The sequence below is a fragment of the Myxococcus guangdongensis genome (assembly GCF_024198255.1).
Classification (GTDB): Bacteria; Myxococcota; Myxococcia; order Myxococcales; family Myxococcaceae; genus Myxococcus; species Myxococcus guangdongensis.
This window is the reverse complement of the sequence record NZ_JAJVKW010000006.1, coordinates 115,343-173,013: the sequence shown is the minus strand read 5'-3', so window position 1 is coordinate 173,013 and position 57,671 is coordinate 115,343. Positions and strand designations below refer to the sequence as shown.

The following is a 57,671-nucleotide window of genomic DNA, read 5'->3' as shown; positions in this document are numbered from 1 at the left end:
GATGACGGACGCGACGGATTGGAACAAGAACGAGCCCAGCAATCCCATCGCCGAGACGAAAAACTTCGCGCCCATCTGCCCGATGGCTGAAGAGAGCAGCTCCGCCTGCGACGCCCCTGCCGCGCGGCCCCCCATCAAGGCCTCCCTGACAGGCCCCACCAGCACCATTCCCAACAGGCCGAAAGTCATGACCAGGGAGATGCCCGTCAGGCTCTTTCCCAGCGCGTGCCCCCAGGAGTGTCGGAACAGCGCCCGACACGTCTCACGCAACCCCTGGGACGGCTCAGCCCGGATGAGGGCAGGCAGCGGAACGGGCTGCCGCCCAGGAGGAAAGACGAGCAGCTCACGAATGGCTCGCCACAGCGCTTTCGCCTCCTCTTGCGGCCCTGGCTCCGGTCGCCGTCCCTCGAGGACCTCCTCCAGATGCGCATCCAACAGCCCGATGGCGCGCCGCAGCTTGTGCCTCCGGAACAACACCAGGGCCAGGGCCAACAGTGCGAACCCCGTGATGCTCCCCACGGCATACCGCAGCGCCTCGTCGCGCCAGAGCGAAGTGATTGTCTCCATGTGTCAGCCCTCCCCCTCTTCGCGAGCCCCTTGGAAGACCCCCGTGTACTGCTGGGCGTCTTCGTCCGTGGGCGACAGGAAATCGCGCGCGATGGCGCGCTTGCGTTCAACCAACTCATGGAGCCGCAAATCGAAGCCCGCATCGGGTCTGCCCCGTCGATGGAGCAACGGGTAGTAGACGTGGACGGGGCGCACCTGGCCGATGCGATGGGCACGGTCCGTCGCCTGGTCCTCCTTCGCCGGATTCCACCAGCGCCCGTAGTGGATGACGTGGTTCGCCGCGGTGATGTTGAGCCCGGCGCCCGCCGCCAAGGGGCTCAGAATCAAGACCTGGAACCCCTTCGCCCGGGAGAAGACCTCGATGTTGTCGAGCGCCGCCTTCCGGCTCGCCGGTTCACCGTTGAGGATGTCGACACGTCCCAGACGGAACCGCTCCGAGATGAGCTGCGCCAACAGGTCCTGCATCGCGCGGGAGAGGACGAACACCAGGGCCTTCTGCGCTCCCTCGCCGCTGCCCTGGCTTTCAATCTCCGACAGCAACTCCAGACACAGCCGCGTCTTCGGGCTCTCCCGCAGCGCGGTTGCGGAGGACAGTCCGCGAGCATCCGTCAGCAGCGCGGGATGCTGGTAGAGCTTCTGGAGCGCGGCGAGCGCCCAGAGCGAGCCTTCCGAGACCATCTTCCTCGCGATGAGCCGCTCGTGGGACTCCTGCGCCTCCGTCATCTCGACCAACCTGCGATGGGGGCTCTTCGGCGGGAGTTCCTTCAGCGCCTCTGCCTTCTCCCTCCGCAGGAGGGTGCAACCCTCGGAGGGGTAGCCCAACCTTTGGCGCAATGTCTGGACCGCTTGCTCCCCCTGATGCGCCTCCCGGAACGCCGCGCGCGTGCCGAAGACCCGGGGTTGTCGACACTGAAGCGCGTCGTAGAGGGCCCACACATCCAGCAACTCGTTCTCCACCGGAGTGCCCGTCAGGCCGACCGCGAACGAGCGCTTCAACGCCCGGGCGGCACGCGAGCGCAGCGTGTCCGGATTCTTGAGATTGTGCGCCTCGTCGAACACGACGACGTCGAAGTCCACCTTCAGCAACGAACGCTGATGAGCCCCCAGCGTCTCGTAGTTGGTGAGCACCAGGTCCTGTCGCGCCAGGAAGGCGCCGTTGAGCTCCCCCTCGCGTTTGACGGCCTCGAGCCCGGGCCCGTGGAGGATGAACGGCGCCCACGTGGACTCGATGAAGAAGCGCGCCAGCTCCTGCCGCCAGTTCTCCAGCAGGATGGTCGGGCATACGACGAGCTGGGGCTTCAGCCATGCTCCAGGACGGAGCTGCGCCTGGAGCGCCATGCGCCGCAGCGTGAGGAAGCAGGCGACCTGGAGCGTCTTGCCCAGCCCCATGTCATCCGCCAGCAAGACACCGGGCGTCGCCTCTCGCGCGCGGCGCCACAGCCACTCGATGCCCTGTCGCTGATGGAGCTTGAGTTCGACGCCCGTCACCATCACGGAGCGCAGCGACTCCCAGGGCACGGGGTCGGCGTCGCCAGCCAACGCCCCCCGCGTGGCGGAGGCGCCCAGCTCCTTCACCTTCACGGCCTCGATAGGCTTTCTGCCCCGAGAGGCATGCGCCGGAGCATCACTGGCATCAGGCGTCGTCGCGGGCTCCGGTGCCGACAGTTGGAGCGCCATCACCAACTGACGTCGCAGACTCTCACTCGGGAGGAGGCGGGTCCCCGCCACCACGAGTGGCGCGGAGTCGCCTCGAGCCAACGCGGCCTCATTGGCCACGTGGAGCTCCATCGCGAGCGTTCGTGAATCCAAACGCAACGGCGCGGCCTCGCGCCCCTCCGGCGAATCGACCTGGAGCGTGAGCGAGAAGTCGCCCTCCTTGTCGTCGGGGTCGAACCACTCCAGTCCCGATCCCTCGATGCCCACCGTGGGGTCGCGACCTCGAAGGACCTCGAAGCCCAGCACGCGCTCCGAGTACTTCGAGAGGTCGACGATGCCGTCCGCGTTCAGACCCTCGGGGATGATGACCGTGGGGTCCTCCAGCTCTCGTTGGACATCCACTGCGAGCCGGCGCTGGAGAGGCCGGACGTTCTCCAGGATGCGCTCAGCGCCTTCAGGAAGGACCAGGGGCCTCCGGGCGTCATCACCCGCGATGCCTCCGGGCTGGAGGCTCGCGAGCGGCAACGCGGATTGAGTCCCATCCGGATGGACCGCATAGGGGTGCAACGAGACGATCTCCGTCGCCTCCGGGTCCTGCTCCCAGCGCAATCCAACGCGGGCGACGGGCTGCGGTTGGAAACGACCCAAGTAGCCCCGAGCGGTGTACCGAACCCGGTCCGGCAAGCGCCGCGCCACCTCTTCCAGGACACCGCGAACGCGCATCACCCGCGCGAGCTGTTCCTTGCGGGGCGCATGGGTCGCAAGTCGGGCCTCCACGCACGCCCACGCTGCGGAGGGGCCCAACAGGACGACCTCGCCTGTGTCGGACGAAACGAACCAGGGGATGGGTTGGGGCGGGTCAGGGAGGAGCAGACCCGAAACCCGAACCCGATACCGGGCTCCGGCGCCGCCCGGGACTCCCACCACCTCACAATCGAGGTCCTGCTGCTCGAGCCCGACCAGGTCCAGCAGGAGGTGCTGGAGCACGGCCCATTCCTCGTGCAGCGACTCGCGCTCCTCGTCGTCACCTGCCCCTTCCACGGGTCGCCCCAGGGCGGCCCATTCGCCCTGGGAGAAGACGAGCTGGTCTCCATCGAGCCAGCCGCGCGCCTGCCACTCGGCCTTGCGCAGACTGACTCGGAACGCGAGTTCCGGAGCCAACTCCAGCAGGGAGATGCACAACTGCCCCGTGTCGATGGACCAACGCGCGGGTAGGTCGTGGCGAACGGACGTTCGTGCCTCGGGAGGTGACATCGGAAGGCCCCCGCAAGCGGATGTGCTTGCACACGTGAATCAGAAACAGGCCTTCGCCAGGCTCGCACTACCACCTGAGGGTGATAGGCACTCGGTGGGAAACCTGGCATCCTCTTGGCGCGCATCTCACGGTGTCGTGACTCACCCAGTGAGTTCATGAATCGATGACGCGCCGACCCGAAGCAACGCATCCCTGACGAAACAGACGGCTTTCACGTTGAGCCGGACATCGTGACATGTCGCATCAAATATTTGACGACACGTCGTCCAAGGCAGTGCATCGGCTCGGCCTCTTGACGACTGATTACATGTGCAATTGAATGCCGCGCTCCAGTCTCGCTCGGCCCTCGGTCACCGTGAGACTGGAGTTCACGCAGCACTCATCAGGAGCAGACCATGCAGATCAAGACCAAGGTTCGCGGTGGTCCCCGTACCTGTGGTGGTGGCGTCATCATCATCGCCGGCCCCGGCCCCTACAACCCCAACAATCCCTACGAGCTGGAGCCGTAGCCTGACTCGCCCCTGATTCGGGCGAGGACTCGGGTCGCCAGTGGGAGGTTCTTCCCGCTGGCGATTCGTCGTTTCCGCCACCCGTGCCGGGATTGAGTTTCGAAGGGCTCCTGTCCCAGACTCGTCGCGCGCAATGTCTTGCGCTCCCGATGACAGGAAAGGGCCTCCACGGATGCGAAACGCTCTCACGCGGTTGCAGCGAGTCGTCTTGTCCAGCGCGGTGGTGACGTTCTGCGGGACGGGTTGTGGCGCCAGTGACATCTCCTCCGCCCCCGAGACGCTGGGAACGAGCGTCCAGGCCCTCGCTGGCCCCAAACAGGTGGCGGCGGGAGAGCGGCACTCACTTCGCCTGGGGATTTCCGGCACCGTCTGGGGCTCGGGCCACAATGGGGCCGGACAGCTCGGGGACGGCACCCAGCTCGATCGCCACACGCCCGTCGCCGTCTCCGGACTCTCCAACATCACGAGCATCTCCGCGGGCTCGTACCACTCCCTCGCGTTGCGCTCCGACAGCGTGGTCCTGGCGTGGGGCATGAACATCCACCGGCAGGTTCGCGACGATGGCAGCGACATCCACACCGCGCCCGTCGCCGTCTTCGCCCCGGCGAAGGACATCGCCGGGGGTGCCCTCCATTCCGCGGCCGTGCGCACCGACGGCACCGTCTGGACGTGGGGCGACACTCGCCCCGTGACCCAGGTGGGCGGGCTCACCCAGGTCGTGAACGTGACGGCGGGAGAGGGCTTCACGCATGCCCTGCGCGCCGACGGAACCGTCTGGCACATCTCCACCAGCGCTCCCACGGTGGCGACCCAGCGCCCCGGGCTCACCCAGGTGTCCGCCATCGCCTCCGGGCGCTGGCTGTCAGCGGCCCTGCGCGCCGACGGAACCGTCTGGAAATGGCAGGGAGACCATCCCACCAGCCCCCTCACCCAGGTTCCTGGCGTGACTCAAGCGACGTCCATCGCGGTGGGCGAGAGTGGCCATGTCATCGCTGTCCTCGCCGACGGCTCTGTCTGGGGTTGGGGTGGTAATGACTGCGGCCAGCTCGGCGATGGCTCCACCCTCAACCGCATCACCCCCGTCCAGGCCGTGGGCCCCAGCTTCATCGTCTCCGTCGCGGCGGGCTGGCGCCACACCCTCGCCCGGGCCGCGGATGGACGGCATTGGGCCTGGGGCTGCAATGACTGGGGGCAGTTGGGCGATGGGACCCATGACAACGCGCGCTATGTCCCCATCCTGCTCCCCGCGCACTGAACCGCGCCGACGCGTCACCCGGCCCAACCCGCCCACGTCCGAGACATCCCCAGGTATCCGCGCACCCACCCAGATTTCACACAATGTGAACACAGGCATTCACTAGGATTGCACCGCCACATCAAGACATTTCCCATGGTGCCATCATGACGACTGCCTGGATTCCCCGCGCCGCCCTGCTCTGCTCGTGTCTCCTGCTCCTCGGAGGCTGTTCACCCGAAAGGGACACTCCCTCCGAGGCGCCACTGGGTGAGACGACCCAAGCGCTGACGAACAGCATCAGCACCTACACGAACCCGTCATTGACGCCCGTGCTCTCCTCCGCGGGAGGACGACAGACCGTGTGGGACCCGGCCGGGCTGCACACCGTCTGGACGCACGCGGGAATCGTGTACTACGCCACCTCGCGGGATGGCGCCATCTGGACCCCGCCGATGGCCGTGGACTCGAACGCGGCGCTCGCGCCGTCCATCACCCTGTATGGCAATGGCAACGTGGGCATCGTGTACCTCCGCGCCGGCGCCGGTGGCCCCGGGAATCACCACGTCTACTACCGCTCCCGGAGCCGGACCGGCGTCTGGAGCGCGCCGTTCAAGGTGACGTCCGACTACACGAGTGAATACGTGCAGAGCACCTCCATCGACGGCCTGGGCGACCTCGTCTACCTGGCCTGGTCCAGCAAGAACTACATCAACTATCTGAGCTTCCCGGGAGCTCAGGCCAGTCCCCTGGCGACGAGCTACACCATCAACCTCTCGATGATGTGCTCCAGCTACACGCTCTCCCATCCCGCCATCGCGGTCGCGCTCAACGACGTCGGCGCCCTGCCCAACCCCATCATCCGCATCGCCTGGTATCAGTACGGCAAGCCCTACTTCCCGACAGGCTGCACCAGCGGGTACTCGTTCGGCTGGAAGCTGGCGCAGAAGCCGGAGGACCAGAACGACTACTGGCCCGTCATCGCGTCCACCGCCGGAGAAATCCTCAGCACCACGACCACCACGCCCGTCTCCCTGTCCCTCACCGCCAACAAGACCACCGGGGACTACTACCTCGCCACGAGCGAAGTCGTCGATGGCGTCGGCTCGACGTGGCTCGGGTTCGAGAATGCAAGGAACCCCTCGGACACCTGGCGATGGGTCTCGCTGCTGCCCCGCGCGTCCCTGGTCGACGTCGCCGCGGAGTTCACGTCCTGCGGCCCGCAGTTCCGCGTCGCCCACTCGGACGTCACGGTGAGCGCCGACGGATACAGTCCCTCGTTCTCCCGGACGGGCACGTGGGAGGGCGCCGCGACGACGCCCACCTGGATTGACTCCCACGCCCTGATGTCCGCGCAGGGACGCGTCGGCGACGCGGTCATCTGGCAGACGCCCGTCGACGCCGCCAACGTGCGCGATGTCTCCGCGGTGTTCGAGGGCCGGGCGGCTTCGCCCTTCTTCAGCCTCATGAGCTTCCACGACACCAAGCCCAATCCGAACTGCGGCCCCCCCTCCTGCACGGCCTGCCACGCGATGGGCGTCGCGCCATCCAAGGCCCTGCCGTCTCGCGCGTGCCCGCGAAGCCAACCCTGAGCGCACCTCGACGCGGGAGGCCCCTTGCCCCGGGCCTCCCGCCCCTGCTCAGGACTGCGTCCGCTCAAGGCATGGAGGTCGCGGCCACGCAGATGTTGACCGAGGCAGCGCGGACGCCGCCGAACGGATCACTCGCCGTCAGGGTGAGGAGGCAGTTGTTGCAGGGCGCAACGGGCAGCGCCGTGGGCTTGAAATCCGAAACCAGGGCGGTGGGCGCGGAGAAGGTTCCCTGGCAGCTCGCCGTCCACCGATAGGTGACCGGGCCTCCGTCCGCGTCGACCACACTGGCGCGCAGGAAAGCGGACTGTCCCAACAACACCCGGGCCTCGTTGACCTGCACGCTGACGACCGGCGCCGCGTTGAAGGACACCTGGATGGAGGCCTGTCCCCGGGCTTGCCCCGGGGGCGCGATGGTGATGGTGAAGCGCACGGCGACCTCCGCGCCGCGTTGGTCCCTCACGAGCAACGTGATGTACCCGGTCCCCAAGGAGGATTTCGCCCTCCACGTGGGATTGGGAATGCTGGTGCTGCTCAGCTCGCCCCCCATGGTGGTCCAGTAGTACGTGAGGGTGTCGCCGGGGTCGTGCGCCGTCACGCCCAACTGAATCACCCCGCCCGGCTCCACCACGGTGGACGACACCGTCACCGAGTCGATGACCGGCACCTCGTTGGTGGGCGTCTGCGGCGTGACCATGTCCTGGAGGGTGATGGCGATCATCACCGTCTGACCCGCGAGGATGGTGACGCCCAGGGCCCGGCCCTCGTAGAGGAGCGCGTCGTCAGCACCGAAGGCGCTGACCTTGAAGGTCCGCTGGGTGCCGGAGGGGATGTCCTGGAGGGTTCCTCCCCAGACGCCGTCGGTCTTCACCAGCGCCTGGGTGATGTCCGCGAAGTCCGCGCCGGAGACGACCACCTGGATGCGCGTCACCTCACTCTCCGACACGGCCGCCTGCTGACTCCCGATGACCAGCTCGGCCGCCCCGAAGGACGTGGCCTCCGGACCACAGCCGACGCCCCACGCCAACAACGAGACGAGGACAGACAGCGACTTCAGTGCACGCATGAGATGTTCCTTCTCGCGCGGGGCGGAGATTCGCCGGACATGCCACGAGGGGGGACACAGCGTGTCCCAACACAAAGACAGACAAAATGGGACAACATTGACCCCACCCTCGCCGGGTCGGCCCGACACCGACACCACCGCGTGTCACGGTTCAGTTTCTTTGCAGACTCGCTGTGGATATGCACCCACGCCGCATCGATTCGAGGGTCGGCAATGGCTCACGCGGACCTACAGTGTAGATTCGAGTCGAACCCACATCGCCCTTCTTCGCCATTCCCCCCGAGCCCCCATGACGACTGAGATTCGACGCAAGGCCCGCCAGAAGCTGGTGCTGGACCACTTCCGCGACGAGGTGCGGCAGCAGTGGGACGACGTCCTATCGACGTTCCCTCACCCCCACTACGAGCTCGTGTCCACGATGACGGTGCACGACGGAGGCTCCGCGGTGCGCGAGTACTACCGGAACACCCGCGTCGCGTTCCCGGACCAGCACCACGAGCTCATCTCGCTGCGGCACAGCGACGACGCGGTCATCGTCGAGTTCTGGCTGATGGGGACCCACCTGGGCCCCCTGGGGAACATCCCGCCCACGGGCAGCCGCTTCCGCGTGCGCATGACGGGGTTCTTCATCTTCGACGCGTCGGAGACCCTGGTCTGTGAGCGCGTCTATTTCGACACGCTCAGCATGCTCAAGCAGCTCTTGGGAGGACTGGACATGCGCGCGCCCAAGAACTGGCTGCTCGCCGTGCGCTGCTTCAAGGGTCTGTTGTCCATGACCAGCGGCGAGCCCCCGGCGGTGCTCACCCAGACAACACCTCCGGTGCTGGACGACTGAGGGCGCACGCCGTCCTGGACGATATGCTCGCCTCCATGCGCGGACATCTCCGACTCGCTGGCGCCCTCCTCCTCACCCTGGTGGCGCCGGCGTGTCGAACCGGCCATCCCCTCACCGCCGGGTCCTCGTGCACCCCCCTCGAACAGCCCGCCGAGCGAATCACCGTGGCGGAGGCACTGGTTCCAGGCGAGCTGCACGAGGTCTTCGACCTCTCGGACGCCCCCGCGTGGTGGAAGCCCGCTCCCGAGGACGAGGAGCGACAACGCTATCGCGAGGCCTTGCGCGCTCGCCTCGGTGAAGCCGGACTCACGCAGAAGGCCCTCTTGGAGCGCTCCCGCGTGCTCTTCTCGGCCCAGGAGGACTCGAGCCGGCGCGAGGCGGAGAACAGCGCGCGCGTGCTCGAGGGGAGCGTCGGGACCGTCGGCCCCAGCTCCTGCCTGGAGTGGCGGCTCTTCCAGCGGCAAGCCCAGCGCTTCCCCATGTTGGAGCACCCCACCGAGTTCCATGCGTACGTCCTGCGCGCAGACGGACGGCTGCGCGTGTACCTCTCCGGCGCGGACCGCGTGGGCGCGAAGCTCCGCTCGGAGGTGACGGACCGGGTGAGGAGCGACGTCGCGCGGGGCTTCACGCTCGTGGCCCACGTCCACAATCACAACTTCATGTTCGACCGGAAACCGGGAGACCGCCTGTGGACGACGCCCGCGACGGTGGACGACGTGGGAGGCGGCGTTGCGCCCAGCCTCACGGATGTCCAGGCCTATCGGCGTCTGCGCGAGTCGCTGGGCTTGAAGGGCGCGTGGGTGACCAATGGCCTGGAGTCAGGTCGATTCACCGCGGAGGACTTCGACCGGCTGTCCGCATGGGAATAGGTGCGCCATCGACCCTCCCACGGTCCACTACACGCGAGGCCCCAGGTCGGCTACGAAGCAGGGCTCCTCGCGGACTCGAAGGGACACGACATGGACCTCATCGGACAGCTCTCACAGCAGCTCGGAGTCGATGGCACGCAGGCGCAGGGCCTCGCGGGCGGCCTGCTGAAGCTGGTGCAAGGCACGGTGAAGGAGAAGCTCGGCGCGGACACCGCGAACCAGCTGGGCCAGGCCATCCCGGAGATGGACACGTGGCAGAAGGCCGCGCCTCCCGCCGAGCCGGAGGGTGGCGGGCTCATGGGCGCGCTCGGCGGGCTCATGGGTGGCCAGGGTGGTGGCGCGGGAGGGCTGCTGGGCGCGCTGGGTGGCGCGGCGACGCAGGGCGCGGAGGTGGCCGCCGTCGTCTCGTTGCTCGGCCGCTTCAACCTGGACGCGAGCAAGGCCACGCTCGTGGCGCCGCTGCTGCTCGACTTCCTCAAGTCGCGATTGGACCCAGCGCTCGTCAACAAGGTCCTCTCGGTGCTCCCCCTGCTCACCGGCGGTGGTTCCTCTGGCGGCGGTCTGGGAGGTCTGGGCGGGCTGTTCGGCGGGCGCTGAGGTCGTCCGCCAGCGCCGCCACGGAGGCAAGCTGGGCACGCACCGTGGATTCCAGCGGCGCTGAGACCCGGGGTCCGGGTGGGCTCGCGCGTGCAATCGCCCGCGCGAAGCACCGTAGGACAGCACTCGCCCCCCGAGGTCCCCCGTGTCCGCGCTGCTCGAAGATGTCCGCTTCGCCCTCCGGCTCTTGCTCAAGAGCCGGGGATTCACGCTCGTCTCGGTCCTGACGCTGGCCCTGGCCATCGGGGCGAACACCGCCCTCTTCAGCGTGGTCAACGGCGTCCTGTTGCGGCCCTTGCCGTTCCCCGAGCCCGACCGGCTGATGCAGGTGGTGCGCGTCAACAAGGACCATGGGCGCTCGGCCTCACAGTCCATCCCGGCCTACACGTGGATGACCGCGGAGGGTTCACCCTTCTCGCGTGTCTCCGCCCACGAGCAGTTGCTCTCGGGCTTCAGCGTCGTGGGTGACGGCCTGCCGGAGCGGCTATCGGGCGCCCGGGTGACCGGGAGCTTCTTCGAGACCTTCGGCGCGAGGCCCACGCTGGGGCGCGACTTCCTTCCGGAGGAGGACGTGGTGGGCGGCCCCCGCGTGGTCATCCTCAGTGAGGGACTGTGGCAGCGGCGCTTCGGTGGCGCACCGGACGTGGTGGGCCGCTCCATCGTCCTCAACGACGAACCCTACACGGTGGTGGGCGTGGCCCCCGCCACGTTCGCCCATCCCCGGGGCGCGCTCCTGTGGACGCCGCTCCAGCTCGACCTCACCGACCGGGCCGACGTCAACTACCTCTTCGTCACGGGAAGGCTGCGCCCGGGCATCACCCTCGACGGCGCGACGGCCATGCTGCGGACGCTGGGGGGACGCGTGCGCACGGAGAGCCCGGGCCTGCTCGACGAGGGCCAGGAGTACGTCCCGGTGGAGCTCAGGACGTACCTCGCGGGTGACCTGCGACTGGCGCTCTGGGTGTTGCTGGGCGCCGTGGGGCTGGTGTTGCTCATCGCGTGCGTGAACCTGGCCAACCTCCAGCTCGCGCGAGCGGCCTCGCGCAACCGCGAGTGGGTCGTGCGCGCGGCGCTGGGCGCGGCCCCCGGGCGGCTCGCGCGACAGATGCTCACCGAGAGCCTGCTGCTCTCCGTGTTGGGCGGAGGACTGGGGGTGCTGCTGGCCGCGGCGGCCCTGCCCGGGCTGCTCGCATTGGCACCGGACACCTCGCCCCTGCTGTCCCAAGACAGCTCCCAGGTGGGCATCGACGGCGCGGTGATGGGCTTCACGCTGGCCGCGTCACTGCTCACGGGCCTGCTGTTCGGCCTGCTGCCCGCGTGGCAGGCATCTCGCACGGACCTGGAGACCGCGCTGCGCCAAGGCGCCCAGCGAACGACGCTGGGCCCCACGGGCGGGCGCACGCGCGCGCTCCTCGTGGTGGGCCAGGTGGCGCTGGCGGTGATGTTGCTCGTGGGCGCGGCGCTGCTCATCCGGGGGTTCTTCGCGCTGCAGAACGTCCAGCCGGGCTTCGACCCGCACGGCGTCCACGTGCTCCGGATGTCGCTGCCCGAGGCGCGCTACGGCACGCCGCAGACCCTGGAGCGCTTCGAGGCGCAGGTGGAGGAGCGCGTGCGGGCGTTGCCCGGCGTGGAGGGGGTCGGCTTCACCGCCGCGCTGCCCATGGGCGCGGGCCCCAGCATGTCGTTCTCCATCGAGGGCAAGTACACGGGCGATGACAACGGCCCGGGCGCGGGCTGGGGGCAGTACCGTCCGGTGAACCCGGGCTACTTCGAGGCGCTGCGCATCGGCCTGGTGCGAGGACGGCTCCTGACGGCGTCGGACGTGGCGGGCTCGGAGCCGGTGGTGGTCATCAACGAGACGGCGGCGCGCCGGTTCTGGCAGGGCGAGGACCCCATGGGCCAGCGCATCCGGGTGGCGCATTCGGTGCCGGGCCTCCGGGACGAGGTCCCTCGCGTCGTGGTGGGCGTGGTGCGAGACGTGCGCGAGGATGGCCTGAACGACGAGCCCCCGCCCGTGATGTACCTGGCGCCGGGACAGATGTCGCAGGGCATCGCCGCCCTGCTCGTGCGGATGATTCCGCGCAACCTGCTGGTGCGCGCCCCGGGAGGCCACGCGGAGATCATCGCGGCCGTCCAGCGCGAGGTGTGGGCGGTGGACCCGCAGCAGCCGGTGATGGAGACGCTGAAGCTTGCGGACCACGTCGCGCGCTCCCTCGGCTCCGAGCGCTTCAACATGGTGCTGCTGGCGATGATGGCGGCGCTGGCGCTCCTGCTCGCCGCGGTGGGCATCTACGGGGTGTTGTCCTATCTGGTGAGTCAGCGCACGCGGGAGATGGGGGTGCGCCTGGCGCTGGGCGCCACGCGGGGCGAGGTGGTGCGACTGGTGCTCCGGCAGGGCATGGGTTCGGTGGCCGGCGGCGTGGTGCTGGGGTGCGCGGGCGCGCTGGCGCTGACGCGGCTGGTGTCTGGCTTCGTCCACGGCGTCAGCGCCCTGGACCCGCTGTCGTTCATCGCCGCGCCGCTGGTGCTGCTGACGGTGGGACTGGTGGCGACGTGGCTCCCGGCGCTGCGGGCCTCGCGGGTGGACCCCATCATCGCGCTCAAGTACGACTGACACCTGCAGCCAATTCGAATTCACCCTGTTTGTCCAGACGTCAAATCCGACCTGGACAGGGTCGTTCCATCCTGGAGTCGGGTTTCATCGACAGACGGGTTGCTCTGGTATCAGCGTCACATGACGACACGGGGTCGTCATGAGTCCTGATGACAAGGAGCACCCATGAGGCTTTCGACATTCAAGACCGTGGTCGCCGTGGCGGTCCTCGCGGTGACGACGTTGGCGTGCCAGGGTGGAGACGATGCGGGTGGACCCGACACCGCCGCGCAGGGTCGGGAGGAGAGCGGGCTGCGCATCACGGCCCTGACGGTGAATCACCTGGCGCCGGGCAACCACCTGCGGCTGGACGCGCTGGAGCAGCAGGACGTCATCCGGTTCGACGCCTCCGAGGGAGCCATCGACTACTCACGCATCGCGCTCGCGGCGGGTGGACAGCAGGTCTCCATGGACCGCTGGCTCCAGGACGTCGCGCGGCAGCGTGGTGTCGAGGCCCAGTCCCTGGGGCAGGGCGTGATGGACGTCAAGCTGACCTCCGAGGGGGCCTTCCTCGAGCACATCCAGGGCGTCTCGGCGCAGGGCGTGTGCCAGACCTGCTGCACGATGGGCAGTTGCTGCAAGGTCCTGTCGGAGTGCACCTACAATCCCGTCACGGAGCAGTACACGTGCATCTGCAGCTTCTGGGGTTGCTGCGAAGACGACCCGATGGAGCCGATCTGAGCTGAGCCGCACCGCCGCCGGCCTGTTGCTGGCGGCGGTGCACCCGGCGCTCACAGGGGCGTGCTGGGAATCGTGCCGGCGCGATGCTGCTTGAGCATGGTCGTGATGGGCCCGTGCAGGGCCAACGGCGTGGAGGGATTGAACATCAGCGAGGGCAGGTAGAGCCGGTAGGTGCCTCCGTCCTTCCAGTTCGCGGAGGCCCACACCTTGTCGCAGCGGATGGAAGCGAGGATGAGGCTCGAATCGAGCTCCTCGACGGCCACTTCATAGGCATCCAGGGGCCAGGCCACCTTCCGTAGCGCGGCCGCGGACAGGAAGGGGTAGTACTTCTGGATGAGCGCCACCTCCCGCTGCTGCTGACGACGGGTGTCGAAGCCCTCCCGCAGGAAGCAGACGAAGAGATAGGTCCGGGTGACGGTGGCGTCGTTGGGGAAGATGGTGGCGCCGGGGATGCGGGTCGCGAAGCAATGCGCGGACTCGGGGAAGATGTCTCCCGACATGGGAAACTCCTCCTCGTCCAGGGTGACGCCCTTGGCGGCGCTGGTGCGGTACTGGATGTTCCAGGGCGAGTCATCCGCGTAGCCGAGCTTCCGGACCGGGAAGCCTTTCTTGAAGACATTCAAGCAGTCCAGCGGACCTGGGAGGTTGAGCCCCCGGAACGCGAGCACGTTGAGCGGCGTCATGCGGTAGGTGACGTCCTGGCTGGCGAAGCCCCTCTCGAAGGGGAGGAGGGGGTTCCAGACGAAGTTCACCGTGCAGGTGTTGCAGACATAGAGATTGGCGCCGGAAACGAAGATGGGGTCCGCGCCGAGACAGGTGAGGTCATTGGACCTGCAGACGAGCCGGGGGCACTCCGGCTTGAAGGCCACCTGCTTCTGGGCCACCTCGAAGCGGACCACCTGCTGCTGGGGCGTCATCGCCCCCAACTGGGGCGCGGAGTTGCTCCGCGTCAGCCTGGGAGGCGCCGACTGACGGTTGACGTCCTCGTTGAGGAGCTTGTCGCAGAACTTGCACTGCGTGGCTCGCGTCTCCGACATGAACGACTTCATGCAGCCAAAGCACTTGTAGAACGGCATGTCGCCTCCGCGCGCCGGCAACGCAATTCCCGGACCAGCGGCTCGTGAGTCTCGGAGGATGCGTCCCCCGCCGAGGCGTGCGTCCTCGGGAGAATCGGGTGCGTCGTGTCTGGACGCAGGGGCCGGGGCCCCGACGCGCTCCCTCATTGCCGATGGCAACGCCATCGCCTTCTTCGAGTCTGCGTGACGCGTCACAACCCGGCGACCTCGTGGACCCATCTGCCGCCCCCTCCCTCGCGGCAGAGGCCTCGGAATGTGCCGCAGGGAGCAAGTGCCCACCTCTTGCGCCACGAACAGTGATGGCGGGCCACGAGGTCCCGGTGCACCCTCCCCTTCATGAGGCCCCGTGCCCATCGATTCGGGCTCGCGTTGGATTAGGCTGACGTCGTTCCACCTACCCGACGAGGCTCCTCATGAAGCAGTCTCTTGTTGTGACGGCGGTGTTGTTCGGCTTCTCCCTGCTGGGCTGTGGCGGTCCGGTCTCCGAGCCCGAGGCAGTGTCCGAGAGCAGCCAGGACTCGACGCTCTCCCAGTTGGCGTGCTCGGGCTATCCCGCGTGTGGCTCGCTCGTGAACAAGCGTTGCTTCAACGAGGGTGAGGTGCAGACCTGCTGCGATGGCGACACCACCGGCGAGCTGTACTGCGTGTATTCCAACGGCCGGCTCATCTTCGCGTACTGACGCCCCCCGGTCCTCGCCACGGCGCTCGTCTCCCGCCGTGGCGCCTGGACCACCGCGTCACGCGTGAAGCCTTGCAATACCGCCAGTGCCCCCCGAAATGGGCGGATGCCCAAAGACAATGCAGTCTCCTCGGTGTCCTGGCGTTCCGTCGTCGCAAGCGCGCTCCTGTCCGTCACCGCCGTGCTGGGGGGTGTCCCCTGGACGGCCCACGCGGAAGAGGCCTCCCCGGTGGAGGCGAGCACCCCGGAGGCGCGCTACCCGGTGGTGTACCTGCTGCACAGTGGCGGTGGGCTGAACTCCTCGCAGTGGGTCGAATCCGGCGGGGCGCGGGCCACCACGGAGAACCAGCCGGTCATCACCATCATGCCGGAGGGAGGCAAGGCGGGCTGGTACACCCACTGGCTCCTCCCGCGCGGCGTGAATCAAGCGTGGGAGGAGTTCCATCTGAACCAGCTGATTCCGTGGGTGGACCAGAACCTGCGGACGCTCGCGTACAAGCAGGGCCGGGCGATTGCCGGCCCGTCGATGGCGGGCTTCGGCGCCATCAGCTGCGCGGCCCGGCGACCGGACCTGTTCGCGTACGTGGCCAGCTTCTCCGGTGCGTTGGACCTGGGGAACGCGGCCATCCGCACCGTCGTCACCGAGGAGTCGGCGCGCTGGCTCAACAACGCGAACGGGGCCTTCGGCTCGCCCTTCTGGCCCTTCGACCCGGCATGGCACATCAACAACCCGCTGGAGCGCGCCGCGGGGCTGAGGACGGTGGCGGTGGCGCTCTACGCGGGCTCGGGCACGTGGGATGGAGACCTGCTCGAGCGCGTCCCCGCCGCGGCCACGGCGCGCTTGCACCAGACGCTCGACAGCGCGGGGATTGCGCACCACTACGAGATGTATGGCCGCCCGAAGCCCGCGGAGAATCCGTTCGGCTGCGACGGCGGCCACAACCTCCCATGCTGGAGCTACACGTTCTCCGACGTGCTGCCGCGGATGTTGTCGGTGCTCGACGGGCCCTGAGCCTCGGTCGGCGCCGAGCGCGGGTGTTGCTCGACGAGGTCCAGGGCGACGTCCAGCGTCCCACCGACGGCGCGGTTGACCCAGCGGACCATTCCATACGTGCCGGCGAGGGCGGTGTCCTGGAGCGACTGCAGGACGCCCACGGGGGCCTCGAGTGAGGGGATGAGCCGCAGCACCTGGAACGGCCTCGCGGCGGTCGAGCGGTGGATGCGCTCCACCGCCGTGGCGCCGTGCTCCACCGCGTCCCGGACCAGGTCCTTCACTCCCCGCAGGCGATTCATGAGGCCTCCAACATGAGTGACTCGCGCAGCCGCGCGTAGACCGACGCGTGGTGCGCGAGCGTGACGTGGTCGATGCCCGGGACCACCTGGACGTTCTCCGGAGGGAACAACGGGCTCGAATCACCCGGGCCGGTGCGCCCGGAGGCGCTCGCCATGGAGACGACGCCATCGCCGAACAGGGCGGAGACCCACGCGCCCTCCTGCCCGAGCGCCCCGACGATGAGGTGATGGGCGATGCCCTGGGGAGGACGCAGGGGCGCGCACGGCGCGGAGGTGTCCTCCCAATCCTGTCGACGCAGCCGAGCGACGCCCAGGTCCTTCACCCCGCTGCTGCGCAGGTCGACGACGTCGGCGACGAGGCGGGTGTAGGAATTGGGCACGGCGCGGAGCACCTGGGCGACGACGGTGCCCATGCGCTCCAGGGGGCTGCCGAAGTGGGGCACGCCGATGGAGTAGGAGCGCCGCACGAGGGAGAGCCAGGGCAGGCACGCCTCGGAGGCCAGGTGGCAGGCGCTGCGCAGGACGAGGCCGCCCATGCTGTAGCCGACGAGGACGAGCTCGGTGATGGGGACGGGGAACTCGGCGACCAGGCGTTGCAGCAGGTGCGCGAGGGCCTCTCCGTTGTCGGAGATGTGCAGCCCGGTGTTGTAGCGGAGGTAGAGCGGCGTGAAGCCCGCGTCGCGCTCCAGGAGGGTGCCGTAGTCGGTGGTGGGCTCGGAGGGAAAGGCCCAGACGGCCTCGGTGACGGCGAGCCCATGGACCCACAGGACCACGCGCCCCGTGGAGCTCGGATGCGCGGCGCGCAAGGCCTCCCGCTCGACCGGGAGCGGGCGGCCCTCGTGGAAGAGCCCCATGGGGGTGGCCAGCGCGTTGCTCCGACGGTGGAGATAGTCCCCCAGCACGCCATTGAGCACGCCGAGCGCGACATCGACCTTGCCCACACGAGGCTTGGGCGGGGCTTCCGGAATCGTCATTCAGGACCTCCAGCCGACACGGTGACACGTCGCGTCATGAAAGTCGAATCACGGCCCGAACCTGGGCACTGGGCTCGCCGTGCATCGCTCGGCACACCTGGGCGCGGGGGAACACAGTCGTGCAGCTTTCTGCACCCTCCGAGGAACGTCTCCGCGTGGGAGCAGGTGGGGCACGCGGGATGCACCGGGGCCGCGGCCAATCCAGGCGTTCCTGGATTCGACCTCCGGCGGATTGTGATTGGCGCCGGGTCGTCCGGGCGCAACCGCGGTCCTCAAATCCTCGCACCTTCGCTCAGGTTGAAATGTCCCCACATCGACACCGTCATGTCGCCATTCCCCTCTTTCTGGCCTCGGCGTGGCTGGCCTTCAGCGGCTGCACCTCCGATACGGAGCAGGCGGATGACTGCGAAAGACGCCCCATGAGCTGCATCCCGGATGCGGGCCAGCCCGACGCGGGCCTCCCCGACGCGGGCCTCCCGGACACGGGTCCACCCGACGCGGGCCCTCCTCCCCCCGAGCCGCCCACGCTCATCGAAGCCACCCAATCCACCGTCAACACCGTGCCGGACGAGGCGGTCTCCTTCCGGGTCGTCGCCCGCGATGACAAGACACCCCGACTGCGCTTCACGTGGGCCGCCACCACGGGCACGCTCGGGACGCCCACACACTCGGACACCACCAGCGAGCTGACGTGGACCAGCCCCTCCTGCCTGCCGACGGGAACTCGCATCCAGGTCACCGCCACCGTGACGGATGGTGAGGACCTCTCCACCACCAAGACGTTCCTTCTGTCAGCCCGTCCGTGCACGGGCCCCAGGGTCTCCGCGGGCCACGCCCACTCGCTGGCCGTGCGCGAGGACGGCACCCTCTGGACCTGGGGCGACAACGGGCCCGGCGCGTTCGGCCATGGGACCGACGCCGAGCGCCACACCCCTGTCCAGGAAGCGGCGTTGACACAAATCATCGCGGTATCCGGGGGCCTCCGACACTCGCTGGCCTTGAGTGCAGACGGCACGGTCTGGAGCTGGGGCGCCAACTACTTCGGCGAGCTGGGCGATGGCACGAACACCGGCCGCATCACCCCCGCGCGGATGAACGGGCTGCCACCGGTCATCGCCATCGCCGCGGGGAGCACCTACTCCGTCGCGCTCGGCGAGGACGGCACTGTCTGGACCTGGGGCAACAACAGCTTCGGCCAGCTCGGCGATGGGACGCACTCCCCCAGGAACTGGCCGTGGAAGGTCCAGGGGTTGCCTCGCATCACCAGCATCGCCGCCGGCGAGGGCTGGCAGACGCTGGCGGCAGGCGCGGACGGGAGCGTCTGGGCGTGGGGCAGCAATACCTCTGGCCAGCTCGGCGACGACTCGCTCGTCGACCGCTCCACGCCGGTCCGGCTCGCGGGGGTGGGCTCCGCCGTCGCGCTCTCCGGGGGCATGGGCTGGTCCATGGCCCTCCTCGTCGATGGCAGCGTCTGGTCCTGGGGAAGCAATCACAAGGGCGCCCTGGGCGACGGCGGAACGGACATCTTGCGAAGCAAGCCCGCGGCCATCCCCGGCTTGGGCGGCGTGACGGCCATCGACGCGGGCGCCTCGCACGGCCTGGCCATCCGGGACGACGGGACGGTCTGGGCGTGGGGTGACAATCACTCCGGTCAACTGGGCGATGGCACGGTGACGGCGCGCCCTTCGCCGATGCAGATCCCGGAGCTGACGGGCGCCCTCTCCATCTCCGCGAACAGCGACCATTCCCTCGCGTTCCTCCAGGGCGGCGGCGTCCGAGCATGGGGGCACAATGGAGAAGGCCGGCTCGGCGTGGGCCCGCCGCCGCGACGTCACACGCCGACCCAGGTCCCAGGGCTGACAGGCGTCAGCGCCGTGGCCACCCAGTCCCTCCATTCCGTGGCACTGCGTGAGGACGGCACGGTCTGGACCTGGGGAGAGAATCTGAACGGAGAGCTCGGTGATGGCAGCGACCAGCGGCGCCACACACCGGTGCAGGTCCTGGGGCTCTCCGACGTCGTCGCCATCGCGGCGGGGAGCCAGCACACGCTGGCCCTGCGTGGGGATGGCACCGTCTGGGCCTGGGGTTCCGACGTCTTCGGACAGCTCGGCAACGGACCGGCGTACGCCCGCCTCATTCCCATCCAGGTACAGGGGCTCGCCCGCGTCACCCGAATCGCCGCGGGAGAGAACCACTCGCTCGCCCTGGGCGACGACGGCACGGTCTGGACCTGGGGCGACAACTCCTCCGGTGAGCTCGGAGATGGAACGACCACCCATCGGCAGGCCCCTGTCGAGGTGCCGGGGTTGACGGAGGTGACCGCCCTCGCCGCGGGAGCAGACCACTCGCTCGCCCTGCGCAGCGATGGAACGGTCTGGGCCTGGGGTGGCAACCTGGTCGGCCAGCTCGGAGACGGAACGACCACCGGGCGCACCACCCCCATCCAGGTGCCAGGAATGACCAACGTCGCCTCGGTGACGGCGGGCAAGGAACACTCGCTCGCCACCCGGAGGGACGGCACCGCCTGGTCCTGGGGAAGGCCCGACCAGGGACGGCTGGGCATCGGGGGCTCCGGCAATGGAAGGACACCGGCGAGGATGGGCACGCTGACCAACCTCCGCGCGCTGGCGGGCGGAGGCATGCACTCGCTGATGCTCCACGACAACGGGGACCTCCAGGCCACGGGGGGAAACAGCCACGGCCAGCGCGGAGACACGGACCCCGGTGACGAATCTCGGGGGCGGCGAGTGTCCGGCATCTCCAACGTCACCCACGTCGCCGCAGCCAGTCGCCACTCATTGGCCCTCCGCGCGGATGGCACGGTCTGGACCTGGGGAGACAACGCCGTGGGGCAACTGGGTGATGGTGTCTCCGCCGACGCGCTCCATCCCCTGCAGGTGACGTTCACGCCAGGGAGTTTGTAGCCACCCAACCCCTGGGTCCGTCACCCGGTCGGTCCAACAGGTGTGAGGCAGCCCTCTCGTGGGTGGGCTGCCTCCACCTCCGGTCGACTCACGCCTCCTCGTCCGTGTCGGGAACGGCGATGTCATGGCGCGCGAGCAGCCTCCGCAGGTGCGTGCGGTGCATGCCCAGTGCTTCCGCCGTGGCGGTCACGTTGCCTCCGTGCTGGCGCAGGGCGAGTTCGATTCGGGTGCGCTCATCGTCGGGCAGGGGCTTCGCCTTCGAGGGAGCCTTCCGGGGCGGCGCGCGTGGAGCCTCGGACGGCTGAGACAATGCGGGCCCGAAGGCCGCGCCAGCGTCTGGCTTGAGGTGACCTCCCTCGACCCGAGAGGCACCTTTCAGGTGCGCCGAATGTTCGGCGACGCCCAGCTCGGACATCAGCTCTCGGACGTTGCCGGGCCAGGGCCTGCGCAGGCACTCCTCGACCAACGAGACGTGCAGGCTCCTTCCGGGTGACAGCCCCCGCTCGAGCAACAGCGGAATCTCCTCGGGGCGCTGGCGCAGCGGCGGCAGGGAGACATCCGGTCGACCGATGCGGAAGTACAAATCCTCGCGCAGTCGTCCGCTCGCCACCTGCGCGCGCAGGCCCTTGTTGCTGGCGCAGCAGACGTGCAGGTCAATCCGCTGCGCCTTGGACGCGCCCAGGGCAATCACCTCCCGGTTCTCCAGCACTCGCAGGAGCTTGGCCTGAACCGCCAGGTCCAGCTCCACGACCTCGTCGAGGAACAGGGTGCCGCCATCCGCGGACTGGAGGTAGCCCTGCGCATCCACGTCAGCGCCCGAGTACGCCCCCTTCCGAGCACCGAACAACAACCGCTCCGCGAGGCTCTCGGGAATGGCCGCGCAATTGACGGCGATGAAGGGGCCACCGTGCCGGGGAGAGAGGGCGTGGAAGGCACGCGCCACGCCTTCCTTGCCGGTGCCGCTCTCTCCATGGATGTACAGGGAATGGCCGAGACGGGCCTGGGAGACCTCCCTGAGCAGGCCTTGCATCGCGGGCCCTCGCACGAAGCCCTCCACGACTTCGACCCCGTGGGCCTCGAGCGGCCGGACGTCCATGCTGGGAACGAAGAGCGAGTCGCCCATGCGCACCACGCGCTGGACTTCATGGGCAGTCCCCGTGGGAATGGCCGCGCCATCCACGAACGTGCCGTTCTGGCTTCCCAGGTCCGTCACCCAGAAGCGCTGCCCATCGAAGCGGACCTGGGCATGGCGCCGCGACATCTTCGCGTCCTGGACCTCTCCCAGCACGGCGGCGCCTCGTCCCAGCTCCAGCGCACCCTCCTTCAAGCGCAGCGCCACGGCCAGGGCCTTTCCCCCACCAAAGAGTCGCATCAGCCCCGGGACACGGGCCTCAGCGTTCGTGTCCGCGCCAGCAGCTCCCCTGCTCGCGCGCAGCGTCGACCGATCCTGTTCCGTTTCCATGATGACCATCTTATGCCTGTGCCGCGGGCACACGTCAGGCGGTGCCACCGATTGTGCCACCCAGTCCCCTCCTCCGCGGGCCACTGGCTCCTCGCAAGTCTTTGAACTTCCAGGCCAAACAGGAAGTTGTCAAGAATTCGAGGCCCACGCCGTCTCCTGGCATCGCATTCACCAAACACAAACATATGCCCGGATGAAATGAACATGTCTTTGAAGCAAGAATCCCGTCCCTCTGCGTTCGACTCGAGGTCGAGGGTGCTGTATCCGTTGATGCTGTTGCTGGCCCTTGGGCTCAGCGGTTGCTGTGCATTGTTCCCTGGAAGCAAGTCGTGCGTGAAACCCACTCCGCCTGGAGACCCCGACATCAACGAAGGGTTGCCCGTCCGGGACTGCCGCGTGGAGCCCTGTGTGCTCGGAACGGGGGCACAGCCGCTGGATCCCTGGCAATGTCCGACGGGACAACCCAGCTGCCACCCCCCCGAGACGAACGGACTGGGCATCTACATCATCGAGGGCGGCACCTACTGCTTCATGGTGGATGGCATTCCACGCTTCTGTCCCGAAGCCTTCGAGAACGTTCCGGCCTCGGCCGCGTCACCCCACCCCTCTGTCCGATTGATGGGCCGAGACCCCACCAAGCGCGGGGGACAGCTCGGCGAAGCCACCGTGACTGGCGTGCTTCAGAATCCTCAGATTCCCGGCGCCGACGAGGGCGTCCGGATTCACAGCATCCAGGCCACGGGCACCCAGCTCACGGTGAACTACTGTTCCCTGTCCAGCCCCTGCCTGGACAGAGCCACCCAGGTCCACTCCCTGCAGGGCGAGAAGCTCCGCCGGTTGAAGCTCGTGGTGCGGCTTCCACCCGACGACGGCGCTCCCACAGGCCCCTTCGTCCTCGAACTGGCCGTGACGCCCCTCTCGGATGCGTCGGCCCGGGTCCACGGGTACGACGTCCGCTATCGGGAATACGCGACCGGACGCCCTTGGCTGAAGCACTGCACTCCGAGGGGCGCCACCGCCCCCGACAGGGACCCCACGTCGTTCCTGCCGGGGCTGCGCATCAACAGCGTGAACGCAGCCGTCGAGCCCGTCCCCGAGTGGACCACCGTCGGCTGTGCGTCGGGAGCCATCGTCACCTGCCTCGACTGGGGCTACGCCCCCTGGAGCCCCGAAACGGGCGACTACGATGTGCTGCGCGGCCATGTCTTCGGCGCGTGCCTGCAGGCCAAGCGCGCCGCGTACTTCGTCGGCCGTGGAGACCTCTCGAGCTACACCCGGAACGGCACGCGCATCGCCAAGCGCGACGAACTCGGCCTGGGGAGGAACGCGAACAACCACGTCGAGGAGCTTCGTACGCTGGAGGCCCTCTGGAGTCCCCTGGGCGCAGTCTGCCTCAACGCGGAGAATCGCCGGGTCCCCGACATCGACCTGCCCGCGGGACTGTACGATGTACCGCCTTGTCCCAGGTCGCCCACGTGGACATCGACGGGAAAGCTCGCCACGGGGACGGTCAATCCCGCGACGCACTGAAGCCCGCTTCGCGCAGCGCGTCCGCATCCTCCCGCCGGAGCAGGGGCCGGAGTTCCATCGCCCGCGACAGTGACTCGCGGGCCTGACTCAGATGGGCGGCGCGCTCCTCATCCCCACGCGCCAGTCGTGACTGGAGCAATCGCAGCCCTCCACGGACGGCATGGGCCGAAGCCAGCTTCGAATCCAGCCCGAGCGCCAGGTCCACCTGCGCAAGCCCCTCGGAGATGAAGCCCGGTGCCTCGCTCGGTGACACCACTTGCGCCAGACGCCAGCAGGCTCTCGCCAGCACTTCGTGGGATTCGTTGTAGGGATGTATCTCCACCGCCCTCCGGGCCTCGGCATGCGCGTGCTGGAGGTGTCGAAGTCCGGAGAGCCCACTGCGTCGTGCCCAGGCGGCCTCCACGAGCGCCAGACGCGCGCTCAGGACCTGGCAGTCGGCGCAGCTCTTGTCCCCGCGCAGCGCGGCCGCCAGGGCACGCTGGCCCGCCTGGAGCGAGGCGCCGGGGTCCCTGTCTTCGCGCACGGCATGGGTCGCCGAGAGCCAATGTCCCATCGCGAGGAAGAAGTGGCTCCGACCGAAGGTCGGGTTGATACCGAGCGAACGCTCGAACCAATGGGAAGCACGCTCCAGTGGAGCCCGTGCATCCGCCCCCGAGACGACGAGGTGCTCCGCGCGAAGCAGCTCCGAGAGCCCCAGCTTGTTCAGCGCCGAGTGGAAGTTGCCGTTGATGGCGAGCGCGGCCTCTCCCGCCGCGATGGCCTTCTGCACCTCGGGCTCCGGATCGAGCCCCCTCGCGAGGCCGTGCGCCGCCATCGCGTTGTACAGCTCCGCCAGGTTCGAGAACCCGAACACGTATTTCGGGTCGTGCCTCACGGCCAGACGCAGGAGGCGCTCCGCCTCGGCGTAGGAGGCAGACGGGTCCTCTCCGCGCTCGCGCTGGTGAGTCCCTCGCGAATGATGCACCAGCGCCAGGTCATTGAGTCCCCACGGGTATTGAGGCTGGAGTTCGAGGGCCCGTTCCAGTCGGGAGATGGCCTCGCCCCAGGCAGGCTCGGGGTCCTTTTCCTCCCACGCCGCCCGGAGCCCCTGGAAGAAATGGCCGACGCCCAGGATGTCGTGCGCCTGGACGTCCTGGGGGGACAACTCCACCGCGCGAGAGGCGGTGGCGAGGCAGTCGGCGAGGATGGGTTTCGGGTCCAGCCCCTGGCCTGCTGCGTTCGCGGCGCGGTAGCGATTGATGAGGATGAACGCCTTGCGGGTATAGCCCGCCCCGCGAGACGGCGCGGCCTGGAGGCCCTGTTCCGCCGCGGCCAACGCCTTCTCCAGCGATGCGTGGGGAAGCTGCCCCTGGCGCCGGTCCAGCTCCGCCTCCTGCAGCCCCACCTCCGCCAGCGCCTCGTAGCTCCGGGCGTCGCTGCGTCCCAATTCCACGGCGCGCTCATGAAGGCGGCGAGCCTCGCGCAGGCCCGAGCGTGCCGCGTCGTATTCGCCCCGCTCCAGTTGCTCCATGGCTCGCGCGTGCGCCACGTCTCCCGCGAGCTTCCGGGCCTCGTACGACCACGGCGCCTGGGCCTCGGCGAGGGTCGCGGCCCGCGCCGCCGCGTCGTAATCCCGGCGATAGAAGGCAATCAGTCCCTCCAGGTACCGGGGAGACTCCAGCTCCAGCACGCGGCTGCGCTCGAGAGACTGGAGCGCGGGTTGGAGGTACTGCGCCTCGATGATGCGCTGCCGCTCCGCGACCCACGTCGCGTCTCCCCCGCGCCGCGCCTCTTCCATTGCCTGGTGGTAACGCTCGCCGAGGACCCGGCCCAGCGCATGATGGAGCTCTGGCGAATCCAGCCCCAGCCGCCTCGCGCGCGTCAGCGCTTCGTGGGCCTGCTCCAACTCGTGCATCGCCAGATGTCCCCGCCCCAGCGCGTACTGGACGAGCGCGTCCCCTGGCTCCCCCAACGTGTGCCGCCAGGCCGCGATGCGCGCCATGCGCTCGCGCACGAGCTGCTGCTCTCGACCGGTGTCGTGCAAGGGAGTCGTGTAGGCCAGGCGCAGGAACCACTCGATGTCCTTCACCTGCTGGCCCAATTGCTCGGCCATCCGCGCCCGCACCTCCGATTGCAGTCGGGCATGACGCGCATCCAGGCGGGAGGTGACGCCCAGGACCGAGAGGACAAGGATGCTCGCCAGCGACATGACGGAGACGGCCACCAGGGTCCGGTGCTTGCGCGCGCGGCGCCAGAGCCGGGAGAGAAGAGCCGGGCGCTGCCCGAGGATGGGCTCACCGTCGAGGTAGCGTCCCAGGTCCTCGGCCAGGGCTCGCGCAGACGCATAGCGCTGCTCGGGGTCCTTGCTCAGACACTTGAGGACGATGACCTCCAGGTCGCCGGGCAGGTGCGGCACGAGCGAGCGCAGGGACGGCGCATCTTCATGGAGCACCTTGTTGAGGGTGCCGAGGAGCGTCTTGTCCGAGAACGGTGGCACTCCGGCCAGCAGTTCATGGAGGGTGGCACCAAGGCCATAGACATCCGAGCGCCGGTCGATGGCCCGCGTATCTCCACGGGCCTGCTCCGGTGACATGTACGCGGGGGTCCCCATCACCGCGCCGGACCGGGTGAGCCCCTGCGCGAGACCGACCTCGTGCGCCAGGCCGAAGTCCATCACCACCGGGAAGCAGCGCCCATTCTCCAGCCGTCGCACCATGATGTTGCCCGGCTTGAGGTCGCGGTGGATGACGCCGAGATTGTGCGCCTCGTACATCGCGGAGGCGACCTCTCGCATCACCTGGACTTTCTCGGGGAGCGACAGTCCTCCGGCGACCTGGTCGAGCCGCTGCCCCTCGATGAGCTGCATGGCGATGTAGTGACGGCCCTCCGCGTGACCGACCTCGTACACCGCGCACACATTCGGGTGCTCGATTCGCGCCTGCGTTTGGGCCTCTTGGAGGAAGCGCATCACCCGGTCCGGGTCACCGCCCCGCACGAACTTCAGCGCGACGGTGCGACTCAGCCGCCGGTCCCAGGCCTTGTGGACCTCTCCCATGCCGCCGCGGCCAAGCAGCGCCAGCAGCGTGTAATGGCCCACGGAGGAGTCTCCGTGGAGACCGGTCTCCCCCGCACCGGGCGCGAGACTGAGCTCCACGGTGGACCGCGCCGCCTCCGGAACGTCATCCCGGTCATCGTCCATGAATCCCCCATGGCGTCATGATAGCCCATGGCGGTCGCCCAAGACGCAAGGGCCCTGCCATCCGACACGGCGCTGAGGTGTGCCCGGCACCGCTCGGCGCTGTGCCTGCATCATGCCCGCTCGGCCGACTGTTGGGTGAGTTCAGAGGGAGACGCCTCTGGAGACCGCGTCATTCGGCTCGGCACGCCGGGTGCAATCACTCGCATTCGGCGCGGATGCGAGGAACTGTCATCACGACGGACGCATCAAATCCACACATCCACGCCCAAGCCGCCGAGCCGCGAGGCCTGCTCCGGCAAACACATCCACGCGCCTCGAAGTACCCCCACAGCCAGAAACCGACCCCATGACCCATCACATGAAGACCCTCGTTGCTTCAGCGCTGGTGCTCACCAGCGTCGCAGGTACCGCCAACGCCCGCACCGTGGCCGGGTGGCATGGCAAGCCGCAGATCCACGCGGACGGCGCTTGCACGGGCGAGTCGTGGACCACGCTGACCAACAACTGCTCCTGGACGATCACGGTGTTCTATCCGCTCATGGTCGACGGCTCCGGTAACTACCGGGTCACCGTGAACGCCTACGGCGCGACCCCCGCCAACAACGTCGGCTGCCGGTTCTTCGGCCTCACCAAGGATGCGACGGGCATTTACCAGGTGCCCCTCGGCTATCTCCCGGGCTTCGGCGCCAACCGGGACATCGTGCTCGGCCCCGTGTTCGTCCCCGCTGGCGGAACGCTGAACCTCGCCTGCGACCTCAGCCCGGGCGCGCGCGTGAACAGCGTGAACTGGTACCAGTAGTCCCATCGAGCCGCCGCTCCCGGATACCCACGGAGCGGCGGCTCCACCCACCGAGGTCCTGACCATGAAGCCCCGACTGCTCCTGACAGGAGGCGCCCTCGCCTGCACGTGCATCACCGTGCCGTACGCCCTTCAGGTACAAATCAGGGATGAGCTCGTTCAGCTCGCCTCCCGAGTCGAGCATCTCCAATCCGAGCAGCAGGAGCGCGCCTCCGCTCCCGATGCCACGTCGCCCAGCCTCCCCCGAGTTGCCCGCGTCGAGGCCGCCGCCCCGGCGCCGAGCCCCCCCGTGCTTGCGGCCCCACCCGAGCCCTCGCCCCCGAAACCCGAGGCTGTGGTGACGCAGGCTCCGCCCGCTGTTTCCACGGAGCAGGTGAGCCAGCGCATGGAAATATACTTCGGAAGCGAGCCTTTCGACCCTGGCTGGGCACGGAGCGCCGAGCAACAAGCGAAGGATGGCGTGAGCGCCGCACTGCCAGACGCCTCACACCTCAGGTCCATCGAGTGCCGGACCCGCCTGTGCCGCATCGAGACGGAACACGCAGACAGCGAGCAGTCGCTCAGCTTCATGCAGAAGGCCTTCATGTCCGTGGAGCGACAGGTCTGGAACGGGGCCTTCGTGTCGGTGCGCGGTGAGCCCTCGGTCAACGGCAAGATCAGCACCGTCACCTACCTGGCGCGAGAAGGCGTGGACCTTCCCATGGAGGAACTGTTCGCTCCGGGCGACGAGGACGCCCAGGCCCTCCAGTAACCACTGCGGCGGGGGCCTCCTGTTCCTGGAGTGCTGACGTTCGACGCCGGGCTCACCCAAGGCGGTCAAGCTGCGCTTGCTGGCTTTGACCCGGGGGGCCTCACGAGGACACCTGAACCCAACACGTTCGCCACTGGGCGCAACGCGTCAGGAGCGCAGGGCTTGACCCAAACCCTGGGCCCACAGTTGGATTGGAGGGCGACGACTGCAACAGGTTCCGCATCCCCAAAGACAACCCACGGAGAACGACCCGTTCCCCTGGGATTGAAAACTCACGACGGATGACTTCGCCCATGCGGGAATCCCAGCCACCGCGCCTTCCGACCATCAGTCCCATCGTTGCCCGCTCACTCCTCCTGGCGATGCTCGTGATGACCGCCAGCATGTCATCGTCCTGCTCCACGCAGGACGGGGGCGCCGGGAGCATGGCGCCGTGGCGCGAAGGGATGACGACGGAAGACGAAGAGTCCGAGTCCTGCGGCGAGTGTGATGGAGGCACCGACGCGGGTGACGCGGGTGACGCGGGTGACGCCGGAGACGCGGGCTGTCCTCCGCCCGAGCAGGACTTCACCGAGACGCCCACGTGCGAAGACGACGCGGGGGTGGACGCAGGCGCGGATGCGGGCTCGGACGGAGGTGGCGGCGGCGGTGGTGGTGGTTCAGACGCGGGTTCGGACGGCGGGCGCGACGCGGGGAGCAGCCCCGGCGCGGACGCAGGCGCCGATGCGGGGACCGACGCGGGCGCGAGCCTGGCAGAAGCGTCGGTGGTGCAAGCCTCCTTCGAGCCCCAGGCCACTCCTGCTCCGACTCCCGTCCTGAACCCCACGCCGACCACGGCCGCAGACCGGACGAATGGCGCGGAGCGGTCCCGGATGCGCGCGCGCTGTGGCATCTGCGAGCTCCGGCCCCGAGGGCCCATCGACCCGAACAAGGTGCCCTACATCTCCGTGCATGGCATCGGCGCCGGCCCCGAGGTGATGGACCCGGCCATCAACCACTTCCCGTCCAATGCGCAGGTCTACGACTTCTTCTACCCAGACAACCGGCACCCCATGGAGACGGCGGACTGCCTGCGCAACGCCATCATCCAGGCGCGAGGAGCGCACTCGGGGACGACCGTCCAGGTGGTGGCGCATTCACTGGGCGCCATCATCGCGACGGGCGCGGACCACTCGCTCGTGGACCCGGAGTGGATGCCGACGGAGGTCCCCACCAACTGCGGGTTCATGAAGAAGGTGCGCGGCAGGCATCGCAACGGCTTCGTGCTCGAGCCCCCGCCCAACCCCAATCAGCTCGACCTCCGGATGACCCTCATCGACCCCGTCTTCCAGGGCTTCACCGATGCTCCGCTGTTCATCTCCGACTGCGTGCCCGGCCCCGGAGACCTCACGGCGGGCAGCGCGCTCATGCAGACGCTGAACACCCGGCCCACCTTCTCCAGACAGCGCAGGGTGTTCTATGCCAACCGCGCGAACGACGACACGGCCCGGGACCTCACCGAGTTCGATGACGCGGACCTGGAGTTGATCTGCAAGGCGCTCCGGGGAGAGACCGTCCGCACCCGGAAGTTCGGCCTCGTCAACGCGTGGAACGCGGTCAAGAACCTGCGAGTCGGCCCCGGAGGGAAGAAGCTCAAGGACGCCCTGGGCTGTGGCCCCTGCTCCGCGGCGCGCATCAAGCAGCTCGCGGGACAGGCAGCCCCCCGGCTGCCGGGCGACCACACCGAAGTCATCGACGTCATCCCCTTCTGACCTCCCCATCGCCAACGCATTTTCTGCGAGGCATGGCGTCGCAGGGCGCAAACCATTCGCCCATCGAAGCCGCCGCCCCCTGCCTCTCCGCCTCGGCAAGAACCTTCGCGCCGCAACGCAAGCATTGCCGCGTTGCACCCACCTATCGCAAATCATTGCCTCAAACACTATCGCCCTGGTAACAAGCAGCCAACTCGACATCCCCCAGAGGGCTGCCCCATGAAAGCCATTCAGTCGCTCCTCACAGGAACACTCCTTTTCCTGGCACTGGGTATCTCCGGCTGCAGCACCAAAGCCGAGGCGGAGCAGGAGCCGGCTCAGGCGAGCAGCAAGGCAAGTCTCGACCACTGCCAGTGCGGCGGTGGCTATCGGGCCGGTGCCCCCTGCACCGACCACTCGGACTGCGCCTCCAACTACTGCGCCAACAACGGCACCACCCGAGTCTGTGGCATCGAAATCGAACCCGAGGAAACCTACTGTGGGTTCAGCGCCACGGGCACCGATGGCAATGCCTATGTCTGTTGTGAGGGTGGATGGGTCCAGGGAACCACCTGTCCGGTCATCGACTGCACCTGCTACAACGGATGGAAGCCGGGCCTCCCGTGCTCACACCACTCGCAATGCCCGTCAGACTATTGCGCCACCAACGGCGCCTACAGTGTCTGTGGCATCGCGATCGACCCGGAGGAGACCTTCTGCGGCTACAGCGCACAGGGCACGGACATGGAAACCTACGTTTGCTGCCCCAACGGCTGGGTGCTGGGAACCATCTGCGGGTGATTCATCCGGAGTGAATCCAGGGCCTGTCCGAATCAGGGCTGGGTTCGCCCTATATCCCGTCCACCGTACGCGTTCAGGGGGCCCGAACCGGGCCCTCGACCTCCTGAACGGAGCCGATGGCATGCGGGAACAGGGACAGAACGACGGGGCGCGGGACTTCGACTTCCTCATGGGACGCTGGCGGGTCCACAACCGCCGCCTCAAGGAGCGACTGAAGGGGTGCACGGAGTGGCTGCCGTTCGAGGCCACCGCCGAAGAGCATCCGCTGCCCGGCGGACTCGGCAATCAGGAGACGTATCGAAGCGAGTTCTGGCCCGGCTTCGTGGGCCTGGCGACCCGGGTCTACAACCCGGCGACGAAGCAATGGTCCATCTCCTGGGTGGACAACCGCAACCACACCATCGACCCGCCCGTGCTGGGCGGCTTCGTGGGCGAGGTGGGCCTGTTCGAAACGAACGACACCTTCGAGGGCCGCCCCATCCGCGTCCGCTTCACCTGGACCCGGATGGGCCAGGACACCGCGCGCTGGGAACAGGCGTTCTCGCCCGACGCGGGGCTGAGCTGGGAGACCAACTGGGTGATGGAGTTCACCCGCTCGAAGGAAGGCCCATAATCTAGGATTACAAGAAAAACAGCATCATCTTGGACGAGCCGATTTCCCTGGCCTCTGGGTGGAGGACCGGGGGAATGCTCCGCGGGCCGTCGCGATGTCTCGCCTGGAGTCTCCAGCGGGCAGCGCCCTCCCCCCGCAGTCAGAGTACGAGCCCCCATGTTCAAGCAGGTCGCAGTCCTCGCCGTGACGTGTAGCGCATTGATGGTCGGCTGTGGTTCCGACGCGCAGACCGAGCAGGAGGAGACCACCTCCAATCTCATCGAGGCTGGCTTTCCGGCCAATGACATCCAGGTGGTGGACGGCGCCGTGCTCGTCGGCCGCGATGGTCTGGTGTCGCTCGCGGCCTCCCGCGAGATGCTCCAGGCGCCCGAGGGGAGCCACGAGCAGTACCGCTCGGTCAACATCGCGGGTCCTGGCGTGACGAAGATCTGCGTCACCCCCACCGTCTGGTTCGAAGGCTACCCCCTGATGAGCCAGGGGCTCGACCTGGCCCTCGCCAACTACAATGCGCTGGGGCTCCGAATCACCTTCGCGCGCGGGCCGACGACCGGCTGCACCGCGAACATCATCGCGAAGCACAACATGCTCTCCGACGGCCGGAGCATCGCGGCGTTCCCCGCCAATGGGCTTCCGGGGTGGATCGTCGACATCAACATCGGGGTGAACGCCTACCCGCTCAACGTCAGCGAGCAGATCATCACCCATGAGCTGGGCCATGCCCTCGGCCTGCGCCACTCGGATTACTACAACACCAGCATCAGCTGCGGCCGCCCCTACCCCGACCCCGAGTCGGACCCGGAGAACGTGGGCGCCGTCCACATCCCGGGGACGCCGACCGCCGCCACCCCGGGCGGCTCGGTCATGAACTCCTGCCCCTCCCTCTCGGATTCGGGCAACTTCACCAGCGGCGACATCGCCGCGCTGACGTACCTCTACGGCTGGTAGGCGGAAGCCTCACCCGCCGCCCGTGAACACCTCACGGGATGGCCAGGACACGGGACGGGCAGTGACACCCCACTGTCCGTTCCCGTGCCCGCCCTCTGTCTGAACGCCCCCCGTCAGGCGCCATCATCCGCACCAGGAGCGCGGGGCGCGGTGGACCTCGGTGGGTCTTCCGCCCGCGCGAGCGTGCCCGGTTGAACCAGGGCTCGCGTGTCGAGCCGTATGGGTATGAGAAGATGGCCTCGCCCTCCGCGCGGACATGCTTCACCTCGGCTCAACCTCATGAAAACACTGGGACGTGCTGGCGCGTCGTGGCTCTGCATCCTGCTCGTCATCGTCGGCGGATGTGGGGAGTCTCCCTCCGACGGCGAGCCACCGCTCGGCACCGCGCGCGCATCGCTGAAGGTGCAGGCTCCCGAGCTCGTCCGGGACCTGCGCACGGTGCTCGTGGCCAATGAGGGCAGCGCCCCGGCGGAGCTGGCCGCGCTCGGCGACGTGCTCCTCTTCGCCGCGAAGGAGGCCAGCAGCGGGCGGGAGCTGTGGCGCAGCGACGGCACCCCCGAGGGGACCTGGCTCGTCCGGGACATCAACCCCGGGCCCCAGGACTCCAGCCCCATGCACCTCACCGTCGTCGGCGGGGTGGCGTACTTCTTCGCCAATGACGGCAGCCGGGGCTCGGAGCTGTGGAAGAGCGATGGGACGGCCGAGGGCACGGTGCTCGTCAAGGACATCAGCCCGGGCTCCGGCTCGGCCTCCGTGCAGCGCGTGACGCGGTTCCAGGGCCAGCTCTACCTCAGCCTCCTCGGCACTCCGGAGGGGACCAGCAGGCTGTGGAAGAGCGACGGCACCCCCGAGGGGACTGTTTCCATCGAGTCCCATCCCTCGGGCCCCACGTTCCAGGCGCCCACGGAGTTCGCCGTCGCGGGCTCCCTGCTCTACTTCATCTCCCCCGCCACGCCCCTGTCCGACGAGGTGTGGCGCACCGATGGGACACGCGAGGGCACGGTGCGCCTGCGCTCCGGCATGTCCGGCAACCAGCGCGTCTACGCGAGCACCCTGACCCCCGTGGGCGACCGCATCTACTTCATCGGCTCCGACCCGACCTCGGCACCGAAGACCCTCTGGACGAGTGATGGGACGCTGGAGGGCACGCGCCCCATCCCTTTCGACTCCACCACCGGCCCCCTGCATGGGCGGATGGTGGGGATGGCGGGGATGCTCTACTTCGTGGCGGAGACCCGGATGTGGAATGGCCTCTCCGGCTACGAGCTGCACCGGTTCAATGGAACGTGGGTCTCGCTGGTCGAGGACATCCACCCGTCCGGCAGCAGCTGGCCGGAGGGTCTGGTGGTCATCGGCGACACGCTCTATTTCAGCGCGAGCCAGGGTGGGGACCAGGAGCTCTGGAAGACCGAGAGCACCTCCCTGGGGGCGCAGCGGGTCAAGGACATCCGGCTCGGCGGGCAGTCCTCCCTGCCCCAGAACCTCACCGCCGTGGGCCCGTTGCTCTACTTCACGGCCCAGGGGGACTGGGGTGGCCGCGAGGTCTGGAAGAGCGATGGGACCGCCGCGGGCACCGTCATGGTCAAGAGCATCCGTCCACAGGCCGTCCCCGCGGGCTCAGAGCCCGCGAACCTGACAGCCGTGGGCCATCGGCTCTTCTTCTCCGCCAATGACGGCGTCACCGGCCTCGAGCCCTGGACGAGCGACGGGACGAGCGCGGGCACCCGCCGGGTCCGCGACATCCTCTCGGGCTCCACGGACTCCACCCCCGAGGTGCTCACGCCCTACCAGGGCAAGCTCTGGTTCGTCGCCGACACGGACACCCTGGGCCGTGAGCCCTGGATGAGTGACGGCACCTCCGCCGGCACCGTCGCCCTGGACCTGTATCCCGGAGGCTGGGGTTCGTCGCCCTCGTGGCTGCTCGAGATGAACGGCGCCCTCTTCTTCGACGCGGAGTCCACCACCCTCGGTCGGGAGCCGTGGAGGACGGAGGGGACCTTGGAGAGCACCCGGCTGCTCAAGGACCTCCGCACCGCGCCCTACTACTCCAGCGGCCCCCACGACGCGCAGGTCGTCGCGGGCCGGCTCCACTTCACCGCCGACGACGGCTCCACGGGCTATGACCCCTGGGTCTCGGACGGCACGGCCGAGGGGACGCGCCTGCTCAAGGACCTGTGGCAGGGGTCGCCCTACAACTCGATGAGCAAGGGGTACGTGGAGTTCAAGGGCCTGGGCTACTTCGCGGCGACGACGGGCGCGGGCACGGTGCTGTGGCGCACCGATGGGACGACGGCGGGCACCGTCACGGTCAGCAACACCCGCGCCGACTTCGCCACGGGCTCCGCCGTCCTGCCGGACTTCTTCCTCTTCCCGGGAGGGGCCACTTCCAGCAACAACATCGAGCTGTGGCGCAGCAACGGCACGGCGGCGGGCACCGTCCTGGTTCGGGACATCCACCCGACCGATAGCAGTTGGCCCTCGGACTTCGCGATGCGTCGGGGCGTGCTCTACTTCAGCGCCGCGGAGGCCTACAATCAGCGCGGCCTGTGGCGCAGCGATGGAACCACCGCGGGCACGTTGCGAGTGAAGGGCTTCGAGGACTCGCGCTTCAACTTCAACCCCCGGCACCTGGCGCCGCTCAACGACGTGGTGCTGTTCCAGGCCACGGATTTGGAGGGCGGCGCCGAGCTGTGGCGCAGCGATGGAACCACCGCGGGCACCTGGCGCGTGAAGGACATCAACCCCGGGCCCGTGGGCAGCATGGCGGCGACGCCCATGCTCGCGCTGCCCGATGAAGGGCTGGTCATCTTCACCGCCTCGGATGGGGTGACGGGCATGGAGCCCTGGGTGTCGGACGGCACCGAGGCGGGCACCCAGCGCATCGCGGACCTGGCGCCGGGGCCCTACTCCTCGAACCCGAAGCTGTTCACCCGCGCGGGGGACCGCATCTACTTCTCGGCGAGCGACGGAGTGACGGGCCGGGAGCTGTGGCGGATGAGGTTCGACGCCGTGCCGGATGTGACGCCGCCCGTGGTGACGTGCCCCGCGAGCCTCACCGTGGAGGCGACGAGCGCCTCGGGCGCCCCGGTAACGTACGCCGCGGCCCGCGCCACGGATGAGATTCCTGGAGGCGTCATGCTGTCCTACAGCCAGGCCTCCGGGACGCTGTTCTCGCTGGGGGCGACGGCCATCACCGTGACGGCGAGAGATTTGGCGGGCAACGTGGCCACCTGCGGCTTCTCGGTCACGGTGCGGGACAGCACGCCGCCGAAGCTGACCTGTCCGGGTCCCTCCATCGTGGCCGAGGCCACCAGCGCGGCGGGTGCCCAGGTGAGCTTCCCCGCGGCCACGGCCACCGACGCGGTGACCTCCGGGCTCGTCGTGACGGCGAGCCATGCCACCGGCTCGGTGTTCCCGCTCGGCTCGACGAGCGTCACCTTCACCGCGAAGGACGAGGCGGGGAACACCGGCGCGTGCTCCTTCTCCGTGGTGGTGCGAGACACCACCCGTCCGACCATCACCTGCCCGGGGCCGGTCATCTACGCCGAAGCCACCTCGGCCTCCGGCGCGGTGGTCCACTACCCGCCCGCCACGGCGACCGACGCGGTGACGGGCAGCCCGCTGGTGCTCTACACCCACGCATCGGACGCGGCGTTCCCGCTGGCCCGGACGACCGTCACGGCGATGGCGCGAGACGCCACGGGGAACTCCTCCTCCTGCACCTTCGACGTGCTCGTCCGCGATACCACGCCGCCCTCGGTGGTCTGTCCCGCCGACCTCCTCGTCGAGGCCACGAGCCCCGAGGGGGCGCACGTCAGCTACGCGCCCGCCACCGCGATGGACGCGGTGACGAAGGTCCTGACGCTGTCGTACAGCCAGGCATCGCAGACCGTGTTCCCCGTGGGCCCCACCACCGTCAACGTCTCCACGCGCGACGGGGCGGGGAACGTGGGCTCGTGTTCCTTCTCCGTGCAGGTGCGAGACACCACCGCGCCGGTGCTCACCTGCCCGGCGGACATCACCGTGGAGGCCACGGAAGCAGCGGGCGCCGTCGTCACCTTCCCGCCAGCCACCGCGGCGGATGGCGTGAGCACGGCGCTCGAGGTCTCCAGCAGCCACGCCTCGGGTGAGCTGTTCGCGCTGGGCGTGACGACCGTCACGGTGACGGCGGCGGATGAGGCTGGCAACACGGCCTCCTGCTCGTTCTCCGTGACGGTCCGCGACACCACCGCGCCGGCGCTCACGTGCCCGGCGGACATCGTCACGGAAGCCACGCAGGCGACGGGGGCTGTCGTCACCTTCCCGCCGGTCTCCGCCTCCGACGCGGTGAGCACGACGTTCGAGGTCTCCAGCAGCCACGCCTCGGGTGAGCTGTTCGCGCTGGGCGTGACGGCGGTGACGGTGAGCGCGACGGATGAAGCTGGCAACACGGCCTCCTGCGCGTTCTTGGTGACGGTCCGCGACACCACCGCGCCGGTGCTCACCTGCCCGGCGAACCTCCTCACGGAGGCCACGGAAGCAGCGGGCGCCGTCGTCACCTTCCCGCCGGTCTCCACTTCCGATGCGGTGAGCACGACGTTCGAGGTCTCCAGCAGCCACACCTCGAGTGAGCTGTTCGCGCTGGGGACGACGACCGTGACGGTGACCGCGACGGACGCGGCCGGCAACACGGGCTCCTGCTCGTTCTTGGTGACGGTCCGCGACACCACCGCGCCAGTGCTCTCGTGCCCGGGAGACATCACGGTCGAAGCCACGCAGGCTTCGGGTGCCGTCGTCACCTTCCCCCCCGTCTCCGCCGCCGACGCGGTGAGCACGGCGCTCGAGGTCTCCAGCAGCCACGCCTCAGGAGGACTGTTCGCGCTGGGAACGACGACCGTCACCACGAGCGCGACCGACGCGGCCGGAAACAAGGCCGTGTGTGCCTTCTCCGTGAACGTGGTGGACACGACGCCGCCGACCCTCGTGTGCCCTGGCGCGATGAGCGTCGAGGCCACGAGCGCCTCGGGCACGCAGGTCGAGGCACTGCCAACCGCCACCGCGATGGACGCCGTGAGCGCATCGCCGCGGCTGGTCTACAGCCATGAGGCAGGGACCCGCTTCCCGCTGGGCGACACCACCCTCACCGTCGTGGCCCGGGACGGCGCGAACAACACAGCCTCGTGCCAGTTCATCCTCACCGTGAAGGATACGCAGGCCCCGTCCGTGCGCTGCCCGGAGGACCTCTCGGCGGAGGCCCAGGATGCACGGGGCGCGGCCGTCACCTTCCACTGGGACGCCCCGGTGGACACCGTCACCCAGGAGCCCAGCCTCACGCCGAGCGTGGCCTCGGGGTCGACGTTCCCCCTCGGGACGACCTCCGTCACGCTGACCACGCGGGACGAGGCGGGAAACACCGCCGCCTGCGCGTTCTCCATCACCGTGCGAGACACCGCTCCACCGACGCTCGTCTGCCCCGCGGCGGTCGAGGTCTCCACTCCCGACGCCTCGGGCCAGTCCGTCACCTATCCGGCGGCCCAGGTCCATGACGCGGTGACGGGCGCGCCCCAGGTCACCTACAGCCACGCTTCAGGGAGCCGCTTCCCGCTCGGCACCACCGCGGTCCGGGTCACCGCGAAGGACGAGGCCGGGCTGTCGTCCGAGTGCACCTTCCCCGTCACGGTGAACCCGGTCTCCGAGCCCGCCCCCGTCCCGTCGAGGCCCGAGAGTCATGGGTGTGCGGCGGGACCGGGGAGCTCCGGCGGACTGACGTGGATGATGCTCATGATGAGCACCGCTGGGTGGTGGCGGCGGCGCTCCCGCCGATAGGCGCCGCGATGGCCCTCAGGGATGCGACGTCGCGTGGGGCGTCGCCATCCGCACGCGGACGCCGAAGCCGAGCCACAGGTGAGTGGTGCGCTCGCGAAGACTCTCGTCACCCGTGCGGCCGTTCATCTTCACCTCGAGCGAGTCATAGCGCCCGCCCGTGCAGCTGGCGAAGAGCCCCACCCAGAAACTCCCACCCAAGTTCCTGTCGAACCCGGCCTGGAGCGTCACGTCCGGACCGGAGTACGCGATGTCGATGCCTTGCACGGTGAACGAGGCCCGCTCGTAGCCGAGCGCCACGCCCGTCCAGGGGTTGTAGGGCCCCGAGGGAATCCAGTGGTAGTTCCCCTGGAGCCCGAAGCGCAGGTGGCTGCCCGGACACGTGGTGTCGCTGGAGCAGTGCAGCCGCATCTGCGCGTGGGAGAGCTGGAGCCAGGGGCCGAGCTCGACATTCGAGCCGATTCGCACCGTGGGCTCCACGATGGCGGCGAAGAGCCCCTTGTAGACTTCGTACAGATAGAACGGGTCCGGCGAGCCATCCATCTGCCCGCCCGGCATGAGATAGCCCGCACGCACGGAGAGCCCCAGCCAGCGCGGAAAGCTGGCGCCCCCCTCCGCGGACACCTGCGCGACGGCGCTCGAGGACACCAGGAAGGACAGCAGGGCCAGCATCCGCGCGGTGGGACGAGAGAGCGTTTGCATGCGTGGGCGTCGGGTTATTACGGTCGCTCGACGGTCGTCAACCCAGGGCTCCCGGTGTCTCCCTTTCGCTCCGCATCCGTTCCGCGCCTGTTCACGTTGGTGGCTGTCGTCCTGCTCGGCGCTTGTGGTGGCCCGTCCGCCGAGGAGGACCTGCGCGTCTGCGCCGAGGTGGAGTGCACCGCCGGCCGCTGTGTCGCCGAGAACGGCGCCCCCGTGTGCCGCTGTGGCGCCTTCGAGGAGGCCGCCGGCCTCACCTGCGCCATCGCCGCCTTCCGCCCCTCGGACGACCACGGTGACACGGTGGAGACCGCCACCCTCCTGGCCCACACCGCGGACTTCCAGGAGGGGAGCATCAGCCCCCTCTTCCGGGACAAGGTGGACCGGGATGTCCTCGCCGTGCCCGCGCTGGCGGGCCATGGCTTCCGCTTCACCCTGCGCCCCGGAACACTCACCGCGGTGTCCTGGAATGCGCTGGATGCCCAGGGGCGACGGGTCCACGTGAGGTCCTACCGCGCGCCGGAGGGCGAAGTCGTGGAGCTCGTCTCCACGCCGGAGGCGCCCCGCTTCATCGAGCTGTCCGCCGGGACGGGCCGTGAGGGCTCGGGGACGTACAGCTATCGGCTGGAGGACCTGGGCAAGGATGCGCACGGCGACACGCCCGCCACGGCGACCCCCATCGCGATGCCCAGCGCGCCGTTCCCCGTCGCCTTCGAGTTCGCGGGAGACATGGACTTCTTCACCTTCCGCACCGAGCCGGGGCGCAGCTTCCGGTTCTCCTGTGAAGCCGTCTCGGTGACCTTGTGGGACAGCGCGGGCGCCCAGGTGCACGGCTACGTGCTGGGCAACGAATGGCGCTCCTCGGTGGGACGCATGAGCCAGGAGGCGAGCACCTGGTATGTCAGCGTCCACAAGAGCGACGGCGTGTGGAGCACGCAATGCCGGCTCGACGACCTGGGGACCGACGAGCACGCGAACGGGATGCTCGGCGCCACCCTGCTCGTCCCGGGAGTCCCCCTCACGGCGCGACTGCATGGCACCAACGACGTGGATGTCTTCTCCTTCGAGGCCACCCAGGGCCACATCTACGCCGTCGGCGTGTCCCCCGCGCGCGAGCGCCGCATCCAGCTCACGGACGCGGCGGGCAAGGTCCTGGTCGAGTCCGACTGGGGACGCATCGTCCACGAAGCGGCGTCGACGGGGCGCTACTACGTGCACGTCCTCCAGGACGCCCAATGGTGGAGCGACTTCCAGGTGGAGCTGAAGGACCTCGGGCTGGATGACCACGGCGGCACGCCCGAGACCGCCACCCGCATCGAGGTGGGGCAGAGCGTCGAGGGGCTCATCCACAGAATCGAGGACCTGGACGCCATCGCGCTCCAGCTCGATGCGGACGGCGTCTATCAGGTCACCTGCACGCCGGACTGCTCGCTGCGCGCGAGCGCGCCCAGCAGCACCCTCCGCATGCAAGGCACCTCCAGCAGAGGCGTCTGGAAGGCGCACATGCTGGCGTCGGCGCGGGTCACCTTCCTCATCGACTCGCGCTCGCCTCCCTACGCCTTCACCTTCCGGGTGGAGCGGGTGGGGACGGATGACCATGGCGACGACGCGGCCCACGCCACGCTGGTGACGCTCCCGGTGAGCCTGGAGGGCGTCTTCGAGCTGGGCTCGGACATCGACGAGCTCGCCGTCATGCTCGAAGGCGGGACGACCTACGTCGTGTCCCCCGGTGGGGCGAAGGTGCAGCTGTTCGACGCCGAGGGCGCGAGCGTTCCCATCGTCAGCGACACGGCGACGAGGACCCAGCGCGTGACGACCACCGCCTCGGGACTCCACCGCGTGGTGCTCTCATCGCAGGACCCCTTGGTGGGCATCGCCAAGAGCTGGCACTTCACGTTGAGCGCGCCGTGAGTCACTCGGGCCCGGCGCGCACAGCCCATCCGCGCTGCTACACGGCCGAGCGACAGTAGGCCACGAACCCCAGCGCCGACTCTTCTCTCCGCACGCCTTGCCCCAGCAGGGTCAACACCTGCGCGAGGTCCGCCTCGACCACCATGTCGAGCTGGTCGCAGTGCGGCTCGAAGGAGTGCGCTTCCGGTATCCAAATCTCCAGACAAGCGTCCATCGAATGATTCAACTCCCTGCAGGCGGCCAGCTCCGGAGCCTGCGCTCCAGGCCCGGTCAAGACGCTTAGTCAATCATACAGAACCACCTGTCGTGAGGAATCGCCGGGCAGACACAATAACCCGGGTTGCCATTGGCCCAAGGACAGCCAATCTCCCTGTCCGGGGTGCAGGCCCTGCCCTGCAGGGAATTGCAAGTAACAACCTGCGCGGACACCTCCGTCAGCGTTTGCTCCCGCGGAACGGGGAGTCCAAGGCGCCAAGCCCCTCTTGGGATTTCCATCCAGCCGACGTTCACGCGTACACTGCCGCGGCGGTACGGAAGCTGGGGGGGACGGATGATTCTTCAAGAGCGTCAGGCTGAAGCGAGTGTCTTGGATTCAGGGTCCGGCAGCATTGGCGGAGACGGATTCTGGCAGTCCTTCCGGGTCGTGCTGGGTGTCTTGCTGCTCACCGCCGCGGCAGGTCTCCTCGGGGTGTACTACCTGGGCGCTCTCTGGCCTGGGACGTGGACCGACACGGTCCAATCGTATCTGCGTGAAGGCAAGGTACCGACCACCCCCTCCGCCTCTCAAGGCAAGGACGCGTCGGGCGCTGAAGCGGCCGCACAGCTCAACACGGCCTCGGGAGTCGAGGCTCCGCCTCCGAGTGAAGCGTCCTCCCAGGAGAATCGCGGCAAGCCGAAGGGGACCGGCGTGCTCCTGACCTTCGTGGTCCTGGTGCTGCTGGGGATGCTCTGCTTGCAACGCAAGCTTCAGGGCGAGCGGACCTTGTGGGGGCTGGTGTTGGTGGCCATGATCTTCGTGGCCATGGCGAGCAACCTGCTGCCTCGGTACGCGTTCTGGACCTGGGCGCTGTCGGCGCTGCCCGCCCTGCTGGTCATCCACCACGGCTTCTACCTGGGGCTCATCAAGCCCCGCCTCATCTCGCGAGAGGTGTTGCACAGCTTCGGTCATCAGGAGCGGGCAGACCTCAAGGAGATGGTCGAGGCGAATGACCGTTACTTCAATACGAGCAACATCGCGTTGCGCTACGGGTTGCCCGCCCTGGCCATCGTCGCCACGGGGGCCGTCGCCGCCTTTGTCCTCAACCCTGTCTCGGAGGGCGCGCTCAACATCGTGCTCGTCAAGAATGGGACGCCGTTGATCTCCGACACCACGCTGGAAGCAGCCCGCCTGGGCGTGGCTGGCGCGTACGTCTACGTCCTCCTCTACCTGGGACAGCGGGGCTTCCGGCATGACATCACCAGCGGCGCGGCGCTCTGGTGCGCGGTCACCCTGGCCCTGGGCCCCATCATGGCCGCGGCCATATCGAAGGTCTGGGTCGCGGGCGTGGGGACCGCTGGCGAGTCCACGGGCTGGGGCACCCAGGCCCTGTACCTCGGGGTGGGCATGGCTCCCCGGTATGTGGCTCAAGCCATCGCCCAGCAGGCGCAGCGACTCGGAAAGGGGGCGACGACGTATGTTCCGCCCGCCCGCTCCATGCCGCTCGCGATGATTCGCGGCGTCACGCCGCAGATAGATGAGCGCCTCCAGGAGGAGGGCATCCACGACGTGGTGGGGATGGCCATGGCGGACCCGCTGCGGCTCCAACGCAACACCAACTTCGACAAGCACCAGATTCTCGGGTGGATTGACTCCGCCCTGCTGGCCCAGGCGCTTCCCGAGGCCTGGGAGAACCTGGAGAAGAAGGGCCTGCGGGGTGCCAGGGACCTGGTCTGGTACGTCACCGGCGCAGTCGAAGAGAAGGTCGCGGGCTTCGAGGAGTTGGCACAGACGGATGGCCTGAGTGAGCCGCTGCTTCGCAACGTGGCGCAGCGGCTGATGCACGATGCCCAGGCCCAGCGCATCCAACTGCTGTATCAGCTCGTGGATGATGTCGGGGCGCGTGAGGCTGCCACTCGTGACGTGCACGACGCCATCGCGGTGATGTCCGCCAGCATGGGGGCGCTGCCCGAGGCACAAGGGGCGAAGCCCCTGTCAGGTGACGCCGCGACAGAGACTCCGGCGGTCCTTCCTTCGACGACGGTCCCGCCCAATTCATAACGGGGCTGCGCCCCAGGACAGCCTCGAGGGGAACAGACGCTGCCCGCCACCTCGATTTCGAGCGTCGCGGGCAGCGTTTCATTCAAGCCCGGCTGGGATGCTCAGTTGGGCATGCAGACCCACTTGTTGTGGGGAATCGCCTGGCAGAAACAATAACCCAGGGTGCCGTTGGCGAAGGTACAGCCAATCTCCCGATCCGGATTGCAGGCCCTGTTCTGGAGGGACTCGCAGGTGGCGGCCTGAGCGGACACCTCCTGCTCGGGAAGAGCGCCCGTCTCGGTGCCCTCCGGGACCTCTGCTCCACCACAGCCGACGATGGAAACGAACGCCGCAAGCGCCAGTACACGAAGAATCATGATGGAAACCCCGTTGCAGTTGTAGCCCTCGAATCCAACTGCGGGCCCGCGCCTTGGGTCAAGTCCCACCCTGCTGACGCGCTGCGCCCAATGTCCACCCGATATCAGACATCGAGGCTCCGGAACGGCCGTGGACCGCTACCCTTCGCGCGTAGGACGAGCCACGAAGCGGGCACGGCCTCCGGCGATTCACGCTGGAGACCCGCCCGCTCCGTGGACTCACGCTAGCGAGACGTGATCGAGAACCCGGTGCAGTCCCCGCTCTCCCTCGTCCAGAGCGAGGTGACGGGACCTTCCTTCACGTAGAGCTCGCCGTTGCTCGCGAGCACCGCGATGCCCGTGCCCGAGATCTGGAAGGCGCTCACCGCCGAGCTCTCCCATTCCCAGGGCGCGTCCCACGCCCCTTCCTTCACGTAGACCTCGCTGTTCGTCTTCAGGATGCCGATGCGGCTGCCCGACAGGGAGATGGCCTGGACGTCACCCGTCACCAGGTTCCACAGCTCGGTGAGCGCGCCTTCCTTCAGGTAGAACTCGGCATCGGTCTTCAGCATGCCGACGCGGGTGCCCTCGAGTGCGAGGGCCTTCACGTCTCCACTCATCCGGACCCAGGGGGCGTCCCAGGCGCCTTCCTTCACGAAGGCCTCGCCGTTCGTCTTGACGATTCCGATGCGGTTGCCCGCCAGCGTGATGGCGGCCACGTCTCCCGTCACCAGGTTCCACAATTCGGTGAGCGCGCCATCCTTCAAGAAGAACTGGCCATTCTGCTTCAGCACGCCGATGCGCGTGCCCGAGAGGGCGATGGCCTGGATGTCGGCGCTTTGAACGACCCAGGCCGCGTCCCAGGTGCCTTCCTTCACGTAGGCCTCGCCGTTCGTCTTGACGATGCCGATGCGGTTGCCCGCCAGCGCGACAGAGGCCACGTCCCCTGTCACCAGATTCCACAGCTCGGTGAGCGCGCCTTCCTTCAGGTAGAGCTGGCCCCCTTGCTTCAACATCGCGATGCGGGCGCCGTCCGCGGGACAGTACTCTCCCGCCTCCAGACACTGCCCCCGGCAGGCCTGGGCCGTGGGACAGACCTGATTGCCATCCAGGCACGTCTGCCCACGTCGCATGCAATAGGTGCCGCAGAGGTACGCGTTGCTGCAGATGTACATGCCCCGCAGACAGGTCTCGAGGCCGGGGCGATAGCAGGCCCCACCACACTCCTCGGAGCCCCGGCCGCAGACGGTGCCGTTGCTGCAATTTGAGCTGCCCGGGAAGTAGCAGGCGCCGCCCAGCGGGAAACCACAGGTCAACGAACCCGTGGGGCACTGCGCGAGGGCCTCCGTCGAGACCAGCGCGACGAAGAGCGACAGGAGGATGGAGAGCAGAGGCCCGGTGGAGGGCTTGAACCGTTTGGGTGTCATGTGTGTGTTCATGAGGATGTCCGAGCTACGGCGTGGCCAGGACGAGCTTCGTGGTGGTCGTGGTCTGCCAGGTCCAGAGCTCGGTCCACGCGCCTTCCTTCACGTATCCATTGCCATCCGTCTTGACGATGCCGATGCGCCGGCCCGACAGCGAGATGGACGCCACGTCCCCCGTCACCACGTTCCAGGCCGAGGTGAGCGCGCCTTCCCTGAGCACGAACTCACCGTTGAGCCGCAGCACGCCCACGCGGTTCTCCGTCAGCGCGATGGCCTTGCTGCTGGTTCCCAGCGCGACCCAGGGGGCGTCCCAGGCGCCTTCCTTCACGTGGGCATCGGTGTTCGTCTTGATGATGCCGATGCGCTTGCCCGACAGCGCGATGGACGCCACGTCCCCCGTCACCAGGTCCCACAGCTCGGTGAGGGCTCCGTCCTTCAGGTAGAACTGGCCATTGGTCTTCAGCATGCCGATGCGCTTGCCAGACAGGGCGAGGGCCTTGACGTCGCCGCTCATCAGGACCCAGGGGGCGTCCCACGCGCCTTCCTTCACGTAGGCCTCGCCGTTCGTCTTGATGATGCCAATGCGCTTGCCCGACAGCGTGATGGAGGCCACGTCGCCCGTCACCAGGTTCCACAGCTCGGTGATGGCGCCGTCCTTCAGGTAGAAGTCACCGTTCAGCTTCAGCACGCCGATGCGGCTGCCGGCCAAGGCCACCGCCTGGATGTCACCGGACTGAGGGACCCAATCGGAGGCGGCGCCACCCTCGTGCGCGTGCACTTCCCCGTTGCTCTTCAGGATGCCCACGCGAGGAAGGGGCGGGAGGGTGACGTCCATCTTCTCCTGGAGGAAGACCGTCATGACGGCGTAGCCCGTCTCGTTGGGGTGCGCGGTGCCCGTGGTATCCTGCTCGCTGTCCTCCGGCCCTTGATTCGCGGCCGCGTCGTAGCCGTTGTTCACCCAGCGATTGCTGGGTGAGGCGCACAGCCCGTGGCCCACGCCAGTGCCGACTCCCGCGAACGCATCGGAGATGCCCGACACGTAGTTCCAGCCATGGCGCTCGGCGGCCTCCTGCATCATGTTCATCAGGGGCACCCGGACATAGCCATCCAGGTACACCAGCTCTCCATAGGACGCGTCCGCACCAAGGCTGGGCAGGAAGTTCGTCTCCTCCAGGATGGCCGGGCAGACCTGCCCCGAGTTGCCACGCACGAAGTCCGGATACTCCATGAGGTACGTGCTGCGCACATCGAAGCCCTTCTGCTTGAGCGTCGCTTGGAACAGGTCATAGCTCGCGGGCAGGGCGGCCTTGAGCACATCGACCTTGGAGCGCAGCTCCTGCCCGTCGTTGCCCTGGTGGCAATCCGTGTGCACGACACAGAACCGGAGGATGTCTGCGAAGCCCACGTCATTGCCGCCGGCGCTGAGGACGAGCGCGTCGATGGGGCGATTGCCCACCAGCGCCTCGAGCCTGTCGACCTGCGAGGGCATGTAGTGCTCGGGATTCCAGGCGCCGTGCTGGTAGGCGGGGGCCTCGACGCCCACATAGGGGCCGAGGATTCCCGAGCCACGGGGCGGCCCGTCGCTGGCGGTGGCGAAGCCGTCGTGGATGCTCCAGATGGGAGCACCGGTCCAGTTCTCGTCCTTGTAGGTCGTCCGCTGGAGGGTCGCGCCGGAGCACGCCAGTGACAGGAAGGTCACGGAGGAGTGAGGATCACTCGACTCCAGGGCCAGCGCGGCCCGCGCCGCCGGGGCCTTGAAGGAGCGATGGCATCGCGCATTCTTCCAGACCGGGTGCGTGTCGTTGTCCCAGTTCGCCACGACGTCCGGAGCCCCTTCCCCAGAGCCATAGGAGTCACCCAGGCTCACGACGAGGTAGTCCCGAATCGTCACGAACCGTTGGTACTCCGCGGTTTGAATCGGCCCGCTCACCACGAACTCCGCGTAGGTGATCTTCAGGCGGACGTCATAGGCGCCCTGGGTGGGGAAGGTATGGTTGATCTTACAGAGGCCCCCCGTGTCGATGGTCGTGCCGGAGATGGTCCAGGTGAAGTTATAGCCAAAGAGGGAATAGCCGCCGTCCTCGAGCTCCGGAGGACAGCCATTCAACGTGATGAAGTAGCCGTCGTTGGCATCTGGATGGAGATAGCTCGCGGACTCGTTTTCTCCGCTGGAGAAGCGGGAACTCTGATACCAACGAATGCCCTCGGCCAAGGGATTGTACGGGTCGGTGAGCGCCTTTGCCTCCGACCCCGTCTGCTGCGGCACATCCTGGCGGTTGCCTTCAGGGGAACCACACGCCAGGGTGATGCACAGGACCGTGGCGAACACGGCTTGCATACAACGATACATGAAGGATTTCCTTTGCGCGCGAAATGGAGGGCCGCGAGGAGACGGGTTGCTGATTTCCCCCTGACGCGCGCTCGAACCAGCTCCCCGACCAGGCCCTGAGCCGTCTTAGCCGCAAGTCCGATTTCCAACAAGTGTGGTTTGGCACAATGGGTGGACCGAAGGTTGTCCCACTCGCGTGAAAAGACTGACAGACCTCCGGGCCACCACGGTGAGCGAAGATCCTGCGCTCACACTGAAGGGATGGGCACGCGTGGAGGCGCATGCAAAGTCCGTCGTCCCCACGGACAGACACACCTAGTGACGCCAAGGCCACACTAGAAAGCTCAGGCTGAACCCAGTCTCCGTGGCCGCACTGTCGTGGCCGTTGACAGGTCCAACGTCGCCACGCTGCTCAGGTCCACGACGCTTTCAGGAAGGCAACGTCCTCGTGGCCCAGCGTGGGCACGACGAGCGCGCGGTCGAGATACTGATTGAAACGCTCGCAGGAGCACTCGGGGAGGAAGAGGCACCCGTGGCACGCGGCGCCCTCCAGGTCGCGGTCATCACGGCCCGTGGGTTCGTGATGCGCGCAGACAGGGTCGTTGGAGCACAAGCGTGCATCCTCCAGCGCCCGGGCGAGGTGCTGCCCCAGCCGCCTCCCCTCCTCCACCAGACCGCCCAGCGTGCCTTCCGCGCCCGTGGTGCCCGTCATCAACAAGATGCCCGCCATGGGGACGGCGTCGCTGTGCGGCGCGCAGTAGAGCCGCTCGCGGATGGAGCTCGCGGGATAGCCACACTCCAGCGCCACCTGGGTCATCAACAGGTGCGCCAGCGAATGGAGCAGGTAGAGCCGCACGCCCGGGAACGGGAGCTTCGAACCGGAGCCCTGCTTCCAGCGCTCATATCCTGCCCGGAGCACCTCTTCGCGCCGCAGCACGGGCTCGGACATCTCCCAGGCATGCACCTGCTGCTCGTCGAGCACCAGCAGCATGCCCTCGCCCTGCATCTCCGTGACGGGGACCCAGTCCCGGTGGAGCGACATCGGCGCGAGCGCCACGTCCAGGTCGTAGCGGCCCTGGAGGTCCTTCGAGAGGGGCTCCAGCCGCGTGAAGCCGACCTGGGCCTGGACCTCCCGCAGCCGCCGCGCCAGCACCACGCGTTCGACCAGCGGGGGCAGTCCCTGGGGCCGAGCGATGCGCCGGGCCCAGAAGACCTCGGTGCGATCCCTGGGCATCTCGCCAGGCTTCTCTTGAGGCTGCGCGAGGAACTGGAGCCACTCCGCGGTGCGAATCTCCGGGACGGCTTCGGGCATGTGCTCGCGCTCCGCGGTGATGGCCGCCAGCACCTCCCCGTTGGAGGCGGAGCCCAGCGCCGCCTGAACCTGGGGGATGGTCCGGAAGGCCGGCAGCGTCTCCGCGGTGGCGGACTGGAGGATGCTCCACGCGGACTGCACCTTGCGCCGGAGCGACTCCGGCTCAGGGATGGTGATGGCGCTGGTGGTCTGCGCGAAGTAGCCGTTGCTGGCGGTGCGGACCAGCAGTCGCTGCTTCTCGTCGCAGCGCTCCCGCGCCTCCAATCCCAGCCAGGGCCGCTCCCCGTCGCAGCGGTCCTGCTGCTCCTTGTGGGTCATGTCGATGAGGCGCCTGCGCTTGCCGCACGTCGAGCACGCGACCTCGATGTCACTGAAATCACCACTCACCCCCTCCTCGAGCTTGAGCTGAGGGGCGTCGCAAGGCTTGCGCTCGTGCATCCACCAGGTCCAGTCGATGTCCGACAGGTGTCCCCGAGGACAGGCCGTGACGAAGCGCACCGGAACGCAGCGCTCGGGCTTCGCGTCCACACCCGCGCAGCGGTGGCGGTACTCCTGGTTCACGCGCTCCAGGCTGTTGGCCCGAACCAGCGTGCGGCAGTGGGGGTTCTGGCAGACGAACCAGCGCGGGAACTCATACACCTGGATGCCGCAGGACTCCGTCGGCTCTCGCTCGTCGCCAGCCGGGGGCTTGCGGAAGGGAGCCTCCTTGCTGAGCGGCCACTTGTTGCGGTGGTACAGCGGTTCGACGATCTCCAGGAGCCGTGGTTCGTTGACCACCTCGCCCTGCCCCTTGAGCCGCCAGAAGTCCAGGCCGCCCACCAAGACTGCATCGTTCAGCAGGTCCAGCATGCTGCCCGGACCGAAGGTGGAGACCACCTGGCTCTGGCGCACGCGCCCATCCGGAGGCCGCGTCGAGCGGGCCCGGGTCCACTTCCTACGGTTCGTCATTCGCCACCTCCTCCGTCGCGGCCTTCGGGGCGCGGTAGCCGCCCAGGGGTTGACGTGAAATCCACAGGTGCACCGAGGACTCCACGTCGCGCATGGACGTGGGCGCCTCGAACTTGAGCTCGTCCTGGGTGAGGTTGTCGGTGCGGTCCAGGAAGCCGCGCAGCAGGGGCTTGAGCCCCTTCCCCGCCGGGTCGTAGGGCGAGTACGCGCGCTCGGCGGCGTCCTTCTTCGCCTGCTCGATGATGTTGTGCCACGAGTCGAGCAGGCCGCGTGCGCGCTGCATCACGATGTCGCTGGCGCGCTCCGCCTCCTCCGTGGGCAGTCCTCGGCCCGCGCGCTTCGCCAGGATCTCGAGCGCCTGCTCCAGCGCGTCCCGGTGCGCCTGCAAGGACTTCCACTCCAGGGGCGCGGTCATGGCGGTGTCCAGCAGCCGGCCCAGGGCCACCACCACGCCCGCGAGCCCCCGGTCGAGCGCCGGTGCGGAGAAGGGAGTCACCGAGGTGGCTTCGACGAAGCGATAGAACGACTCGTGGTACGTCCCGAAGCGCTCGTAGTGGCTGCGGTCTCGAGGCTTGGCCGCGTTGAGACACGTCACCACGAGGCCGGGCTTGTTCATCTTTCGGCCCACGCGGCTGGACGCCTGGATGTACTCGCTGGTCGTCTTGGGCTGTCCCGCCACGACCATGAGGCCCAACCGGTCGATGTCCACGCCGACGGAGATCATGTTGCTGGCGAGCACGACATCGATGCTCTGGGGCTGGCCGTGCGTGAGCTCCAGGCGGTTCTTCGAGACCTTGATGTCGGCGGTCTTCTCCCGGCTGGTCAACTCGATGGGCTCGCCGCGGATGGTCCTGCCCCGGTACCAGGGATGCTCGGCGTCCTTGCTGAAGTCCTCGGGACGACGGCGGACGCGGTCCATCACCAGTCGGCGCACCTCGTCCTCGACCAGTCGGCGCATGCCGCCCAGTTCTCGCAGGCTGTTGAAGTAGCCGACGAGCGTCAGGTACGGGTCCGCGCTCACGGCGCCGTGGAGTTGTTCGCCGCGCGCGGCGGCGGCGAGCAGGCTGACATAGACGCGCAGCAGGAGGGCCTTCATGGGCCGCCCGGGTGCCGCCACGCCGACGTATTGGCGCGCGCCCTTCTTGCCCACGGAGGCGAAGAACGTCTCGGAGGCATCCACGCCGGGCGGAGGGAAGAGCGCGACGTCCCGTCCATAGAGGCGACTCACCTGTTGTCGGGAGCGGCGGACGGTGGCGGTGGAGGCCACCAGCTTCGCTCGGGGCGCGAGTGTCAGGACGGCGCCTTCGTAGAGGCCCACCATGGAGCCCAGCGGGCCGGAGATGAGGTGCAGTTCGTCCTGCACGATGAGCTCTGGGGGAGGCAGCCCCTTCGGGAGCATCACGAGCGCCGCCTTCACGTCCGCGGCGTCGTTGCACGGACCGACGAAGCGCTTGCCGGTGCGACCGAGGACTCGGCCGAAGAGCAGCCCCGTCTCGCCACGCCACGGCAGCATGGCGAACTTGTCCACGGTGGCGACGAGGAAGCACGGCAGCTCGCGGTAGATCTGCTCGTCGACGAAGAGGACGGGGAGCCCTTCTGGGTTGCGGCCCAGGTTGAAGGCGCACGCGATGTTGGCGCAGCCGACGAGCACCCCCTCGGGTCTGGACTTGGAGGGTCGGAGGATGAAGCACTCCCGTTCGAACGGCGTGGCGCACCAGGGGCAGGTGGCGAGCGGGAACGGCGATTGGGCGCGGGCGCTGTTGTCGTTCTTGTACTCGGTGATTTGAGTGGAGGCCTGCTCCAGCGTGTTGGCGGTCGCGGAGCGACCGACCCACAGTCCGATGGAGAAGCGCACGATGCCCAGACGTTTGGGCTCCTGCTGGCGGAGCACTTCGAGCGCGCAGATGAGGGTCGCGGCGCGACCGAGCTGGTCGAGTGTGAGCAGCCGCAGCGTGTAGCGAAGCAGCACGGCCACGCCCAGGCCGCCGTGGAGGTGGGATTGCCCTCGGAGGCGACGCAGGAGCAAGGTGAAGGCAATGAGGCCCAGGTAGGCCTGCGTCTTCCCGCCGCCGGTGGGGAAGAAGATGAGCTCCACGAGCTCACGGTCCGCGTGGCCTTCGTGCTCGACGGAGGGGAGGTTGAGCAGGATGAAGGCGAGCTGGAAGAGCCGCCATTTGGGAGCCTCGTCCTGTCGGACCTTGCGTTCCGACTGAGCCATGACGCTGTTCATCCAGCGGAAGGCGTCGAAGGCGAGAGGTTCCCGGGCCAGGATTTGGATGCCGTCCTCGATGCGATCCGCCGCGCGTCGAGCCCTGCGAATGAGCTCATCTCGAGTCTCCTCGCGGCGTTCGCTCCCGACAGCGACCGTGGCCTGGGTGGTCACCCATTCACGGTAGGCCCGGACCAGGGGGAGCAGGGCCGCTACGGCCTCCGAAGGTGTCGTGAACGCGGCGAGCTGCTCCATGCCCACCGTGACTTCGTCAATCTGCCGCGCTTCGACGGGGAGCACCTCGACGCGTGGCAGCCAGTCTGTTTCGACGCGGGTGACGGGGACGGAGGCGACGGGGACGCGAACGGAGATGCCATGGCCCACGGCCCACCGCTGGCGGTCGCGGAACTGGAGGTCGTTGACGAGGTCGTCCTCGTCCTCGCTCCTGGCGTCGCTGGAGTCCTGTCGGCTGACGAAGCCCTGCGCGCATTCCAGGGCGAGGTGGGTTTGGAAGACGTAGGCCTCGTCCCTGTCGGCGGAGGTGCTGGTGGGAGGGCGAGCGTTGACGAGGAAGATGGCGACCGCGAGCTCGCCTTCGCGAGTCTTCTCCACGTGGCCTTCCAGGCGCAGGCCACCGCTGTCCTGGAGGTACAGACCTTCCCGCAGCGCCGCGTCGTCCAGGTGCAGAGTGACGGTGCGCTGATGGAAGGTACGACGCCAGTGCTTGCGCTCCTCTGCGTCGAGGCGCTGGTAGTCCGCCCAGCAGACATGGGCCGTGAGCTGGGAAGTGCCCGCGGGGACGAAGACGGACAGGCCCATGGACGCGGGCAGGCGGCGGACCTTCTTGGCGGTCGGGTCAGGGCGGGAGGATTCCTCGTCGTCCTCGTCATTGCCTGCGGCCAGGTCGTCTTCCTCATCGTCGGGGTCATCATCGATAACACCCTGGTCGAGCGGGACAAGGAAGCCAGTCAGATACCAGCGGGACGGTGGTGTGCGGAGCACTTCCGTGGCGTCCGAGACAGGAGCACCCGGAGGCTTGTGGAACGGACCCACGAGGTCCGCTTCGAGCGCATCGATGAGGTGGGAGCGGACCGCTCCCGTGTCAGTGGCATTCATGTGAGGGCTCAGGCGGTCTGGACGCGGGACTTCGTGGCACGGCGGACGGTGGGGTGGGCTTCCTCGTAGGCACGGCGTTCGTTCAGGTCGAAGAGGCGGTCGAGAACTTCATCCTCGAAGGCTTCGAGCTGTCTGGGAGTGGCGCCGCAGTACGGAGGGACCTGGATGTCCTCCCAGCCGTAGGCATCCAGTACAGCTTGGTCCACGGCCACGTGCAGGTCCCGCAGGCGCTGCGTCGCTGTGTCGGTGACGGACTTGTCCGTGAGCCGGTTGTATGTCGTCGTCAGGCCTATGTTGTTGGCCTGCATGTACTGGCTGCGCTCGGAGTGGAGCCGTTCACCTATCGCATTGAGCGCCGAGGTGCTTGCGGAGTCCGGGAAGGGGAAGGTTTCGAAGCAGTCACTAGGTGCATAACGAAGATCGTTGCGCATGGAGGATGACAGCAACTGTGCCCAGACCTCATGCACCCGTGACTGCAGCAATGTGAGCCAGCAATCATGACTCAGGACGAAGACAGCAGCTGTATTTGAAAAAACGACGCCCGTTGGCCGCCAGTCAAACACGAGGTGCTTGGAGACAATGCTGATTGCAAGGCAGCGCTCCGACTTACGAAGTGCTTCCTGGAGTTCGGGACGCGATCGGCTGAATTGCCACCAGAACTGCCTCGCTCCTCTGTCCTTTGTTTTATCTCGCTCAGGCTTCACCAACTCCCGTGCGATGCGAAGGAGTTCCGGCCAGCGCTCCGCCTCCTGTAGTGCCATCTGCCCGAAGTTGATGACATACCTTTCAAGGCTCGGCTTGGGGTCGGAATTGATTTCTTCTCCGCCCACATAGCGAAAGATGCGCTCCACGTTCCTGGGTGACTTCGCGACGAGCGCTGCTCGCTGCTCGGGGCTGAGCACGAACCCCATTCCAAGGACGGTGCATCCCTGGAAGCTCTTCCCCGTGTTGGTGGTGAGTGCCACGGGATCTGCTCGCTCGGGCTTTCCTCTCAGTCGAGAGTTGAGGTGTTTCACGGGTAGCCGCTCGAGGCGCGGCTCCAAATTCACGGAGACGTGCCCCTTCGCCAGGTGCACGACGGACACCGAGACGTTCGCTCCAGAGACGGGCCACTTCATGGAGCGCACGGCGTCGTAGAGGTGGCCGCCGTGATCCACCAGGTACTTCAGTCCCGTGGCTCTCGTGTCCCCCTGCGCGATGGTGTTGGTGGCGATGAATCCGAAGCTGCCGTGGTCACCCAGCAGATGGAACGCACGGCGGAAAAAGTGCGCGGAGAGATCCGCGTTGCCGTGCGCTCCCGCATGAACCGCCTGGAGCCAAGGAAGGTAGTTCTCTCCGACCGTCTCGATGATGGTGTTCTTTCCCGCGAACGGCGGGTTCCCCACGAACCCATCGATCCAGGCAGCCTTGTTGGGCTGCTCGTTGTCGAGCGGATCCGGCCGGCTCCCGTGGAACACCTCCGGGAACTCCAGCGGCCAGTGGAATGTCCATGACGGCGCGGAGAACGCCACGATGTCCGGCGGCATGGGAGGCGGCACCTCGTTCTTCGACTTGGACAGCCACGCCCCAATCAGGTCCAACCGGCGGACTCGCTCTTTCTCCCGCTCCTTGTCCGAGCCATGCGCGAAGAACGCCCCGACGCACGCATTGGCGATGTGCTTGATGTCCTCCAACGCCGCGTCCGCATCCCGGAGAAGCCCCTCCTTCACCCTGCCCGGCTCCAGGTCTAACTGCAGCGGCTTGCGTTCCGGCCCTTCCAGGTCGAGCGCGAGCTGGAGGATCTTCTCGCGCTTCTCCAGCGAGCTGTTCAGCGCCTTCGAGATGAACGCCCAGGGTAGCTCCGACTGTTTCTTGCTGCTCGGGTCCCAGTGGAACGCTCGAAGCTGCTCCAGGTCGAGCCCAACCAGCGAATCCCCGCACTTGAGCGCATGGTCCAAGAAGGTGAACGGCTCTGTCTTCGCCAAAGTCACGAGCCACAGCGACAGCTTCGCGAGCTGCACGGCCCAGGGATTCTTGTCCACGCCGTACAGGCATCGCTGGGCCACCAGCCGGCGTGCCCGCATTACCTCGTCCTCGTGCTTGTCTCGCTTCAGCACGCCCTCACGTGTCCAGGCGGCAACAACCTGGTCTGCGAGAAAGCGGCAGGACTCCACCAGGAACGCACCAGACCCCATGGCCGGGTCACAGATCTTCAGGTTGAGGAGTCTCTCGGAAGACGGCTGCGACCCCATCGTCTTGAGCAGAGGCTCCAGAGCCCGGCGGACGATGGGCGCTGACAGACTTCGAGGCGTGTAGTGGCTGCTGGTCCGTCGCCGCCCGGCGCCAGGCTGGAGTACCAGCTGGGATGCTCGCCGTGTCTCGGTCCCCTTCGCGCGGTACGACTCCAGCGCGGCCAGGACCATCTGCTGCGTGGAGGCATGCTCCAACGCCTTCGACAGGGCTTTCACCGCCTTCGCGTCGAGGCCCGCCTCCTCTTCCAGCCATGCAGCACGCCGCTTCGCGGGCTGGGCCAGCACCTCGTCCACGGAGACCCACACCTTCGAAGGCCTGAGGCAGACTCCAGCACCACTCAGGCGCTTCACGTGGAAGCCCATCAGGCCCTCGTACACGGAGCCGATCTGCTCCACGTCGAGCGACTTGAAGCTCAGTCGCTGTCCCTTGAGGAAGACGAGCCGCTCCAGTACCTGGAGCACCGTCTCGTCATCAATGGGAGGCACCCGAGCATCCGTGCCCGCCTCGGCGGAGCCCGTGCCTCCCAGGAAGGGGAACGTGTCTGGGTCGAAGAGTTGTCCACGCCGTGCCGGCATTCGCAGCTTGTCGTGCGAGGCCCCCAGGTAGATGCACCGGAAGAGCGCCAGCAATCGTGGCCACGCACCGAACCGCCGGTTCATCGAATCGGGATATTGGCTGGAGTCCTCGACGAGTTGGGCGTGAAGCGCCTTCACCGACAGATCATCGCGATAGGGCTCCTGGTCCACGGGGAGCAGGCCCCGGTCCTCCGCGTAGAGGATGAACACGAGCCGCAAGAGCGTGGAGAGGAGCCCGCCGTAGACATGTTCCTCCCCTCGAGAGAGCGCCTCGTCCAGGGCCCGGGAGCCATCCCGTTCTGCGGCCGTCTCGAAGCCCGTGAGGAGGATGCCAAGCGCTTCCAGAACCTGGTCGGCCAGGTCGTCGGTGACATCCGCCTGCCGGCCGCGTGACTGCTCCAGGAGCGCGGGAAGCTGATGCTCGGGCAGCACGCCGAAGAAGCGACGCGCGTGCAGGAGCATCACCATCGCGTCGAACAGCGGACGGCCACTGGCGGTGACGAGGTCCTTGAACCGGAAGGTGATGTGCCCTGACGTCTCTCCGTGGGGCGCATAGACGAGGCGCACGGAGTCCCCGTTGAACAGCAGACCGATGGGGACACGGGCCGCGCGCAGCAGGCGATCGAACTTGGCGGTGGGCTCGTAGAACCACGTGCCCGTGGTGTCTTCCTTCTTGTCCAGATCCAACCCGGCCGGCAGCTCCCAGGTCAGGAGCGCGAAGCCTTCCGCAGCGCGGCTGATGGGCGTGGAGTCATCCGGTAACCCTTCCGGCTTCGCGGGAGGGGGCCCTCGCCGCAACAGCCCCCGCGTGGGATTGAGGGTCTGTTGCCCCTCGGCGATATCGAGCTGGAGGTCCTCCGGAAACCTCGTGGTGAAATCCTCCTCGGTGTAGCCCAGCACCTCCTGGAGGAAGCGCGGGACATCCGTCACGCGAGGTGACTCCCGGCCCGCCAGCAGGACGAACCGCGACTGCGCGGACACCGGCAGGCGCTGCATGCACTGCGCGTCCTCGAGGACCGGGATGGAGACCACCAGTCCTTCGATGGGCTGCGCCATCCCCATCCAGGTCTGGTGATAGCGACGCTCGACGTCCCCGCCAAGACTCTGGCCGTTCATCAGCGCGCCCCCGGCCACAGGTAGACCATGCCCACTGGCACCAGCCGGGCGACCCTCACGGCATAGGTGGCCTTCAATGATTCAGGTTGTTCGACGAGTTCCCTTCCGAGCGCCGTCAATCGCTGTTCGAGATGAACCTTGTCCCTCCTCCATTGGTCCTTCTCGGCCTGGGCGTCGAGGGAGAGCTCGAGCTGCGCGCTCAGGGCCTCCTGGATGGTCTCCTGCTGCGTCTGGAGAATCAGAGTCAGCGCCTTGGCTTCGGACGCCCCCCGCGCCGCCAGCTTCTTGCGAGCCCCCTGCTCTCGCACCGAGGCCTGCTCCTCGATGGCGGGCCAGAGCTTCGAGAAGTCGGACTCGGCGCTGGCCAGCAGGCGTTTCTGGACGGCCTTCGGTATCGCGGAGAGCGCGGGCGCTTCCGCCAGCGTGGTCTCCAGTTGGTCGATGACCTTGCGGTCCGCCTCATCCGCGAAGGGCTTCAGGTGTCCGCGGCCGCCGCCGTCCAGCCACCTCGCTGAGACAGAGACCACCTCGTCATGGAGCCGCGCAGCGCCCTCGCCGAAGAGCGACAACCGGCCGAAGACGATGACACGAGCCACTGCGTCGCGTTGGGTCTGGACCACCGTGACCCGGCTCAGGTCGTTCGCGGAGAACCCCTGCGCCAGGAACCGCTGGAGCACTCGCTGGACGAGCGGATGGGACAGGTGAAGGTGGACGAGCTTGCTGGAGACGCCCGGAGGCGCCTCGAAGACGACGGGAGACAGGGGGCGCTTGCGCCACTCCCAGGGAGCCTCGTCGTGCGCCCGGCGCGGACGAATGGAATCCAGGGTCGTGTTCCAGGAAGCGGGAAGCGCAGGGACCTTCCAGGCCTCCAGTGTCCGGCCCTCTTCCGTGATGGCCTCCCGCTCCAACCGGCCCGCGCCGGCCAGCTCGAACCCCACGTCCAGCGCATCGCGCAGCAGGACGGGATTGAAGTCCATCACCTTGCCGCTGCGATCGCGGAGCTCTCCAATCGCATCCAGCTCCTTGCGCAGGGATTGAAGCGTGCGCTGGGACTCCAGCTCCCGTTTCGTCACATCCGTGCGAGTCGAGGTCGCGGCGCGGGAGACGCGCTCCAGCGTGCCCTTCGTGATGCCGGAGGCG

Annotated in this window: 37 protein-coding genes (2 of these 37 running past the window's edge); 20 read left to right on the top strand and 17 right to left on the bottom strand. The window is 68.0% G+C overall.

What is annotated here, in order from left to right; translation table 11 throughout:
- Together LXT21_RS20215 and LXT21_RS20210 are read right to left on the bottom strand one after the other, a co-directional pair.
- Positions 1-567 carry the 5' end (the start) of a hypothetical protein gene (locus tag LXT21_RS20215; RefSeq protein ID WP_254039778.1) on the bottom strand. The gene continues 1,458 nt to the left of window position 1, outside the view, so 567 of the gene's 2,025 nt are visible here — the first part of the coding sequence; the start codon lies at positions 565-567; its stop codon lies beyond the left edge, outside the window.
- Positions 568-570: 3 nt separating this feature from the next.
- Positions 571-3,477, bottom strand: a complete 2,907-nt coding sequence (locus LXT21_RS20210) for a DEAD/DEAH box helicase (protein WP_254039777.1) — start codon at positions 3,475-3,477, stop codon at positions 571-573.
- Positions 3,478-4,159: 682 nt separating this feature from the next.
- Here LXT21_RS20210 and LXT21_RS20205 point away from each other — a divergent pair.
- Both LXT21_RS20205 and LXT21_RS20200 read left to right on the top strand, forming a co-directional pair.
- Positions 4,160-5,242: an RCC1 domain-containing protein gene (locus LXT21_RS20205; protein ID WP_254039776.1), complete on the top strand. Its 1,083-nt coding sequence runs from the start codon at positions 4,160-4,162 to the stop codon at positions 5,240-5,242.
- A gap of 146 nt (positions 5,243-5,388) precedes the next feature.
- Positions 5,389-6,813 (top strand): hypothetical protein, encoded by a 1,425-nt coding sequence (locus tag LXT21_RS20200; RefSeq protein WP_254039775.1) that lies wholly within the window; start codon positions 5,389-5,391, stop codon positions 6,811-6,813.
- A gap of 64 nt (positions 6,814-6,877) precedes the next feature.
- Here the strand turns inward: LXT21_RS20200 and LXT21_RS20195 are convergent, their stop codons facing one another.
- The gene (locus LXT21_RS20195; RefSeq protein WP_254039774.1) at positions 6,878-7,876 is read right to left on the bottom strand and encodes a hypothetical protein; all 999 of its coding nucleotides are present in this window, start codon (positions 7,874-7,876) and stop codon (positions 6,878-6,880) included.
- Between the two features lie 289 nt (positions 7,877-8,165).
- Here LXT21_RS20195 and LXT21_RS20190 point away from each other — a divergent pair, with 289 nt between their 5' ends.
- The 5 genes from LXT21_RS20190 (at position 8,166) to LXT21_RS20170 (ending at position 13,511) form a co-directional block, all read left to right on the top strand.
- A complete protein-coding gene (locus tag LXT21_RS20190; RefSeq protein ID WP_254039773.1) occupies positions 8,166-8,711 on the top strand; it encodes an ester cyclase in 546 nt (181 codons plus the stop codon).
- Positions 8,712-8,746: 35 nt separating this feature from the next.
- Positions 8,747-9,580 (top strand): hypothetical protein, encoded by an 834-nt coding sequence (locus LXT21_RS20185; protein ID WP_254039772.1) that lies wholly within the window; start codon positions 8,747-8,749, stop codon positions 9,578-9,580.
- Positions 9,581-9,670: 90 nt separating this feature from the next.
- On the top strand, positions 9,671-10,177 hold the full coding sequence (locus LXT21_RS20180) for a DUF2780 domain-containing protein (protein WP_254039771.1): 507 nt from the start codon (positions 9,671-9,673) through the stop codon (positions 10,175-10,177).
- A 145-nt stretch (positions 10,178-10,322) separates the two neighbouring features.
- Positions 10,323-12,791 (top strand): ABC transporter permease, encoded by a 2,469-nt coding sequence (locus tag LXT21_RS20175; RefSeq protein ID WP_254039770.1) that lies wholly within the window; start codon positions 10,323-10,325, stop codon positions 12,789-12,791.
- Positions 12,792-12,956: 165 nt separating this feature from the next.
- Positions 12,957-13,511, top strand: a complete 555-nt coding sequence (locus LXT21_RS20170) for a hypothetical protein (RefSeq protein ID WP_254039769.1) — start codon at positions 12,957-12,959, stop codon at positions 13,509-13,511.
- Positions 13,512-13,561: 50 nt separating this feature from the next.
- Here LXT21_RS20170 and LXT21_RS20165 read toward each other — a convergent pair whose 3' ends face one another.
- Positions 13,562-14,587: a hypothetical protein gene (locus LXT21_RS20165; protein ID WP_254039768.1), complete on the bottom strand. Its 1,026-nt coding sequence runs from the start codon at positions 14,585-14,587 to the stop codon at positions 13,562-13,564.
- A 413-nt stretch (positions 14,588-15,000) separates the two neighbouring features.
- Here LXT21_RS20165 and LXT21_RS20160 point away from each other — a divergent pair, with 413 nt between their 5' ends.
- Both LXT21_RS20160 and LXT21_RS20155 read left to right on the top strand, forming a co-directional pair.
- Entirely contained in the window at positions 15,001-15,267 is a 267-nt protein-coding gene (locus LXT21_RS20160; protein WP_254039767.1) for a hypothetical protein, read from the top strand.
- A gap of 132 nt (positions 15,268-15,399) precedes the next feature.
- Entirely contained in the window at positions 15,400-16,278 is an 879-nt protein-coding gene (locus LXT21_RS20155) for an alpha/beta hydrolase (RefSeq protein ID WP_254039766.1), read from the top strand.
- On the opposite strand, the gene LXT21_RS20150 is transcribed toward LXT21_RS20155, so the two are convergent.
- Both LXT21_RS20150 and LXT21_RS20145 read right to left on the bottom strand, forming a co-directional pair.
- Complete coding sequence (locus LXT21_RS20150; protein WP_254039765.1) at positions 16,224-16,559, bottom strand: hypothetical protein; 336 nt, start codon at positions 16,557-16,559, stop codon at positions 16,224-16,226. The genes LXT21_RS20155 and LXT21_RS20150 overlap by 55 nt on opposite strands.
- Positions 16,556-17,533: an esterase/lipase family protein gene (locus tag LXT21_RS20145; protein WP_254039764.1), complete on the bottom strand. Its 978-nt coding sequence runs from the start codon at positions 17,531-17,533 to the stop codon at positions 16,556-16,558. The genes LXT21_RS20150 and LXT21_RS20145 overlap by 4 nt, the downstream gene beginning before the upstream one ends.
- Before the next feature lie 419 nt (positions 17,534-17,952).
- Here LXT21_RS20145 and LXT21_RS20140 point away from each other — a divergent pair, with 419 nt between their 5' ends.
- Positions 17,953-20,457 carry an RCC1 domain-containing protein gene (locus LXT21_RS20140; RefSeq protein ID WP_254039763.1) on the top strand — a complete coding sequence of 835 codons (2,505 nt, stop codon included), beginning with the start codon at positions 17,953-17,955 and terminating at the stop codon, positions 20,455-20,457.
- Positions 20,458-20,545: 88 nt separating this feature from the next.
- Here the strand turns inward: LXT21_RS20140 and LXT21_RS20135 are convergent, their stop codons facing one another.
- On the bottom strand, positions 20,546-21,796 hold the full coding sequence (locus LXT21_RS20135; protein ID WP_254039762.1) for a sigma 54-interacting transcriptional regulator: 1,251 nt from the start codon (positions 21,794-21,796) through the stop codon (positions 20,546-20,548).
- 456 nt (positions 21,797-22,252) lie between these two features.
- Between LXT21_RS20135 and LXT21_RS20130 the strand changes: the two genes are divergently transcribed.
- Positions 22,253-23,449, top strand: coding sequence for an ADYC domain-containing protein (locus LXT21_RS20130; RefSeq protein WP_254039761.1), 1,197 nt, complete (start codon positions 22,253-22,255; stop codon positions 23,447-23,449).
- On the opposite strand, the gene LXT21_RS45205 is transcribed toward LXT21_RS20130, so the two are convergent.
- The gene (locus LXT21_RS45205) at positions 23,430-26,627 is read right to left on the bottom strand and encodes a protein kinase domain-containing protein (protein ID WP_267145416.1); all 3,198 of its coding nucleotides are present in this window, start codon (positions 26,625-26,627) and stop codon (positions 23,430-23,432) included. The genes LXT21_RS20130 and LXT21_RS45205 overlap by 20 nt on opposite strands.
- Before the next feature lie 358 nt (positions 26,628-26,985).
- On the opposite strand from LXT21_RS45205, the gene LXT21_RS20115 reads away from it, so the two are divergent.
- The 7 genes from LXT21_RS20115 (at position 26,986) to LXT21_RS20085 (ending at position 38,071) form a co-directional block, all read left to right on the top strand.
- Positions 26,986-27,426: a hypothetical protein gene (locus LXT21_RS20115; RefSeq protein ID WP_254039760.1), complete on the top strand. Its 441-nt coding sequence runs from the start codon at positions 26,986-26,988 to the stop codon at positions 27,424-27,426.
- 460 nt (positions 27,427-27,886) lie between these two features.
- A complete protein-coding gene (locus LXT21_RS20110; RefSeq protein ID WP_254039759.1) occupies positions 27,887-28,177 on the top strand; it encodes a hypothetical protein in 291 nt (96 codons plus the stop codon).
- Between the two features lie 446 nt (positions 28,178-28,623).
- The gene (locus LXT21_RS20105) at positions 28,624-29,928 is read left to right on the top strand and encodes an esterase/lipase family protein (protein WP_254039758.1); all 1,305 of its coding nucleotides are present in this window, start codon (positions 28,624-28,626) and stop codon (positions 29,926-29,928) included.
- Between the two features lie 219 nt (positions 29,929-30,147).
- Positions 30,148-30,708, top strand: coding sequence for a hypothetical protein (locus LXT21_RS20100; RefSeq protein WP_254039757.1), 561 nt, complete (start codon positions 30,148-30,150; stop codon positions 30,706-30,708).
- Positions 30,709-30,829: 121 nt separating this feature from the next.
- Entirely contained in the window at positions 30,830-31,321 is a 492-nt protein-coding gene (locus LXT21_RS20095) for a hypothetical protein (protein ID WP_254039756.1), read from the top strand.
- A 156-nt stretch (positions 31,322-31,477) separates the two neighbouring features.
- Positions 31,478-32,266, top strand: coding sequence for a M57 family metalloprotease (locus LXT21_RS20090; protein WP_254039755.1), 789 nt, complete (start codon positions 31,478-31,480; stop codon positions 32,264-32,266).
- Between the two features lie 279 nt (positions 32,267-32,545).
- Positions 32,546-38,071 carry an ELWxxDGT repeat protein gene (locus LXT21_RS20085; RefSeq protein ID WP_254039754.1) on the top strand — a complete coding sequence of 1,842 codons (5,526 nt, stop codon included), beginning with the start codon at positions 32,546-32,548 and terminating at the stop codon, positions 38,069-38,071.
- Between the two features lie 15 nt (positions 38,072-38,086).
- Here the strand turns inward: LXT21_RS20085 and LXT21_RS20080 are convergent, their stop codons facing one another.
- Complete coding sequence (locus LXT21_RS20080; protein WP_254039753.1) at positions 38,087-38,770, bottom strand: hypothetical protein; 684 nt, start codon at positions 38,768-38,770, stop codon at positions 38,087-38,089.
- 54 nt (positions 38,771-38,824) lie between these two features.
- Between LXT21_RS20080 and LXT21_RS20075 the strand changes: the two genes are divergently transcribed.
- Positions 38,825-40,678, top strand: coding sequence for a hypothetical protein (locus LXT21_RS20075; protein ID WP_254039752.1), 1,854 nt, complete (start codon positions 38,825-38,827; stop codon positions 40,676-40,678).
- Positions 40,679-40,715: 37 nt separating this feature from the next.
- Here the strand turns inward: LXT21_RS20075 and LXT21_RS20070 are convergent, their stop codons facing one another.
- Positions 40,716-40,892 carry a hypothetical protein gene (locus LXT21_RS20070; protein WP_254039751.1) on the bottom strand — a complete coding sequence of 59 codons (177 nt, stop codon included), beginning with the start codon at positions 40,890-40,892 and terminating at the stop codon, positions 40,716-40,718.
- Positions 40,893-41,264: 372 nt separating this feature from the next.
- On the opposite strand from LXT21_RS20070, the gene LXT21_RS20065 reads away from it, so the two are divergent.
- A complete protein-coding gene (locus tag LXT21_RS20065) occupies positions 41,265-42,935 on the top strand; it encodes a hypothetical protein (RefSeq protein WP_254039750.1) in 1,671 nt (556 codons plus the stop codon).
- Between the two features lie 101 nt (positions 42,936-43,036).
- On the opposite strand, the gene LXT21_RS20060 is transcribed toward LXT21_RS20065, so the two are convergent.
- The 7 genes from LXT21_RS20060 to drmD form a co-directional block, all read right to left on the bottom strand.
- On the bottom strand, positions 43,037-43,291 hold the full coding sequence (locus LXT21_RS20060; protein WP_254039749.1) for a hypothetical protein: 255 nt from the start codon (positions 43,289-43,291) through the stop codon (positions 43,037-43,039).
- A gap of 224 nt (positions 43,292-43,515) precedes the next feature.
- Positions 43,516-44,697 (bottom strand): hypothetical protein, encoded by a 1,182-nt coding sequence (locus tag LXT21_RS20055; protein ID WP_254039748.1) that lies wholly within the window; start codon positions 44,695-44,697, stop codon positions 43,516-43,518.
- 25 nt (positions 44,698-44,722) lie between these two features.
- Entirely contained in the window at positions 44,723-47,044 is a 2,322-nt protein-coding gene (locus LXT21_RS20050) for an SGNH/GDSL hydrolase family protein (RefSeq protein WP_254039747.1), read from the bottom strand.
- Positions 47,045-47,435: 391 nt separating this feature from the next.
- Positions 47,436-49,283 (bottom strand): DUF1998 domain-containing protein, encoded by a 1,848-nt coding sequence (gene drmB, locus LXT21_RS20045; protein ID WP_254039746.1) that lies wholly within the window; start codon positions 49,281-49,283, stop codon positions 47,436-47,438.
- Positions 49,270-52,608: a DISARM system helicase DrmA gene (gene drmA / locus LXT21_RS20040; protein ID WP_254039745.1), complete on the bottom strand. Its 3,339-nt coding sequence runs from the start codon at positions 52,606-52,608 to the stop codon at positions 49,270-49,272. The genes drmB and drmA overlap by 14 nt, the downstream gene beginning before the upstream one ends.
- A gap of 8 nt (positions 52,609-52,616) precedes the next feature.
- Positions 52,617-56,531, bottom strand: a complete 3,915-nt coding sequence (locus LXT21_RS20035; protein WP_254039744.1) for a DNA methyltransferase — start codon at positions 56,529-56,531, stop codon at positions 52,617-52,619.
- Positions 56,531-57,671, bottom strand: the 3' end of a protein-coding gene (gene drmD, locus LXT21_RS20030) for a DISARM system SNF2-like helicase DrmD (RefSeq protein ID WP_254040123.1). The gene runs 2,039 nt beyond the window's last position; only the last 1,141 of its 3,180 coding nucleotides appear in the window; the start codon falls outside the window, past its right edge; it ends in the stop codon at positions 56,531-56,533. Before drmD ends, LXT21_RS20035 begins: the two co-directional genes overlap by 1 nt.

Coding starts and splice junctions, on each gene's coding strand:
- LXT21_RS20210 (WP_254039777.1), bottom strand. CDS start 3,477: ATGTCACCTCCCGAGGCACGAACGTCCGTTCGCCACGACCTACCCGCG.
- LXT21_RS20205 (WP_254039776.1), top strand. CDS start 4,160: ATGCGAAACGCTCTCACGCGGTTGCAGCGAGTCGTCTTGTCCAGCGCG.
- LXT21_RS20200 (WP_254039775.1), top strand. CDS start 5,389: ATGACGACTGCCTGGATTCCCCGCGCCGCCCTGCTCTGCTCGTGTCTC.
- LXT21_RS20195 (WP_254039774.1), bottom strand. CDS start 7,876: ATGCGTGCACTGAAGTCGCTGTCTGTCCTCGTCTCGTTGTTGGCGTGG.
- LXT21_RS20190 (WP_254039773.1), top strand. CDS start 8,166: ATGACGACTGAGATTCGACGCAAGGCCCGCCAGAAGCTGGTGCTGGAC.
- LXT21_RS20185 (WP_254039772.1), top strand. CDS start 8,747: ATGCGCGGACATCTCCGACTCGCTGGCGCCCTCCTCCTCACCCTGGTG.
- LXT21_RS20180 (WP_254039771.1), top strand. CDS start 9,671: ATGGACCTCATCGGACAGCTCTCACAGCAGCTCGGAGTCGATGGCACG.
- LXT21_RS20170 (WP_254039769.1), top strand. CDS start 12,957: ATGAGGCTTTCGACATTCAAGACCGTGGTCGCCGTGGCGGTCCTCGCG.
- LXT21_RS20165 (WP_254039768.1), bottom strand. CDS start 14,587: ATGCCGTTCTACAAGTGCTTTGGCTGCATGAAGTCGTTCATGTCGGAG.
- LXT21_RS20160 (WP_254039767.1), top strand. CDS start 15,001: ATGAAGCAGTCTCTTGTTGTGACGGCGGTGTTGTTCGGCTTCTCCCTG.
- LXT21_RS20150 (WP_254039765.1), bottom strand. CDS start 16,559: ATGAATCGCCTGCGGGGAGTGAAGGACCTGGTCCGGGACGCGGTGGAG.
- LXT21_RS20145 (WP_254039764.1), bottom strand. CDS start 17,533: ATGACGATTCCGGAAGCCCCGCCCAAGCCTCGTGTGGGCAAGGTCGAT.
- LXT21_RS20140 (WP_254039763.1), top strand. CDS start 17,953: ATGAGCTGCATCCCGGATGCGGGCCAGCCCGACGCGGGCCTCCCCGAC.
- LXT21_RS45205 (WP_267145416.1), bottom strand. CDS start 26,627: ATGGACGATGACCGGGATGACGTTCCGGAGGCGGCGCGGTCCACCGTG.
- LXT21_RS20115 (WP_254039760.1), top strand. CDS start 26,986: ATGAAGACCCTCGTTGCTTCAGCGCTGGTGCTCACCAGCGTCGCAGGT.
- LXT21_RS20105 (WP_254039758.1), top strand. CDS start 28,624: ATGACGACGGAAGACGAAGAGTCCGAGTCCTGCGGCGAGTGTGATGGA.
- LXT21_RS20100 (WP_254039757.1), top strand. CDS start 30,148: ATGAAAGCCATTCAGTCGCTCCTCACAGGAACACTCCTTTTCCTGGCA.
- LXT21_RS20095 (WP_254039756.1), top strand. CDS start 30,830: ATGCGGGAACAGGGACAGAACGACGGGGCGCGGGACTTCGACTTCCTC.
- LXT21_RS20090 (WP_254039755.1), top strand. CDS start 31,478: ATGTTCAAGCAGGTCGCAGTCCTCGCCGTGACGTGTAGCGCATTGATG.
- LXT21_RS20085 (WP_254039754.1), top strand. CDS start 32,546: ATGAAAACACTGGGACGTGCTGGCGCGTCGTGGCTCTGCATCCTGCTC.
- LXT21_RS20080 (WP_254039753.1), bottom strand. CDS start 38,770: ATGCAAACGCTCTCTCGTCCCACCGCGCGGATGCTGGCCCTGCTGTCC.
- LXT21_RS20070 (WP_254039751.1), bottom strand. CDS start 40,892: ATGGACGCTTGTCTGGAGATTTGGATACCGGAAGCGCACTCCTTCGAG.
- LXT21_RS20060 (WP_254039749.1), bottom strand. CDS start 43,291: ATGATTCTTCGTGTACTGGCGCTTGCGGCGTTCGTTTCCATCGTCGGC.
- LXT21_RS20055 (WP_254039748.1), bottom strand. CDS start 44,697: ATGACACCCAAACGGTTCAAGCCCTCCACCGGGCCTCTGCTCTCCATC.
- LXT21_RS20050 (WP_254039747.1), bottom strand. CDS start 47,044: ATGTATCGTTGTATGCAAGCCGTGTTCGCCACGGTCCTGTGCATCACC.
- drmB (WP_254039746.1), bottom strand. CDS start 49,283: ATGACGAACCGTAGGAAGTGGACCCGGGCCCGCTCGACGCGGCCTCCG.
- drmA (WP_254039745.1), bottom strand. CDS start 52,608: ATGAATGCCACTGACACGGGAGCGGTCCGCTCCCACCTCATCGATGCG.
- LXT21_RS20035 (WP_254039744.1), bottom strand. CDS start 56,531: ATGAACGGCCAGAGTCTTGGCGGGGACGTCGAGCGTCGCTATCACCAG.